The sequence below is a fragment of the Shewanella sp. S1-58-MNA-CIBAN-0166 genome (genome assembly GCF_040310085.1).
Taxonomy (GTDB): Bacteria; Pseudomonadota; Gammaproteobacteria; order Enterobacterales; family Shewanellaceae; genus Shewanella.
In genome coordinates, this window is the sequence record NZ_JBEOPN010000005.1 from 1 (window position 1) to 57,671 (window position 57,671).

At 41.1% G+C, this 57,671-nt stretch carries 35 protein-coding genes (1 of these 35 running past the window's edge); 11 read left to right on the top strand and 24 right to left on the bottom strand.

Annotation, left to right across the window (positions count from 1 at the left end; all coding sequences use genetic code 11):
- Positions 1–120: 120 nt before the first annotated feature.
- The 5 genes from ltaE to AAEY99_RS04760 form a co-directional block, all read right to left on the bottom strand.
- Complete coding sequence (ltaE, locus tag AAEY99_RS04740) at positions 121–1,131, bottom strand: low-specificity L-threonine aldolase (RefSeq protein ID WP_101086474.1); 1,011 nt, start codon at positions 1,129–1,131, stop codon at positions 121–123.
- Between the two features lie 46 nt (positions 1,132–1,177).
- Entirely contained in the window at positions 1,178–1,771 is a 594-nt protein-coding gene (gene tpx / locus AAEY99_RS04745; protein ID WP_335692435.1) for a thiol peroxidase, read from the bottom strand.
- Positions 1,772–2,141: 370 nt separating this feature from the next.
- The gene (gene poxB, locus AAEY99_RS04750) at positions 2,142–3,866 is read right to left on the bottom strand and encodes a ubiquinone-dependent pyruvate dehydrogenase (protein ID WP_162023596.1); all 1,725 of its coding nucleotides are present in this window, start codon (positions 3,864–3,866) and stop codon (positions 2,142–2,144) included.
- Between the two features lie 355 nt (positions 3,867–4,221).
- Positions 4,222–5,055: a mechanosensitive ion channel family protein gene (locus tag AAEY99_RS04755; protein ID WP_194956191.1), complete on the bottom strand. Its 834-nt coding sequence runs from the start codon at positions 5,053–5,055 to the stop codon at positions 4,222–4,224.
- A 25-nt stretch (positions 5,056–5,080) separates the two neighbouring features.
- Positions 5,081–5,728 (bottom strand): OmpA family protein, encoded by a 648-nt coding sequence (locus AAEY99_RS04760; RefSeq protein WP_101086471.1) that lies wholly within the window; start codon positions 5,726–5,728, stop codon positions 5,081–5,083.
- Between the two features lie 533 nt (positions 5,729–6,261).
- Here AAEY99_RS04760 and AAEY99_RS04765 point away from each other — a divergent pair.
- Positions 6,262–7,770 (top strand): peptide MFS transporter, encoded by a 1,509-nt coding sequence (locus AAEY99_RS04765; protein WP_101086470.1) that lies wholly within the window; start codon positions 6,262–6,264, stop codon positions 7,768–7,770.
- A gap of 767 nt (positions 7,771–8,537) precedes the next feature.
- Here the strand turns inward: AAEY99_RS04765 and AAEY99_RS04770 are convergent.
- The gene (locus AAEY99_RS04770; RefSeq protein ID WP_162023598.1) at positions 8,538–9,659 is read right to left on the bottom strand and encodes a response regulator; all 1,122 of its coding nucleotides are present in this window, start codon (positions 9,657–9,659) and stop codon (positions 8,538–8,540) included.
- Between the two features lie 46 nt (positions 9,660–9,705).
- Complete coding sequence (locus tag AAEY99_RS04775) at positions 9,706–10,440, bottom strand: MlaA family lipoprotein (RefSeq protein WP_502959493.1); 735 nt, start codon at positions 10,438–10,440, stop codon at positions 9,706–9,708.
- A 388-nt stretch (positions 10,441–10,828) separates the two neighbouring features.
- Here AAEY99_RS04775 and AAEY99_RS04780 point away from each other — a divergent pair, with 388 nt between their 5' ends.
- Together AAEY99_RS04780 and AAEY99_RS04785 are read left to right on the top strand one after the other, a co-directional pair.
- Positions 10,829–12,982: a flagellar hook-length control protein FliK gene (locus tag AAEY99_RS04780; RefSeq protein ID WP_351009408.1), complete on the top strand. Its 2,154-nt coding sequence runs from the start codon at positions 10,829–10,831 to the stop codon at positions 12,980–12,982.
- A gap of 11 nt (positions 12,983–12,993) precedes the next feature.
- Positions 12,994–13,305 (top strand): EscU/YscU/HrcU family type III secretion system export apparatus switch protein, encoded by a 312-nt coding sequence (locus AAEY99_RS04785; RefSeq protein ID WP_041413136.1) that lies wholly within the window; start codon positions 12,994–12,996, stop codon positions 13,303–13,305.
- A gap of 42 nt (positions 13,306–13,347) precedes the next feature.
- Here AAEY99_RS04785 and AAEY99_RS04790 read toward each other — a convergent pair whose 3' ends face one another.
- Positions 13,348–13,689, bottom strand: coding sequence for a hypothetical protein (locus tag AAEY99_RS04790; protein WP_101086466.1), 342 nt, complete (start codon positions 13,687–13,689; stop codon positions 13,348–13,350).
- 762 nt (positions 13,690–14,451) lie between these two features.
- Between AAEY99_RS04790 and AAEY99_RS04795 the strand changes: the two genes are divergently transcribed.
- Positions 14,452–15,420 (top strand): DUF3187 family protein, encoded by a 969-nt coding sequence (locus tag AAEY99_RS04795; protein ID WP_192116277.1) that lies wholly within the window; start codon positions 14,452–14,454, stop codon positions 15,418–15,420.
- Positions 15,421–15,955: 535 nt separating this feature from the next.
- Here the strand turns inward: AAEY99_RS04795 and AAEY99_RS04800 are convergent.
- The 4 genes from AAEY99_RS04800 to AAEY99_RS04815 form a co-directional block, all read right to left on the bottom strand.
- Positions 15,956–16,894 (bottom strand): diguanylate cyclase, encoded by a 939-nt coding sequence (locus tag AAEY99_RS04800; protein ID WP_351009411.1) that lies wholly within the window; start codon positions 16,892–16,894, stop codon positions 15,956–15,958.
- 3 nt (positions 16,895–16,897) lie between these two features.
- Positions 16,898–21,787: a PAS domain S-box protein gene (locus AAEY99_RS04805; protein WP_502959492.1), complete on the bottom strand. Its 4,890-nt coding sequence runs from the start codon at positions 21,785–21,787 to the stop codon at positions 16,898–16,900.
- 649 nt (positions 21,788–22,436) lie between these two features.
- A complete protein-coding gene (locus AAEY99_RS04810) occupies positions 22,437–23,579 on the bottom strand; it encodes an L-dopachrome tautomerase-related protein (RefSeq protein ID WP_351009416.1) in 1,143 nt (380 codons plus the stop codon).
- A gap of 11 nt (positions 23,580–23,590) precedes the next feature.
- On the bottom strand, positions 23,591–24,235 hold the full coding sequence (locus AAEY99_RS04815) for a peroxiredoxin-like family protein (RefSeq protein WP_351009419.1): 645 nt from the start codon (positions 24,233–24,235) through the stop codon (positions 23,591–23,593).
- 127 nt (positions 24,236–24,362) lie between these two features.
- On the opposite strand from AAEY99_RS04815, the gene AAEY99_RS04820 reads away from it, so the two are divergent.
- Complete coding sequence (locus AAEY99_RS04820; protein WP_101086460.1) at positions 24,363–24,929, top strand: TetR/AcrR family transcriptional regulator; 567 nt, start codon at positions 24,363–24,365, stop codon at positions 24,927–24,929.
- Between the two features lie 440 nt (positions 24,930–25,369).
- On the opposite strand, the gene AAEY99_RS04825 is transcribed toward AAEY99_RS04820, so the two are convergent.
- Positions 25,370–27,838 (bottom strand): alpha/beta hydrolase family protein, encoded by a 2,469-nt coding sequence (locus tag AAEY99_RS04825; protein WP_351009421.1) that lies wholly within the window; start codon positions 27,836–27,838, stop codon positions 25,370–25,372.
- A gap of 259 nt (positions 27,839–28,097) precedes the next feature.
- Positions 28,098–30,179, bottom strand: a complete 2,082-nt coding sequence (locus AAEY99_RS04830) for a TonB-dependent receptor plug domain-containing protein (RefSeq protein ID WP_351009423.1) — start codon at positions 30,177–30,179, stop codon at positions 28,098–28,100.
- A gap of 76 nt (positions 30,180–30,255) precedes the next feature.
- Between AAEY99_RS04830 and AAEY99_RS04835 the strand changes: the two genes are divergently transcribed.
- The 3 genes from AAEY99_RS04835 to AAEY99_RS04845 all read left to right on the top strand — a co-directional run bounded on the left by AAEY99_RS04835 (position 30,256) and on the right by AAEY99_RS04845 (position 33,312).
- A complete protein-coding gene (locus AAEY99_RS04835) occupies positions 30,256–30,645 on the top strand; it encodes a Cd(II)/Pb(II)-responsive transcriptional regulator (protein WP_011638267.1) in 390 nt (129 codons plus the stop codon).
- 224 nt (positions 30,646–30,869) lie between these two features.
- Positions 30,870–31,091 carry a DUF2375 family protein gene (locus tag AAEY99_RS04840; protein WP_101086456.1) on the top strand — a complete coding sequence of 74 codons (222 nt, stop codon included), beginning with the start codon at positions 30,870–30,872 and terminating at the stop codon, positions 31,089–31,091.
- 667 nt (positions 31,092–31,758) lie between these two features.
- Positions 31,759–33,312 carry an MBL fold metallo-hydrolase RNA specificity domain-containing protein gene (locus tag AAEY99_RS04845; protein WP_351009426.1) on the top strand — a complete coding sequence of 518 codons (1,554 nt, stop codon included), beginning with the start codon at positions 31,759–31,761 and terminating at the stop codon, positions 33,310–33,312.
- 271 nt (positions 33,313–33,583) lie between these two features.
- Here the strand turns inward: AAEY99_RS04845 and AAEY99_RS04850 are convergent, their stop codons facing one another.
- The 3 genes from AAEY99_RS04850 to AAEY99_RS04860 form a co-directional block, all read right to left on the bottom strand.
- Positions 33,584–35,746, bottom strand: coding sequence for a DUF255 domain-containing protein (locus tag AAEY99_RS04850; protein WP_351009427.1), 2,163 nt, complete (start codon positions 35,744–35,746; stop codon positions 33,584–33,586).
- A gap of 20 nt (positions 35,747–35,766) precedes the next feature.
- A complete protein-coding gene (locus AAEY99_RS04855; RefSeq protein ID WP_351009430.1) occupies positions 35,767–38,925 on the bottom strand; it encodes a CRTAC1 family protein in 3,159 nt (1,052 codons plus the stop codon).
- A 128-nt stretch (positions 38,926–39,053) separates the two neighbouring features.
- On the bottom strand, positions 39,054–48,260 hold the full coding sequence (locus AAEY99_RS04860; protein WP_351009432.1) for a putative Ig domain-containing protein: 9,207 nt from the start codon (positions 48,258–48,260) through the stop codon (positions 39,054–39,056).
- Positions 48,261–48,620: 360 nt separating this feature from the next.
- Between AAEY99_RS04860 and AAEY99_RS04865 the strand changes: the two genes are divergently transcribed.
- Together AAEY99_RS04865 and AAEY99_RS04870 are read left to right on the top strand one after the other, a co-directional pair.
- Entirely contained in the window at positions 48,621–49,073 is a 453-nt protein-coding gene (locus tag AAEY99_RS04865) for a hypothetical protein (RefSeq protein ID WP_351009434.1), read from the top strand.
- A 2-nt stretch (positions 49,074–49,075) separates the two neighbouring features.
- Positions 49,076–50,314 carry a tail fiber domain-containing protein gene (locus AAEY99_RS04870; RefSeq protein WP_351009437.1) on the top strand — a complete coding sequence of 413 codons (1,239 nt, stop codon included), beginning with the start codon at positions 49,076–49,078 and terminating at the stop codon, positions 50,312–50,314.
- 99 nt (positions 50,315–50,413) lie between these two features.
- On the opposite strand, the gene AAEY99_RS04875 is transcribed toward AAEY99_RS04870, so the two are convergent.
- The 6 genes from AAEY99_RS04875 to AAEY99_RS04900 form a co-directional block, all read right to left on the bottom strand.
- The gene (locus AAEY99_RS04875) at positions 50,414–52,312 is read right to left on the bottom strand and encodes an asparagine synthetase B family protein (protein WP_351009440.1); all 1,899 of its coding nucleotides are present in this window, start codon (positions 52,310–52,312) and stop codon (positions 50,414–50,416) included.
- Positions 52,313–52,333: 21 nt separating this feature from the next.
- A complete protein-coding gene (locus AAEY99_RS04880) occupies positions 52,334–53,224 on the bottom strand; it encodes a sulfotransferase domain-containing protein (RefSeq protein ID WP_351009442.1) in 891 nt (296 codons plus the stop codon).
- 2 nt (positions 53,225–53,226) lie between these two features.
- Entirely contained in the window at positions 53,227–54,180 is a 954-nt protein-coding gene (locus AAEY99_RS04885; RefSeq protein WP_351009444.1) for a hypothetical protein, read from the bottom strand.
- Between the two features lie 33 nt (positions 54,181–54,213).
- Positions 54,214–54,486 carry a PqqD family protein gene (locus AAEY99_RS04890; RefSeq protein ID WP_351009446.1) on the bottom strand — a complete coding sequence of 91 codons (273 nt, stop codon included), beginning with the start codon at positions 54,484–54,486 and terminating at the stop codon, positions 54,214–54,216.
- Positions 54,487–54,495: 9 nt separating this feature from the next.
- Complete coding sequence (locus AAEY99_RS04895; protein WP_351009449.1) at positions 54,496–54,648, bottom strand: hypothetical protein; 153 nt, start codon at positions 54,646–54,648, stop codon at positions 54,496–54,498.
- A gap of 250 nt (positions 54,649–54,898) precedes the next feature.
- A complete protein-coding gene (locus tag AAEY99_RS04900; protein WP_351009452.1) occupies positions 54,899–56,569 on the bottom strand; it encodes an ATP-binding cassette domain-containing protein in 1,671 nt (556 codons plus the stop codon).
- Between the two features lie 123 nt (positions 56,570–56,692).
- On the opposite strand from AAEY99_RS04900, the gene AAEY99_RS04905 reads away from it, so the two are divergent.
- The gene (locus tag AAEY99_RS04905) at positions 56,693–57,610 is read left to right on the top strand and encodes a phosphoenolpyruvate carboxykinase (ATP) (RefSeq protein WP_351009455.1); all 918 of its coding nucleotides are present in this window, start codon (positions 56,693–56,695) and stop codon (positions 57,608–57,610) included.
- Here AAEY99_RS04905 and AAEY99_RS04910 read toward each other — a convergent pair.
- A protein-coding gene (locus tag AAEY99_RS04910; protein WP_351009458.1) for a sugar-transfer associated ATP-grasp domain-containing protein crosses the window boundary here: on the bottom strand, positions 57,582–57,671 show its end. The gene runs 1,020 nt beyond the window's last position; only the last 90 of its 1,110 coding nucleotides appear in the window; its start codon lies beyond the right edge, outside the window; its stop codon occupies positions 57,582–57,584. The genes AAEY99_RS04905 and AAEY99_RS04910 overlap by 29 nt on opposite strands.

The window sequence follows — 57,671 nt, forward strand, 5'->3', positions numbered from 1 at the left end:
TATCCACGCTCAGTGCTCTATATACCTAGCCGTTATCCACTTAAATATAAACAGTAATGCTTATCCGAATAGCATTACACACTGAGTATGGCCTTTAAAATGAATATTAACTGATATTGATTAGCGAATAATTTGCTTCAACGTATTCACAAAAACACTGATGTCATTAGCACTAATATCTTTATGAGTCACCAAGCGCAACTGCCGGCTCGGACTAATGATAATACCTTTATCGGCCAGTTTGGCAGTAAGCATTTTAGGGTCGATATGTTCTGCGAGTGTGGCGAAAACCATATTGGTCTGCACCAAACTAACATCGACAGCAAACTCACTCATTTCAGCCAACAACAAAGCCAAGGTTTTTGCATTGTAATGATCATCCGCTAAACGATCGACCTGCTCAGTTAACGCCAACTTAGCCGCTGCAGCGATAATACCTGCTTGACGCATTCCACCACCGAGCATTTTACGCCAACGTGTCGCTTTACCAATTAATCGCTCATCGCCTAACAGAATCGACCCAATCGGTGCACATAAGCCTTTTGATAAACAAATCGATACAGAGTCAAAGTATTGAGTAATATCGGCAATAGCAATGCCCTGCGCAACCGCAGCATTGGCAACCCGGGCACCATCTAAATGGATTTTAAGCCCACGATTAAACGCAAGACTTTGTGCCTGGGATAAATAATCTTGGTTTAATACCTTGCCGCCAATGGTATTTTCTAAGCTCAATAACCGTGTTCTTGCAAAATGCACGTCATCAGGCTTAATCGCAGCTTCAATATCATTCAATAAAATACTGCCATCAGCTTGATTATTCAGAGGCTGAGGTTGAATGCTGCCTAATACCGCTGCCCCGCCGCCTTCAAACTTATAGTTATGAGCTTGTTGACCACAAAGATACTCATCTCCGCGTTCACAATGAGACATCAATGCCAATAAATTAGCTTGCGTACCAGAACTGACAAACAGAGCACCATCAAAGCCAAACATCTCTGCAGCCATATCTTGTAAATTATTGACGGTCGGATCATCACCATAAACATCATCACCGACCTCCGCCCTCGACATGGCTAAACGCATTGCTTCAGTCGGTTGAGTCACCGTATCACTTCGAAAATCAATCATGCTGCATCTCTATCCTCTTTTACTCAACATTATGGAAGCTACGCAACTACTTCGCCGCTGATGAAATTTCTGTTAATGCCGCTAAAGCAGCTTCGTAGTTTGGGTGTTCACTTACTTCAGTCACTAATTCTTGATATTTCAATATGCCTTGAGAATCAATAATAAAAATTGAACGGGCTAATAAACCACGGTCTTTGATCAACAAACCATACTTTTCGCCAAAATCACGCCATACGGAGTCAGACAACACTTTAATTTTATCCACATTTTCGGTTTGGCAAAAACGCTTCTGAGCAAACGGTAAGTCTTCGCTAATGGTTAACATGACCACATTGGCATCATATTGAGTAAACTCTTTATTAAATCGTTTGGTCTGTAATGCACACACGCCAGTGTCTAAACTGGGTACCGCGCTAATGAGTATCGTCTTACCTTTAAAGTCACTCAAACTGACTGGATTAAACTTTTCATCCACAACAGTAAACAAGGGTGCAACCGTATTTATACTCGGTATTTTACCTTCTAAAGCAACAGGGGTTCCCCCCATAGTAATCATGGTTTTCTCACCAGCAAAACTGGGGGCACTCATAACCGATGAGGATAATAATGTGATCACTGCAATGGTAGAAAATAGCTTCATGGAAAACTCCTGTTAAAGGTACTGATGAGCGGTTTGAACTGGGTGCTAACGAGAGATCTTAGTAAACATGACACCAGTAGAAATAGTTAGAGCCAATAGTTACGCAAATGATAGCTAATGGCTCAGTGCTCTTATGATAAAGATAGTTAATCAGTTTTAATATTATATATTTAACTTTGAATCGATATTACTAGATAAAATTTTCTCGATACTCTTTAAAAGCCAGTTTAGTGACTTAATAAGCCTCAATCTACAGTTTAGACATTATTAGTTATTGTAGTATCGACAAGGCATTTTACGATGTAACGCTTAACGATCATATACTTTCCTAAAGGGCTAAATGACCTAGCCCAACAGGAACGGGGTTTGATTAACGTGACCAGTTGGTTTTGCTCAGTTCAACAATTTCATTACCTTTACCATTAATTAGCGCTTTCATCATGTAAACGCTAAAGCCTTTCGCCTGCTCGAACTTAATTTTTGGTGGCATCGCAAGCTCTTGTTTCGCCGTATCGACTTCAAGAACAACTGGCCCAGAGTGCTCCATCATTTCCGCCATTGCTTCGGGTAGTTTGCCTGGATCGTTGACATGGATCCCTTTCAGACCACAAGCTTCAGCAATTTTTGCAAAGCTTGGATTCTCTAGATCAGTATCATTTGATAAGTAGCCACTGGCTTTCATCTCCATGGCGACAAAACCCAGTGAGCGGTTGTTATAAACAATAATTTTAATCGGTAGGTTAAGTTGTTTCAGAGAGAGTAGCTCTCCCATCAACATCGAAAATCCACCATCACCACACATTGCAATTACCTGACGATTACGATCAAGTGATTGAGCTCCCATTGCCTGTGACAATGCATTAGCCATTGACCCATGGTTAAATGATCCAATTAAACGACGTTGACCATTCATCGATAAATAACGAGCAGCCCAAACTGTTGGCGTGCCAACGTCGCAGGTAAAGATAGTATCTTGACCTGCTTGCTCATCAAGCAGACGGGTTAAGTATTGTGGATGAATTAAATTATGTGATGTTTTACCATTGGCGAGAACATCCAAATCTTTTCGGGATTCTTGATAGTTTTTAACACACTGCTCTAGGTGAGCGCTAGAACGGCCTTCCTTAATAAGTTCAAGCAGTGAAGTGACGGTATTTTTGGTATCCCCTAGAACACCAAAATCAATCTGCACATGTCTCCCGAGTGACGCGGGCTGATTATCAATTTGTAAGATAGTGATATTTTCTGGATAGAAAGCTCGATAAGGGAAGCTGGTGCCTATCATCAACAACGTATCTGCTTGTTGCATTGCGTGGTAACCAGATGAAAAGCCGATAAACCCAGTCATCCCAACATCGTAAGGGTTATCATATTCAAGGAACTCTTTACCGCGCATGGCATGTACAATGGGTGCTTGTAGTTTTGCGGCTAAGGCAACAATTTCATCATGAGCATCTTTACAGCCAGCACCACACAATAAAGTGACTTTGCCGCTTTTATTAAGGTGAGTAGCAAGTGTTTTTGTGTCAGCTAAATTAGCGATATAAGAAGCAGGTTTTGGGACGTTCCATTTTGGTTTGGTCGTTTCAGGCATCGCCTTAAGCGCGATATCTCCCGGAAGAACCAGCACACTAACATCATTATGTAAGATAGCCTGACGCATGGCTGTTTCGAGTAAATATGGCATTTGTTCAGGGCTGGAAACTAATTCACAAAAAACACTGCACTCTTTAAATAATTCTTGTGGGTGAGTTTCTTGGAAATAATTGCTGCCAATTTCTGATGAAGGTATATGAGCAGCAATGGCTAATACTGGAACTTTATTACGATGACAATCGAACAAACCATTAATCAAATGAAGATTACCTGGACCACAAGAACCAGCACAGACGGCCAACTCTCCTGAAATATGTGCTTCTGCACCTGCGGCAAAAGCAGCGCTTTCTTCATGGCGTGTTCCTAGCCATTCAATCGTACCCATTTTTCGCAAGCTATCACTAATTCCGTTAAGTGAATCGCCAGTTACCCCCCAAATCCGTTTCACGCCTGCTTGTTCAAGGGTTTGAGTAATAAAACTTGCGATACTTTGACTCATATTAAGATACTCCTAAGTATGAAATTTGATGAAAAAAGGTGCAGCAGTAGATTTTTAATCAATGACAACCAAAAATCTTACCTTTAATTATCATCCTCTTGGAAACGCTGCTTAACAATGCTAAATGGTTATTTTTTCATAAACATTTATTTTTTATATGTTCAAAAAAATATATATTTATGAAATAAGGCGTTATGGCTGCTAAAAACAGTAAATAATAAAAGTAAGACTAACTAGATGATTATTGACGCACAAAAAACAACTCAATTAAGGATGTTTTTGGGGAGTAGAGCGGATATTAGGTATAAAAAAACCAGCAAATGCTGGTTTTTAGAAGATTAACTTATCTGCAATATTATTTTGCTGGAACTTCTTTCACATGCAAATCCATTTGTGGGAATGGAATTTCAATCTCAGCTGCATCTAATGCATTCTTGATTTGCTCAAGCAATTCAAAACGCGCAGTCCAATAGTCTGGTGTTTTAACCCACGGACGTACAACAAAGTTGATTGAAGAGTCAGCAAGCTCAGCTAGACCGATAGTATAACTAGGGTCTTTTAACACAAACTGATTATTATCTAAAATATCCGCTAATACCTTCTTAGTTTTAGCGATATCAGCAGTATACGAAACACCAATCGTTAAATCGATACGACGCTTTTCTAGTGCTGAATAGTTGGTGATAGTGCCGTTCATAATCGCTGAGTTAGGCGCGATAATCATTTTGTTGTCACCAGTACGTAAACGGGTTGAGAAAATGGTAATTTCATCAACTACACCGGCAACACCAGCCGCTTCGATAAAGTCACCTACGCGACATGGACGGAAAAGCACCATCAATACACCTGATGCAAAGTTCGAAAGTGAACCTTGTAATGCTAAACCTACCGCTAAACCCGCGGCACCGATAACCGCAACCAATGACGCAGTTTGCACACCAACTTGACCCAGCGTGGCGACAATAGTAAATACAAACACCAACATCCACGCTAAGTTTGCCACAAACGAAACGACTGTTGTATCCACTTTGCGGTTGGTCAATAATTTGGTTGTTATGCGTTTTGCTACACCGGAAAAATACTTACCGATGAGAAAAATAACAATAGCAGCTAGCGCTTTAAGACCATAAGTCATCAAAAACTCAGGTGCCTGCTCCACTAAAGCATCTAAACCTTCTATATGTTCCATTTCTTTCTCCATTTTAATAGCAGTCTTATTCTGCCGATATAATAAATTCTACTCGTCGATTACGCTGACGCCCTTCTATAGTGGCATTATCCGCGATCGGATTTTTGTTACTCATGCCAACGATCTCAATCGACGTCGGTTGAAATTGGTACTCATTTACGAGTAAATCTTTAATGGTGGCTGCACGTTTAAGTGATAGTGAGCGGTTAACAGCATCACTACCAATATTATCAGTGTGTCCCTCTAAACGAATAGCCACTTGAGGATGTTGCTCAATGTATTGCTGTACCCTAACCAAGGTTGGTCGCTGAGTTAACAACACTACTGATTTATCAAAATCAAAATACACAGGTTGAAGAATAGACCCAAAACAATCTACTGCCACAGAAACATCTCGTTGTTGACGACATTGTTCAGCAATAAGGGCCGAATTATTTGTTACTGTCGCGCCTAATTCAGCTTCATCAAACTCAGCATCATCTTCGGCATCTTCATCAACAATCAACAATTCAGTATCAATACAACCATTTGCCATAACAACGCTATTAACAGGGGTATCATTACAGGCATCTTTTTTATCAGGAACGCCGTCAAAATCTGTATCAACCCAGGCATGGGCAGTGCAGATAAAACAGCCAATTAAAATCAATGTCACAGCTCGAATGATAGTCATAAATACCTCTTCGACATGACATCGAAATTTGTTAAAGAATCGTATTTTAACTGTTTATCGCTGAAATTAAAAGACAACACTTTATAATCAACACCTTGCACCATCATGCTTAACTGAAATGTCACTTAAGCGTGATATAGGTATCGGCTCGATGCCAGAAAACCTTATTAATTTCCAGCTAACTTTGCAACAAAAACAACACAAATAACTAACATTACTGATAGTTGATTGTTTGTATTGACACATTTTATAACAAGCTTAACCTCTCTGTTCCCCGCATTAACATTGACTTTGCCGGCATGAAAAGGGTATATAAGGTTAGCTTTTTGATGTTTGGTTAGCATTCAGCGTCAAACTGACATTATTTAATATAAAAAATAAACAATAAAGTTGCTCAGTATTGCTTCATCACGGTCAAACACCCGTTATTTCAAGTGTTAGTTGATAAGGCAATCATAGACAACTCTTGCAAACAATTATTTCTGTGACGATATTTTCTCACAGGCAATCACAAGCTTAAGGTGGAAGACTTAATGAGTGACGCAAAACCACAAGGTACATTGTTTGGACACCCTAAGGGGCTGTTCTTGCTTTTTACAACAGAACTATGGGAACGCTTTAGCTATTACGCAATGCGTGCAATTTTAGTACTTTATTTGGTAGATAAAGTGCAAAGCAATGAAGCAGGTGGTGGTTTAGGCTGGAGCCAAGCAGACGCATTATCTCTATATGGTACTTTTACCGGTTTAGTTTACTTAACACCATTAATTGGTGGCTGGCTAGCAGATAACGTATTGGGTCAACGTAAAGCCATTTATATTGGTGGCTTCTTAATGGCAGCGGGTCAATTTACGCTTGCAGCACCACATAGCTGGATGCCGGGTTTAGAAACCACTATGTTTTATATTGGTTTAGGGACGCTAATTATAGGTAACGGCCTATTTAAACCAAATATCTCCACAATGGTAGGTGATTTATACCCTGCTGGTGATCACCGTCGTGATGGCGCATTTACCATATTTTACATGGGCATCAACTTAGGTGCAGCCTTGTCAGGCTTTATCGTTGCTTGGGCTTACACTTCATTTGGTCATGAAGTGGTTATTGGTGGTGAAGACGTGTTTATCAATAACTGGCAAGCAGGCTTCTTCTGCGCCGGTGTTGGTATGATTTTATCGTTGATTATTCAATTTTTCTTTGCTCAAAAATTACTTGGCGACATCGGTACCGAACCGGCAGCTAAAGTAGAACAAAGAAAAAATGCAGCGAGAGGTGAAACCAGAAGTGAACCACTAACTAAGATTGAACGTGACCGTATTAAAGTCATTATGGTAATGGGGTTATTCACCATTATTTTCTGGGCTGGCTTCGAACAAGCAGGCGGATTAATGAACTTGTTCACCAACAATTTCACCGATCGTATGATTGGCTCGTGGGAAGTACCGACCACTTACTTCCAATCACTCAATGCTATCTTTATTGTTGTTTTTGCCCCAGTGATTGCCTCTATTTGGATCCGCTTAGGTAAAAATGAACCTAACTCACCCGTTAAATTTGCGTTAGGTTTATTCTTACTGGCCATTGGTTTCTTATTCATGATGGGCGCAGTGTTCGAAATGGGTGGCGACGCTTCAGTTAAATCAAGCATGTGGTGGTTAGTAGGAGCTTACTTCTTCCACACCATGGGTGAATTATGTTTATCACCAATTGGTTTATCGATGGTCACTAAACTGGCTCCACTGCGTATTGCATCATTAATGATGGGTGCATGGTTCCTATTTATTGCTGCTGCAAACAAAATTGGTGGCCTAGTCGGTTCATTGATTGGCCATGGCGGCGAAGTCGAAGAACAACTCGCTAACGCAATGGCAATTTTTGCCGGCATTGGTATTACCGCGGTCGTCTCAGGTATTATTTTATACCTAATGTCAGATAAATTAGTTGACTGGATGCACGGTGCAGAAAACAAAAATGAGACTGAAGAAGAAGTATTAGAAGAAGAAATTGCAGTCACGGCCGAACACGAAGGAATTCAACGTTAATTGGTTTTGATGTAATTGTTATTCTTAATAAAATCCCCTCCAAGTTTCACTTGTGAGGGGATTTTTTATATACCCACATCATCCTGCTAGGATCGCTTCGCTGCTAGAGCAGACTTCGTCCTGCTAAAGTCGCTTCGCTACTAGAACGGACTTCGTCCTGCTAGGATCGCTTCGCTACTAGAACGGACTTCGTCCTGCTAGGATCGCTTCGCTGTTAGAGCGGACTTCGTCCTGCTAGGATCGCTTCGCTACTAGAACGGACTTCATCCTGCTAGGATCGCTTCGCTGCTAGAACGGACTTCGTCCTGCTAGGATCGCTTCGCTACTAGAACGGACTTCGTCCTACTAAAGTCGCTTCGCTGCTAGAACGGACTGCGTCCTGCTAGAATCGCTTCGCTGCTAGAACGGACTTCGTCTGCTAGGATCGCTTCGCTGCTAGAGCTGACTTCATCCTGCTAGGTTCACTTCGCTGCTAGAGTTGACTTCGTCCTGCTAAAGTCGCTTCGCTGCTAGAACGGACTGCGTCCTGCTAGAGTCGCTTCGCTGCTAGAGCTGACTTCATCCTGCTAGAATCGCTTCGCGGCTAGAGCTGACTTCGTCATGCTAGAATCGCTTCGCTGTTAGAGCGGACTTCGTCCTGCTAGGTTCGCTTCGCTATGCTGTTTGCTTTTATAGCCTCTAGCCGCGAAGCGTCCTCGCAGCGCAGCGCTCTAGGTTTCTAGTGTCTAGTGTCTAGTGTCTAGTGTCTAGATAGACTTAAACAATGATCAGCGACACGCTAACTGCATAAAGCCACCTGCTTTAATATCGGATTGATAAACCAATCCTGTAAAACGGTTATCAAGCAGTTGTTGTTTATGCTCATAAAAATGTGTGCCAATACAAATTTGTTCATCCAGTAACAAGGTTCTAGTTTGCATACTCGGCTTATCCCATACAGTACTGCCAAGAGGTGCTGATTCTGGCAATGCTAGAGGAGTAAGCTCATTACCGTTACGTAAATAGCACCTTAATCCTTTACCAGACTGCCCTATTGATAACTGGTAGCGGGTCAAATCGAGGCACACATAAATAATATCGGTATGAATATGTAACCCAGACTTCACCATACGCTCATGAAGATAAGACAACATATTATTAGGTTCGATTAAGGTATTACTTAAACCATTTCTAAATAACTTAAGTTTTTGATTAATAAAACTACGCAATAAGACACAGCCAAAAGCGGCGCTATTATCCTCAGGTGAAAAGTGTGCCATATACATCACTAAATGATGCTCCCCCACCATTGTAGAATCGATGAAGTAAGCACTAACATCATTATTTTTAAATAGACTGTAATTGATTTCGGCTTTGGGATAATAGATATGCGACGCAGGAAATAACTGCTGCTGAACACTTTTGGCCGCTTGAGCATTTTGCTCAAGTAAAGATAAGTTATCGGTAAGCTCTTGATAAGATAACTCATTCATTTCTTGTAAATGCGATTGCCCAGAAACATTCATCGGCGTAGCGGCTGACATCATCGCTTGTATGATTGCCTGCTCAATAATGAATAAATCAGCAATAGGTTTAGTCAGATAATCACTGGCACCGATGCGCAATGCTTCGACAACATCAGACATCACATCATTACCAGAAATAACAATAGCGGGTATAGCAGGATTAATATCTTGCATTTGTTTAAGCATCGACAAACCATGAAGGCCTGGCATGCTTAAGTCTGCAATAACAATATCAAAAATAGCATCGGAAAAAAGGGCTATGCCTTCATCTCCATTACATGCTTGTTGAACCCGAGCACCTTGCCGCTGCAAAAAATCAGCAACGACATGGCGAAATATCGGGTCATCTTCAACAAAGAGGATCTCGACATCAGTAAGCGCCATACAACAACCTCGCAAACTACACTGCCGAGGTGCCTGTATGCCTCGACTATTCTAGTTCATCTAAATATTCGTCAAGTAACTCATCGTCCGCTTGACTAGATGGCACATCACCATCAAAAACTTTGTAATCCATATGCTGCAAATAGGCATCTTTTACAAAAGCATAAGGATCAAGAGCATTGTCTAATAATCTTTCTTGATCAATGGCTTTAGAACGAGCATCCAAGCCTTTTAAACCCCATTTTAATACTGACTGCCACATCGTTAGCTCAGATAAAGGAAAGTATAGACCATCTACCCAGTCAGAGGCGATTTCTCTTGTCACAATTGGGCCATAAAACGGCGCCATAAAATAAGGGCCATTTGGTGTACCGTAATAACCCAACACTTCGTTGAAATCATCTTGTTTACGGTGCATCCCCATCATGTCAGCGACATCGACTAAACCCAGTAAACCTATGGTGGTATTAACCGTAAAACGGCCGCCGGCATTAGCAGCCCATCCCCACTTTCCTTGCAAGGTATTATTCACCAGAGAGCTAGGTTCCTCTAGGTTATAAACAAAATTATTAACACCCGTTCTGACTGGATTAGGGACATAGTCTTTATAACCATGGGCAACTGGGCGAATAATATACCGATCTAAAAACAGATAGTTAAAGTCCCACATTGTGCGGTTAACTTCTTCAAATGGATCGCGAGGATCATTGTATTTGATTTCGACCGCAGGACGTGATGATGTGATAACTTGAGGTGCTTCTGCTTCGGCATACACTGGCATGCTAACGGCAACAAACACCTGAAGTAATATCCATTTATACTTCATATAATTCTCTTTAAAATGACAAAAGGTACTACTCAACAAACTGCTATTTTTGTCTTTTTTATTAAAGCAATTTTTGTTCAAGTCGATATAATTTAGCAAGCAAGTGTAAGGCTGTTATTATTCACTATTTATCAATCAGGCCTTACTCATACGTCTGTGTTATCAGCAATCATTCACTGTAATGGCAATTAAACCCTGTATGTTACCCCAATAAGGTAACAGGGAGCTAAGGATACTGTGCCATTTGACAATATCAATCAAAAAATTGTAAGTGTGGTTAATATTGTTCACTGACATGTAGATTGATTTCAATAGACAAACATGTTCGTTTGAAAGGATTTCTATGGCTGTACCAACAACGCTCCCTCAAAAAACGGTCAATACCGTCACAATAAAACCTGCAGATGCAAGTCCGCAGAAGTTGACTGAGCGCAAACAAACTCAAACCGATAGTCCTTCTTTGCCAACAAAAACCTCAAATGACAAATCCGCGGTATCTAGCTCGTCGACCATTAAATCAGATTTAGCAGCCGTATTATTGCCCGTCAAAGTGTCACAACCACCAGCAAACGCACCACTCGACGTCACCATTGAAAATCAGCAATATCAACTAAACAAGACCGCTGAACTGCAAAAATTATTACAACAGACAGCGCAAGTCGTTATAGCAAGCGATCACGCTAAACTTGTGGCTCGTGCCGTTTCCAGTGCAAATGTCCCCGTAGTCCAAACAGAAGTCATCAACAACCAAGCTACCACCCCTGCAATGTCAACGGCTTCTGCTGGCTCAACGGTCACATTACCCGCCCAAACAGTTACCACTCAATTAGTGCTTTTGGCACAACCCATTCAGCTTTCCTTACCACAAGGTCTTGAGGAACTGGCAAAGCAAAATGGTGTATCAACACAACAACTCGCAACGTTGGCAACCAGAACTCAAGGTTATCCTCTGCCCACAGCGATAATAGACCAAGGGAAATTAACTTTTTCTGGTGGCACAAGCATCCAATTATCGTCAAACACCGCGTTAAACTCAGGCCAATATTTAGCTAAGGTGGTGGTGCAACATCAGCAATTGCAACTTGCGCTCACGCCAGTCATTGCTGAAATAACCGTTAATTTAACGAAACTCACCACAACGCCTCAAGCAGATCAGTCTGTTCAAGCAGCAAACATCATCATCACTAAAAATGAACCAGCACAAATCCTCAGCCAATTTCTAAAAAAGCTAGAGTCAACACCACTGCCTACACTTGATAATGCGGTAAAAGGAAGCGATACCCAACAAAAAACGCCTATTGAATTAACGCCTTTTTCAGCCAAAATCGGCCAAGATATTGCTACAGTAAAAACCGGGGGGCCGGTAACACAACAACCTAATCCATCAGGACTATCATCTGAGTCGAATCTCACTAAAACCACCAGCAATATGGCTCAGCAAGCCAATCTAGCCAAAAATGCTACCAACACGGTAGAGCAAACATCGTTATCGACAAAATCATTAGCGGAACAAAACACACCCAAAGCAAACACCGCTTCTGCGATAGACAATAGTGCAAAGAGCAATGCGCCAAGCAACAATGCATTAAACAACAATGCATCCAACAACAACGCATTAAACAAAATGAACGGTGACCCTGCACCAATAGAAGTGCTGAATAAAGCATTATCAAAAGCAGGCGCGATGCCAATAAAACAGCAGTTAAGCCAACAAGTCCCACATAATCTGGCCAGTGAACTGTTTAAGCATTTGCCTCAAATTAGCCCGCATCCATTAAGTGCATTAAGTGATCCAGCATTACTCAGCAGTGAGCTATACAGTTTAGCGGCGCTTAATCTTGCCCACACTCAGCTAGGTCACTCAACAAACTCACAACCCTCACCTCTGTTTTCGGGTAGCGCTATCACAACCTTATTCCAGTTATTATTAGGGGTGAAAACAAAATCAACAGGCTCAGGGATCAGCGATAAACTTCAGGCCCACCTTGCGCAGTTGCAACAACGGACCTTGAGTAAACTCAGTGCTAATTCAGGTCTGTTAGCCGCATTAGATAAGTTAGGAGGGGCAGACTCTTTGGCACAATTGGCTAACAGTATTGCGCTGTACCAACATGCAAGCACCGATCCCAATCAAGCCATGACTTGGTACTTTGCTCTACCTTATTCAATTAACCAACGCGATGAACAGTTTGAAGGTAAATTTGAACAAGAAAATGATTCAGACAAAGATAAAAAAGCAGGATGGAAACTACAACTCAAATTTAATTTAGCCCAAGGATCATTATTGATTTGTGCTCATAAGCAGGCAGATGTGCTTGATATCCAATTTAAAGGCAACAACCAAATGCTACTTACGAAAGTAGAACGTTTTAACCAAACACTGTCAGATAAAATTACACAAATTGGTTTTACACCAGGTAAGCTCACAACACAGTTAGCCCAAATTCCAGCGACGTTATTACCTGGCGATCACTATTTAGTCAAAACCAGAGCTTAATAGAGAACATAATGAAAGATGACTCGAAAAAAATACAGCAAGCAGTTGCACTCAGTTTTGATGGTAAAAGTGCCCCTAAAATTACTGCTACGGGTAAGGACTTAGTTGCCGAGGAGATGATATTAATCGCTAAAGAAGCGGGGATCCATATACATCAAGATCCACACTTAAGTGAGTTTTTACAGCTATTAGAATTAGGTGATGAAGTACCTAAAGAGCTGTATCTTTTAATCGCTGAATTGATTGCATTTGTGTATATGCTGGATGGAAAATTCCCAGAACAATGGGATAATCTTCATCAAAAAATTGTCGCTCAAGCATAACGCCATTCAGCGATAAAATTGTCAAACCTACATTATCTTAGGTTAATGCTGTACAAATTGGTAAATCAAACTCGCGGTGATAATTATGCCACCAACCCCCAACCCACCGAGACACAATCCAGCTAAACGATCTTGATCAAAATCAAGCCAATCATTAAATGCAGCATAATAACGCAGTGATATGCCATACAGTACAATGAGCGCTAAAGAGATAAAACTATACAAATAGTGCTCTGGATAGGCAAACGTCAGCAACGGAATAAATGCCAACAGGTAATCACAACCTTTTTGTTGTACGTCAGTTCGATACACAATGTACGTATCAATACACATTTGGATTGGAATATAGATGGCCAGTAAACCTAACAACCAAATGAAATCCATCACAGCTCCAGCATCGAACAGTGAGGGACTGTATCGCTAATATTGCAGCAAGCGATCCTGAAAAAAACGTTCTCGCCAATAACAATGTCATAAATAACAGAGATAAAAGGTACTGTTGAGTAAACTAATTGATGATGTATTGCAGAAATATAAAGGTTAGGAAATTGTTCGAAGGACATTGATTGCGTAAATTGAAAAGAAAGTTTTTTCATTACAAATCCATTTTATTAATGCGTATCCATTACACATTTTGGGGAAATAACGCTTAAATAATACAACTAAAAAACTGAGTAAACCGGCAGTTTGATATCACAAATAACACATTAAAGAAACTATATCTCTGTACAGCAACAGCATTCAAATAACAATTCGAACAACAACTCAAAATAAAACTCGAATTAACAATTCAAAATTAACACTATCATATTAATTTCATTATCCACAAGGAGCCTATAAATAATTTTATACCTTGCTATCAGATAATAATCAATACTTTACAAATAAAATAATCGTTTAAATATTCAGTAATATTAGCTAACATTATCTTAAACAGTGAATACTATTGTTAGCATAGGAGTGATGATATAACTGAACGTCATAATGTGTTCCTTTTGGATATTTAAATTATGTTCTTATACCATCATAATGCGCACAACCTCATCAACTAACACCACTAAATATTGGCAGATACGAGTATTTATTTTATTTCTGTAATTAGCCGATACAAATAGTTTAACTGGACAGTTAACTCAGGGAATAGCGATGAAGACCAACCTTAAACTGATATCCATTGTGAGTATTTTTACGATCTTGCCTGCAAAAGCGCAAGTAGTCAGTTTTAATGATTACGGACCGTTACAGGTATATGCGCAATCACCGATGCAATCTATTAATCTTAGCCCACTTTTACGATCTGGCTTTTCGTTGCCCCAAGGTCAAAAAGAATGGTACATCACAGCCAATGCAGCCAGCGTCTGGTCAGAGTCAGATGAGTTATTAGCTGATTACTACCAAAATGCGATTAGCAGCGGCTTAAAATGGCAAATCACTGAGGATTTATTGTTTGATGCTAAATACACTTGGCAATTTAGCGGTGATAACCATTTAGACTCCTTAACAATGTGGTTTCACGATGCTTTTGGATTTGAGCAAAATGGTCGTAATAAACAAGCGAAACACCAAAGTCAGATCCATTCAGAAAAATACCATATCAATGTTGAAAACTTTAATGGTGAAACCCTCAATAATGCTCTTACTGCATACCTAGGCTATCAATTACTGCAAAATGAACACCATGGTATTTCCATCGGGGGAACCTTGTACTACAAGTATGTAGATTCAGGCCCATTTGTTGATGAAAGTTTCCAGCAAAGCGTACAAATCAATTACGGTTATCACAATGGCAATCACCATGTGAACTCGACTTTAGGAATGAGTTTCTTACACAATACAGAACCGTTATCGCAAAATGCCTTCGAATCACATTACTTAATGTTGGGGCTGGGTTACGAATATCGTAGAGGTAGGCACGGTTGGTTAGCTGAATATCATCGTTATGATGGCATGGTGAGTTGGGATAAAAACTTCTCAGAAGCCTCTAATGAAGCGGTGTTGGGTTATCGCTATTACTTCAATAGCAGCGCCATCGAATTCACTATGGTTGAGAACTTTTTAAACATGGATAACAGTGCTGATATAGCTTATGTATTAGGTTATCGGCATAAATTTTAGATCCTAGGTTTTAGAGCGCTGCGCTTCTAAGGCGGACTGCGTCCTGCTAAGGACAGCTGCGCTGTTAAGCTTAGATCCTAGGTTTTTAGTGCGCTACGCTTCTAGGGCGGACTGCGTCCTGCTAGGGACAGCTGCGCTGTTTAGCTTAGATCCTAGGTTCTAGTGCGCTACGCTTCTAGGGCGGACTACGTCCTGCTAAGGACAGCTGCGCTGTTAAGCTTAGATCCTAGATTCTAGTCATCTAGGTCTTTGGTTTTATAGCAGCGTAGCGCTCTAGTCGTCTAGACTCTAAGCTCTAAGCTCTAGGCCTTTGCATTTATAGCATCTAGCCGCGAAGCGTACTAGCAGCGAAGCGCTCTAGTCGTCTAGTCGTCTAGTCGTCTAGTCGTCTAGACTCTAGACTCTAAGCCTTTGCATTTATAGCATCTAGCCGCGAAGCGAACTAGCAGCGCAGCGATCTAGGCTGTTGCTAAGATTTTATAGCATCTAGCCGCGAAGCGTACTAGCAGCGCAGCGATCTAGTTATCTAGGTGTTTCATTCTGCTAAACAACCTAACACTCTATTTCTGCCACGGTCTTTGGCTAAGTACAATTGTTTGTCAGCCGCTTCAACTAAATTTTTATTCGGCATATCATACATTGGCACTACCGTTGAAACCCCAGCGCTTACAGTAACAAATTCAGATGTTGGTGAATTTAAATGAGCTATTTTTAATGACACTATACTGTCAACAATTTGCTGAGCCACATAAGTTCCGCCAATTAAATCGGTGTTTGGCAGCACGCAGATAAACTCTTCACCACCATAACGCGCGACTAAGTCATAAGGACGATTAACGGTGTCTTGTATCTTCTGTGCAACGATGCGTAAGCACGTATCGCCTTCAGTGTGGCCATAAGTATCATTAAAGTGCTTAAAGAAATCGATATCCAATAAAATAATGGTCAATGGCTGTTTTTCACGCGCACATTGTAACCAACTTACAGGCAGCACTTGGTCAAACTTACGCCGGTTAGCAACACCGGTTAATCCATCTAACAGTGCAATAGAGCGTAATAAATCAGTTTGAGATTTAGACATCATCTGATTTTTAATACGTGCTTTAGTGATAACCGGGTTAATGGGTTTATGAATAAAATCGACTGCCCCTAACTGAAATCCTTTAACCTCTTTAACTTCATCAAAATGACCGGTGACAAAAATAACCGCCACATCTTCGGTATCGGGATCTTGTTTCAAATGTGCACACACATCAAATCCATTGAGCATCGGCATTTCAATATCTAACAATACGATATCCGGTTTGACTTTTTTACACATATCAATGGCTTGATGACCATCGCGAGCCATATAAATGTCGTAATCCGCTTGCAAGAGTTGATGCAATATTTTGATGTTCACAACTTGATCATCAACTAACAGTATTTTACCTCTAACAGGCGCAGAACCTGAAATATACTCATCTATGAACACGCATCACTCCTTAATTATCGATTTTAATGTATCGACAGCATCCAAGAACTCAAGTTGGCTCACTTGGTTTTTTAATCTTAACCACTGTTTATCTGGCACCACGTTGCTTAACAGGCGCTCAAGGTACTCAATGGCATCTAAATTTTGATCAACCAATAATGCCATTAATCGATCGGTTTTATCCGCGTCTATGCTTTGTATCGGCAATACAGCGCTATTATCAAGTGTGCGAGTGGTTAATACAGCACTTTCATCTGGAAATAGAGTATCTAACATATGCAGGCTATCATTTATCTGGCCTTGCATTTGGCTTAAACAAGCATCTGAATCAACACTAACAGCATTTTTTATATTGTGCTCTAGTGTGGCAGCAAAAGCTGCCAGCCGCTTAGCACCAATATTACTCGAGGTGCCTTTAATTGTATGAGCAATACTACTGATAGCATTGTCATCTTCGAGTGCAAACGCTTGCGTAAGTAATGATAATTGCTCTGACATTTCTGATGCAAAATGATGTTTCACATCAATGAAAAAGGCAAGTTCACCACCAAAACGACGTAAAATAGAATCAGGATTTTCGATAATCGCATCATCGTCGCCATCATTACGCACCTCAGGTAACGCAACAGGCGGATTATTAACAGTTGAATGATAATAAGCACTATTATCTTGGCCTAACAGGTTAAGTATGCAAGGTAACAAAAGTGTCATGTCTATCGGTTTACCGATATGATCATTCATCCCCGCGTCTAGGCATAATGTTTTATCGGCAAGCGATGCGTTAGCCGTCATCGCTAAAATAGGTACATCATTAAATCGGCCATCGGCACGAATAATACGTGTTGCTTCAAGTCCATCCATTACCGGCATTTGCATGTCCATAATAACAATATCAAATTGATTATTTGACTTAGTGACCCAATCAACACCTTCTATACCGTCTTTAGCCAATGTAACAATCGCACCTTGTAGACGTAATAATTCATCAATAACTTGGCGATTAAGCTGATTATCCTCAACCACCAGAACCCTGGCACCTTTTAATGCTAAATTAGTTATTTTTCTAGATTGTATTGGCTGTTCTAAACCATGAATGGCTCGGTAAACCGACTCGAGCATCAAGTTCGCCGTCACAGGTTTGGTCAACATACTCACAAAAGGCTGTTGGCGATATTGTTTAGTTTGTTCCATCACCTCTGCACCATACGCGGTCAGCATAATAATGGCCGGAGCTTTACCTGCCGGAAACATCGCTTGAATATGATTGGCGGTTTCTAAGCCATTCTTATCAGGCATGCGCCAATCCATAATAATCACATCATAATGATTGCTGGCATTTAAGCTTTGATCAATAAGATTGATAGCCTGCTTGCCGTTATGAGCCTCATTAACATAAGCACCATGGACCATTAAGGTTTTGGATAAAATTTTACGGCTCATCTTACTGTCATCAACAATCAGAATATTCTTACCCTGTAAGTCGATATCTAAATCGTTATTCTTTATTTCAACAATATTAAACGTCAAATCAAACCAAAAGCGACTGCCCTTGCCAACATGACTCGATAACGTTAATTCACCGCCCATTAACTCAACTAAACGTTTAGTGATTGCTAATCCCAATCCTGTACCGCCGAATCGTCTTGACGTTGAAGACTCTGCTTGGACAAAACCTTGGAAAATTTTACTCCCTTGTTCAGGACTGATTCCGATACCCGTATCGGTAATCGAAATGGTTAAATTCGCTTGGTTAGCAATATATTCATTGCAGTGTACACTGACAATAACATGACCTTCTGAGGTAAATTTAATCGCATTACCCGCAAGGTTTAACAACACTTGGCGCAAACGAAGTTCATCACCTTCAATAAGGTATGGAATGGCAGGATCTAAATCAAAAATAACTTCTAAATTTTTACTGTGTACATTGGTTGCTAGCATCACCGCTAGCTCACGCATTAACGTTTCCAGTTGAAACGGATGCAAATCAAGTTCTAACTTACCAGCATCAATTTTAGAAAAGTCTAAAATATCATTTAACAGCCCTAATAATGACTTCGCAGCTATTTCAGCCTTAGAAACATAATCAGCTTGCTGACGACTCATATCAGAATGTTGAATAAGTTGTAGCATGCCTAATACAGCATTCATTGGAGTACGGATTTCATGACTCATATTCGCTAAAAATTGAGATTTAGCTGCACTGGCTGCATCTGAAGCTTGTTTCGCTAACCGCAAGGTTTGCTCTAACTCGCGTTGCTCAGTAATGTCGCGGTTAATTCCGACCACGCGCACCGGTTTACCTGATTTATCGTAGCTAACATGTGCCCCAGCCTGAATATAACGAATTTTATTTGAGCGGGTAATAATTCTGAATATCGGGTCATAAGGTAGATTTGAGTAAATGGCTTGCTGCAAAGTTTGTTCAGCCATAGCAAGATCATCTGGATGAACAAGTTTTTTCCAACACTCATAACTCAAATCAGCTTCCGTAAGTGTTGATGGAGAATCATACATTTCAAACATACGATTATTCCACTGTAAGTCATCGGTCTCTAAGTCTAAATTCCAAATACCTAACTCAGCCACCTCAGCCGCTTTAGACAGTTGGTTACTGGCTGATACTAGTTCTTCTTGTTGTTGAAGCATCACATCAATATTAACCGCTACGCCCAAATACCCTACAATATCTCCACTTTGATCGCGCATAGCGGATACCGACAACGACACTTGGCACTGAGATAAATCTTTACGAATATACGTCCAAGTGCGCGTTTCAGGCCCTTGAGTTCTTGGCTTATACACAAACACATCAAAACCAGTAATATCCTCGCCAAATTCTTTGATTAACTCTTTATGGCGTTGCTCAACCTCTGAAGGTAAATGCCATATTGCAGGGCTTTGCTTACCCACTATCTCTTCAGCTTGATAGCCAAGTAATAACTCGGCACCACGATTAAAAATATTAATAATACCGTCGTTGTCGGTTGAGATAATCGCAATTTCCGTTGCTGCTGCCAGTACGTTAGTGAGTAAAGAAGCCAGCTTATTCTTTTCTAGTTGAGTATTCTTACGTTCAGTAATATCAATTCGCAGTGCAAAGCAGCGTTCAAGGTTATCGTCCGCATCCATCACTGGCGCAATAACCGTATCAAACCACATAACATTACCCTGACTATCATGGTTACACACTTCATCATGCCAAGTTTTACCAGCATTAATGGTTTGCCACATATTGGCCCAAAAGGCATCATCATGCTGGTTAGATTTTAAAATAGAATGCTTCTGACCGATCATTTGTTCGCGAGTAAATCCAGATGCTAAACAGAAATAATCATTTACCCCTAAGATAACGCCGTCTTTATCCGTTTCAGAATAAAGCAGCTGCTGGTTAATATTATCCAGTAAGGTTTTATTTTCTGACAGTGCTTGCTGTAACGCCTGGGTCCGCTCGGTAACTTTACGTTCAAGGTTGGCATTAATATTTAAAATTTGCTTTTCAGCATTCAGCTGTACCGTAATATCTCGAATAGTCTGGCTGACACCGATTATTTTGCCAAACTCATTATAAATAGCCAATGAGGTCATCGACGTTGACAGTAGTGCATTGTCTTTTCGTTTATGTTGGCTAACAAAATTTAATAACGATTTACCGCTAAGGACCTGATTAAACTTTTCAGCTTCTGCATCATATCCATCGTTAGGAACAATGAACGTTGTTTTCTTGAGCCCAATAACCTCATGTTTTTCATAACCAAAAATCGTTACTGCGCCATCATTCCAACTGGTAATAACACCATCACAGTCAAAACTAATAATCGCATCAAGCGAATGTTCTAAAATATTGGCACGTCTTTCATTATCTTCCAAAATTAGGCGCTTACGACCTAATGCGTAGCCGTAAAAACCAATAAGCCCGCCCAATAACAAACTAACAATCGCACCATAAATGAACACAATATTAGAAGAGGTTAAATGTAAACCACTGACAAACTCGGGATAAGCCACTAACGATACATGCCATTTACGCCCAAATATTTCGCGATCTAATGTAACTGAATAATCCGATAACGGATTTACATCATCTAAGTGGGTTTCATAAAACATGACATTATTTTGAGCATCGGTCACATCATTGATCAATAATTTTGTGGTCTTACGGGATAAACTGATCTTATCAAAAACTTCATTGGCAACTAACGGTGCATAACTCCAACCAAAAGCTTGTTGCTCCCTTAATGCTTCGGTTGATGGGGTAAAACCAGTACGGTAAATGGGCATTAAAATGAGAAAGGCTTGTAAAGGATTACCTGTTGCTTGCACTAACGTGATCGGCCCAGTTAAGCGCACTTCACCAGTTAAATACGCTTGTTGTGCGGCATTTTTGCGGTTTTGCTCAGAGGAAATATCCAAACCGACAGCGGCAAGATTACGCTCAATGGGTTCAATATAGTCAATCAAATACCGTTCATCATCATGAGGGTTAAGCTGACGTACACTGTAATTTGGCCAATCATCAAGTTTAGCTTTGGCAACAAAATCAGCTTCATCGGCTACAGGAACACGTCGGATATAACCAAACCCACGAGCGCCAGGGAATTCACTCTCAATATCACGCGTTAAGCTATATTTTCTAAAAATTTCGCGGGTTATTTTGTCTTCACCGATAGTAGAAACGGCACCTCGAGCACCTCGTAAACCATATTGATACAAAACGATCCGATCAATAATATTGTTAGCAACTTGTTCAGATACCGTTTCGAGAGATTGAGTAATGATGGTGTTATTTTGATTCTTAACACTTAAAGCAGTAACAAAACTAATGACTAAGCCAAAAGCAAATACTCCAATACCCAATTTAAGCGCATTTTTATAACTAGATAGTCTGGTCATTTTTATCATTAGTTAAGTGTCATAGGCATTAACTTTGGACGACAAAATAGTTTTTTACAAGCTAGACACTGAAAAATATAGTGTTTCCCAATTTAAAGGCGATAAACAGTAGTAAAAGCGATGACGAGCGGTAGCAAGCGATAACAAACGATTAAAAGCAATTAAAAGCGGTAGCAAGCGGTAGCAAGCGATAACAAACGATTAAAAGCAATTAAAAGCGGTAAAAGCAATTAAAAGCGGTAAAAGGCGATAATCACAGATAAATGACTAGAAGGCTGATGACGGGCGAAGAAAAGCGATATAAAAAGATGATTTAATTAAGGATAAATCATGATATCGGCAGCCTCGCTTCCCAGCTCCAACCCGCTTGTCATCGCTTGTCATCATCTCAGCTCCAACCCGCTTGTCATCGCTCGTCATCATCCCAGCTCTAACCCGCTCGTTATCATCTCAGCTCTAACCCGCTTGTCATCATCTCAGCTCTAACCCGCTCGTCATCGTCTCAGCTCTAACCCGCTTGTCATCATCCCAGCTCTAACCCGCTTGTCATCGCTCGTTTATCATCTCAGCTCCAACCCGCTCGTTATCATCTCAGCTCTAACCCGCTTGTTATCATCTCAGCTCTAACCCGCTTGTCATCGTCTCAGCTCTAACGCCCAACTGTCGTTTCGGTTAACGCGTCGAACTGAATGATATAATAGCGACCATCACTTTTGTCTTGCTGGTTATTGACCGCTGGAGACTGATGTAACTTATTCACCGTAACTAACAACTTACCATCGGCCGTAGTTGAAAAACCGTCAGACCAACTGAACTTGTCATCATCTTGATACAAAATATGATATTGACGATCTGTGTCGATATAACCGACAGCATTATGGCTTATGTCAGTAACATAAATGTTGCCGCCATTATCAATGGTGATGCCGTCACTTATCGGTTTATTGGCATAAAACTCTACTTTGCTGCGTAACATATTAGCCGATAATTTAGCATCCAGTAGGTATTGAGTGTGCACCCGATATAGCTTCTCACCACTCAATGCACCAAAATAAACCCACTCGTTGTTCGGATCTACGGTCAGAGAATCAACCCCTATTCGGATAGGTTGGCCACCGATAGATAAAGTATTACCATTAATCACCGTATCAACATCTTCGGGACGGGTATAAACGCTGCCATCTAATACTCGTCTTGTTGTGCCACTCGTTAAATCAACCACAATTAATGCCGCATTACTGCCACCAGCAGGATCGGTGATATAAACCGTTTCGTGCTTTCTATCGACCGCAAGATCATTTAAAAATGAATTACTGGGCAATACTGACGCAGTTAAAGATATTGTTTTATATAGGCTGTTTTGTTGAGTATCCCAACCGATAAGTCGCCCGACACCATCAGCGGAAGCAGTTTCAAGCATCCATAAAATACCCTGTTCATCAATTACCACGCCCAAAACAGGATTAAGATTTTGATTAAATTCTGTATTGGGATAATCAACGATAGAGCCATCTTTTTTAAGCTCCACAATTCTAGAATCAACACCGTAAAAGTGATGATTACTCATGAACACTCGCCCTGTAGACGACACGGCCACATTACCGGGAGGATGCTGGCTATCTAGCTCGCGAAACACCGAATAATCAGCGGCAAACACTGTGCTGGTTAATAGGCTACTCAGTAAAACCAAAGACGCAATCACTCGCGTTTTAGATAACAACACTATTTTAGGTAATACGTTCATTCTAGATGCCATCACGGTTTTAGATTCAAATAAGCTTTTAAACATCATAAATCAGATCCCTACAGCGCTTTTAATGAGCTAATGATATCTTCAGGATCAAGACGGTAAGTATAATCAGCATCAACAAATGCTTTCACAATGGTGCCATCTTTGGCTACCACGAATGTCGCAGCAAGTGGAAAATCAAACTGTTCAGCACCATTATGTTTCTCAACTTCGACACCAAATTTATTATAAAGATCACGAATTGAATCAGGTAACGTAAACACCAGTCCAAGCGCTTTAGCATACTCGGCATTCACATCTGACAATACATCAAACTCAAGCTCATTTTTCTCTGCCGTTGAAAGTGACATATCAGGTAACTCAGGCGTAATAGCCACCAGTGTTGCCCCTAACTGTTTAAATTCAGCAAGATGTTGCTGATAGGCGCGCAAGGCTAAATTACAATATGGACACCAACTACCACGATAAAATGTCACCACAACCGGTCCATTGGCTAACAAATCGGTTAAATGACGGGTAACGCCCAATGCATTAGTTAACGAAAACGCAGCCAGTTTATCGCCTGCCTTAGGCGCATTATCAATAATGCCAGATAACTTCAGATTTAAGGTCGCATCCGACATGATCGCCAATACCTCTGCAGGTAAGTTGGCTGCAGAGGCATCTCGTTTTTCAGTCAGTTGAGTGGATAATGACATAATGGCTTCTCAGATTATCTTGAATTTTCATTCAAGATAATCAAATCATGTCAACAACGCAAGCAGTTTTTGAACAATCATTCAAGTAGTGGTATTATAGCGTCAGTAACGATTGAGGATCGATGTCATGGCAAAGAAAAATTTTGAACGAGCGGACGTATTAGATAAGGTCATCACCCTATTTTGGCAAAATGGTTATGCCGCATCGAGCATTCAGCAAATCACTAAAGCCACCGGATTAAAACCGGGTAGCTTATATTATGAATTCGATAGCAAAGAAGGCTTATTCCAAGCAGCCTTAGCACGCTACGCCACCTTTTCGATTGAGGCGATACATCAACTGATGCAACAAGCTGACGATGTCAAAGTAGGTATTAGACAGATCCTCGACAACATTGTCGAGCAGTCAAAGTCTTGTGATTACTGTGGCTGCTTCTTAATCAAAACCCAACTTGAACTCGCCTCTCAAGGCAACGAGCTATACAAATTTGCCTCATCACAATTAACTGAGATTGAGCATGTATATCAACATTACCTAAGCCAATTATTTGAGCCTGAAACCGCTAAAGCCTATGCAGCTCAACTGATGACCGTCACATTTGGGATCCGCATCTACGGCTATCAATCAGAATCAGCAGCAACCCAAACCAACACCATCAACGCGCTACTGCCATGGTTAAAGGAAGAGTGTTAAGCCTGTGCATTACCCAGTATTTTGAGAGTTCCCCCTGCTATCACGGGACTGAATGTAGACAGTTTAACCACATTGTTATTAATGATAACTACGGTATCTTGGTGCAACAGTTTACCTATGTAAGTGGTCGCTCAACGTCAAACGTTCCAATGACCACATTACTTTGATTAGATCCTTTTGCGCGCGTTGCCCAAACGTAAAAAAACAGCCTCGCAAAGCGAGGCTGTTTGACCTTAAATAACCTCAACTAGAGTTAAGAGGTGGGATATGTAAGGCAAAATGACAATATTCAGCCTATTTAACATCAAACTTGTCGTTTGTTTTGCTAGTAAGGCGCATAGACGCATCAATAGCTAGCCTATTGCAATTCAATCCAACACAGTTAGCGAGACAAATAGCTGTTTGATAACCGCTTATTATCCCGAGTTGAGGTTAAGTCACTACTGTTCTTTTGTCTCTGGGTAGATACTGTTCCACCACTGTGGTTCATCTTTTAACTTCATATCAAACCATGCCATAGTGGTATTCCACCAATCAAAGCGGGCTTGGCGGCTATTGATGTGATGGTCTTGATCGTTAAACTCAACCAACTCAACTTCTTTGCCTAATAGTTTAAGCGCGGTGTACATATAATGGCTTTCACCTACTGGTACGTTGGTGTCAGCGTTACCATGAATAAGCAATAACGGTGTGGTAATTTTATCTGCATGGTATAGCGGACTTTGTTCTACATAGAGTTCTGGGTTATTCCACGGAAAACTGCCACGACTGGCCACGCCAGAATAACCATAACCCCACCAGCCATGACCCCAGTAAGACGACAAATTACTGATCCCCGCATGCGACATTGACGCCGCAAATATATCGGTTTTTGTCGCCAAATACATAGTCATAAAGCCACCATAAGATGCGCCCATATTTCCCACGCGTTTAGCATCAACCGACGGGTACGCATTTAAGAAAGCTTTAGTACCCTCGATAATATCGTCAGCGCTGTACTTGCCCCAGGCATTCACATGACGGCCACTAAAAGCTTGGCCATATCCGGTTGCACCGTTTGGTTGCACAACATACACAACATAACCTTGGGCTGCCCATAAATTAAATGGCCAACGCCCGGTAAAATGACGCCCTACAGGTGAGGTGCCGCCATAGTAATACACTAATGCGGGATACTTTTTACTGGCATCAAAGTCGGCAGGTAAATAAACACGGCCATCAATGTTATGCCCATGGGTATTGGTAAAATCAAAATCTTCAATTTTACCTAAACGCGTGTTGGCATAGCTCAGTTGTTGACTATCAAACAGCAACTGTTTGCGGCTTGAATTAACCGCCATTTTATAGGCTTTTTGCGGCGCAGTGGCTGAGGTACCTGCAAATACCAATGTCGGCGTAGATTGTTCAATGGCAACACTAAAGCCGTCTATCATATCCACACCAGTGTCTATTCGATTAAAGCGTGTTTTGCTTTTATCAAATAAATACAAAGGTGCACGGTCGCCTTCGGTTACCGTCACAATTAAATCATCATTTTCAAGCTTGGTTATGCTGCCTATGGAAGGATCAAACGCTTTACTGAGTGCACTGACATTGCCTTTAGCATCACGCCAATATAACTGACCATCATAATCATTCACTTCAATATTAGGATCTTGTATTCCTGTGCCGTCCATAAAACGCGGCCCAGCGGTAATGTACATGCCGTCATCAGCATATAGTGCACTATTAAAACTGCGATACTCACCTATCATGGTTTCGCTTAAATCAGCTAACGTCAGCTCAACAAGCTGCGTTATTCCATGGGCGGGCTGCGCATAATCAACAGGCGAGCGCGTTAACAATAGTTTGCCTTTATCTGCATTACTGTCTAGCAAAGAACTGCTGACGTTGTTGTCTGTAAGTTGACGAATAAAGCCCGAAGCAACATCTACTTGATAGAGTTGACTGTTGTTACGCCAATAACTCCAGCGGTCTTCTAATGCTTGAAAACGTTTTGATGTCGCTTTGTCATCAGCTTTAAAAGGTTTTTCCCAGCTAAATAACACAGTGTTACCTAACCACTGTAAACCAGACACATTGTCCATATCAGTCGCGACAACGTTAATGCTCAAATCAGCAACATTGAATAATTGAATTTGTTTGTTAGCCACAAAAACGAGTTTTGAAGAGTCGCTTGACCAAACCGCACTGCTTGGGCGATTATCTTGCCAGCGGTACATCACGCTGTTGTCCGATAATTTACGTAACTCGGTCACTTGAATCGGCGTATCGCCTTGGCTAGCTTGGTATTCAATGGTCGATTGCAATAAATACTTGCCATTAGGTGACAGGGTTAAGCCACTGATCACTTTTGAATCAAATAACTGCTCCGCAGATACTCGCTGTGTTTTTTGTGCAGTAAAGTCGATATTATCAACTTCACTTTTACCCTGCCAATCAAGGCTAAATGCGCTATCTTGCGCCTGGCCATCAGCCAATACCACAAGGTGATAGTCACCATTTTTCAGCTCAAGTTCGACTTTATCGGCAGATTTAAGCAGTTGCCCATTCAAATACACTTGAGGATTTTCAAGCCCGTTAACGGTTAATGTACCTTGGGTAAAACGATCTGTCGACATTGGCACTTGATAGGCTAACCAGCCCTCGCCTTCAACCTTAGTTGATGCAGCTTGCCAAGACAGTGGCTGATTAAATATCGTCACCTTATTGGCGTGATTAGCCTGGCTAAGCTGAGCAACCAAATTAGCACGCAGCGCATCTGCATGAGCACTTTTCGATAATGGCGCTGCTGAGACTTGATTTACTGGGCCGATTCGCTGAATGTACTTGGCGTCAATTTCCGCCCCATGTGCCATACCCGATATTGCAATGGCTAAACTGGTTAACACCAGAGAAAACGTTTTCATTACCTGTCCTTATTGTTGCTTTTTTATTGATTCTTTATGCAAGTGTGACAAAACTGACCGATAAATGCATATTTTTTGTGTATCAATAATTGTCGCCTTTATATATACGGATCATTGATTAACAAGGATATGTGAATTAGCCAGAGGAAGTGAATTAAAGAAGCAATACAGTGAAAATGGAAATGAAATAGAAACCGCCAGTATTAGACTGACGGTTTATCTTTTTTGTGACGAGTCAACTTACACGAGTAAAACGCGATTAATGACCAAATTTAACTCTTACACCTGCGTTAGCAATAAAGCCATCGTTACGTGACCAAATATCGGTAGTCCATTGGCCGCTAGGCGATCTATTAGGCAGTAACATTGGATGTTCATCGGTTTGTTTTACATCGAGTAAGTTTTCTAAGTTAATAAACCAACTGACTCTGCCAACAGTAATTTCGCCCATTAAACCAAGATGCCAATAAGGGTTAGTTTCATCAATATAAGGGTTATCGTTAACGTTTTGGGTGCCGGTATAATAAGCTTCAAAACCAGCTCTAAAGTTGCCATGTTGCTCCCACATAGCAACAAAACCACCAGAATGACGTGGTGTTAAGGCAATGGCTCTTCTGCCGTCCCCGTCGGGTGAAGCTTCAGTTGCGTCTAAATACAAGTAACTTGCGGTCAACTTAACATCGCCTAAATAGTAACGCAGCAACACTTCAGAACCACGGATCTGACTTTCGCCGGGTGCATTAACTAACCTAACAGCGTCTAAGGAACCATCGTTATTGACAGAGAAAGCCTCTAAACCCGTGACGTTATCCACATTCGAGCCAAACAAAGTCAAACTCGTTTCCACATCATCAAAGGTATAACTCACATCAAGCGATGCCGTTTTAGCGCGCTCTTCTTGTAAGTTGTCAATCGGCGCTAATCTTGATAATCCTGCGGCCTCAATCTCTTCAACAAACGGCGTAGGGGCAAAGTAGCCCTCCCCATAAGAGCCTCTTATGGTTAAGTCACTTGGGCGATAAAGCACCGATACTCTTGGGCTAAGTTGAGTACCATATTCACTGTGATCATCAATGCGCGCACTGTAAGAGGTGGTGATTTGGTCTGTCACCTCATAATCAAGTTGAGCAAATGCACCCGGCACTTTATAAGAATAATCGAACTCAGGGTACGTGTCAGAGGCAAAGATTTCAGACTGATACGCTAAACCAATAACCCAATCACTGTTATCGGTATAACCTGCAATGCTATTTTCAAGCAAATAACTCTCGTGTTGGTCTTCTTCTATATCGGCACCATAAACATGCACATGATCTTGTACCATCGCCGATGCGCGTGTATTAAACGTCAATGACTCTAATAACGGCATACTAAACACCAGGCCGCCATCAAGCCTATCGGAATCCTGCGATTGCTCAAACGAAGTACCATCAGCGACCGTGTTATCACCTAAAGTACCGCCAGTACGCTGCTCGGTCATAAATCCGCTAGTCACATACAGTGTTTGTCCTTCTTGTCCTTCCCAAAATAATCGAGGACGAACTGTGTATCGCTCATAACCTGCCAAATCGATCCAGCCGTCATTATCAATATCTTGCTTGTCTTGATAATGAGCTCCTGCCGTCACTGAGCCTTTTACATTCTCGCTCAATGGCGACTCAAAATAGGTGGTCACATCCTGACCATCGCGCGTGGTTGCATTAACCAACACTTCACCACTGAGTTCATCGCCAGGCGTTCGAGACACAAGGTTAATCACCCCGCCGAGTGCAGACCCACCATAAAGTGATGACGCCGAGCCTTTAATAATTTCAACGCGACTTAAATCTGTCGGCGGCACTTGCAACAAACCAATCGACCCTGCTTGATTACCGTACAGCGGTAAACCATCGGCCAGTAATTGGGTATAACGACCATACAAGCCTTGCAGGCGAATATTGGCACTGCCTAACGCCGGAGACGTAGTTTGTAATCTTACCCCGCCTGTTTCAGCCACCAGCATAGAAATATTACCCGGTCTCATCGCCGCTTTTTCTTCAATCTCTTCGCGGTTAATCACCTCGACTCGAATAGGTTGTTCATCTGCAATTCGCCCAGAGCGAGTAGCTTGTATGACAATGGTTTCCATTTCTTCTTCGTGTTCATGCTCGTGTTCATCGACATCCGCTTTTGGGTCATCATGCTCAGAATGTTGAGGATTTGCACTGTGGCTCTCACTGTCATTCTCACTGTAATTTGCACTCTGCCCAGACGTATTTATCGAGTCATCCGCCACACTGGCTTCACTCACCCCAATAACACCTAGCGACAAAATTAATGACGCCGCGGAATAACTCAACATACAACTTCCTTTTAACAACACATTATCGAAAAATGATATGCTTAAGCTTAAAGGTTACAGCCACTGGAAGGTCAATATGAAAATAAGTGAATTGGCATCAATTGCCCAGGTATCGGTTAAAACCATTCGATATTATGAGCAAATTGGTCTACTCTCCCCGCCAATCCGTACCAGTAATGGCTATCGCCATTACCAAGAAAAAGATATTGAGACATTAGTGTTCATAAGACGATGCAGAGAATTAAACATCGGACTCGATGACATCAAGCGCTTGGTGGATACACAACAAGACCCAAAATCGTCGTGCGCATTAGTCGACAACATCATTGCCGAACAACTTGCCCGCATTCAACAAACCCAGCGAGAATTAGCATTACTAGAACAATCATTAGCCGCACTGGCGAGCTGTTGTAAAAGCCATCAGATTAAGGATTGCAGTATTTTACAGACGCTGAAATCGGCTTAAGCTAAAACAAGAACAACTGTTTTTTAATCGTTGAATAAGGGTTTATTGCGCTTTACTGTATGCATCTAAACGACTATGATTCCGATCCATTAGGTGTTGCGTATACGGTACGGTTAATCCTCTCATTTGCGAGAGAGTTAAATCATGATAACAACGCTAGGTTTGTATATTATTTAACATAAGAAAGGATCATCTGGGCACCCAGAAAATGTATGGATACAATTATGACAACGCAGACGATAACAGTACTTTACTACCCAGCTGAACTCGCCATTAAACCCATAGCCGAAGTGTTATACGATCTTGAAGTAGGCGTGAGCGGACGTGTGATTATCCCAACGGAATACAAAGTGGATAAAATCATCGTGGCGGTATTTAAAGGTGAAGTTGAAATGTTGAATGCACTTGGCGACCGAGTGGCATCTGAGCTTAATGATGTTGCCTAAAGGTCATATTATTAATGACTAGAACGGCTTAACCAGCATAGAAGTCACTTTACTAGCTTGACGTGAAAAAAATCACTTTTATCTAGTTTAAGAAACGTGTTTGCATGAACACGCCTTTAACATCAACCAAGATCGGCAAGCAATATAATGTCCGATATGATGCCAGGTATGATTACCCTCTTAATCTAATCCCTCTAGTAATCTATCCCAAAGTAATCTCACCCAAAGTAAATCATGCCAACAGCAGAATACTAAGCACTAGGCTTTGCAGTATTCTCGCTAAGTGTTTAATTAACTTTCACTTAGCCTACTACCTTACGGTTAGCTAATGGTGGTCGTAAATCATTATCGAATCATCATAAATAAATGACAGTTAACTTGCTCGATTGTAATTGCACCTAAATAAGCGCAGCGCACTAAAATCTAGTTCGCTCGCTACCGCTTGTTATCTATTTCCACGCTAGCTAGCGTTTGTTATCGCTTTTCTCGCTTGTTATCTATTTTCTCAGCAGCAAAGCTGTCCTTAGCAGGACGTAGTCCGCCCTAGAAACGCAGCGGCCTAGATCTAAGATCTAGGAACCCAGAACCTCGCAAAATCTCACAACCACTGCTAAGTTAACTAGCCGTACTTAATACAATTCTCGTTAAATACAATTAAAGGACTAACATGCAAATCATCCACCATGGAGCGGTTAACGGCGTCACAGGATCATGTCATCAACTAGATGTGAATAATTACAATAATCGTCACGGTAATCATACCAGTAGTTATCTTATCGATTGCGGGCTATTTCAAGGTGCAGAAACTGCCGGAAAAAGTTCAGCAGACCAACTGCAAATCACCTTTGACATCCAACATATTAAAGCCCTTATCATTACCCATTGCCATATCGACCATGTTGGGCGAATTCCCTACTTACTAGCAGCAGGATTTAACCAACCAATATATGCCACAACCGCCACAGCGGCACTATTACCACTGGTAATAGAAGATGCCTTAAAAGTCGGTGTGACGCGCGACCCTAAATTGATCCTGGCTTGTATCAATCGCCTTAAAAAACTGCTTGTTCCAGTCGATTACGGCCAGTGGATAACCCTGCCGATAAACATACCAACAGCCATATCTTCGACAGAAAGTTCCACAAAAATCGCACCTACAACGTCATTAATAGAGAAACCAGCGTCCAAACTAACAGCAATATCGTCGACAGCAAGTACTGAATACACCTCAGTAGAAACAGCCGTCACTCCAACCATTTACCACAAAGTAAAACTCAAATTCAAACCCGCTGGACATATACTCGGTTCTGCCTATGTTGAAATAGACTTAAGCGGCCCAAACGGTAGCCATCGAGTGGTTTTTTCGGGTGATTTAGGCGCAACCTACGCGCCGTTACTTGCTAGCCCCAAAAGCCCGTATAGAGCAGATACCTTAGTCATTGAATCCACCTACGGTGATAAAAACCATCAAGGTCGTAAAGAACGCAGCAAGCAACTCAAAAATATCATCGAAAGCGCTGTAAAGGATAATGGCGTGGTACTGATTCCTGCATTTAGCATCGGCAGAACCCAAGAGCTATTATACGAATTCGAACACATCATTCATCGCAATAAACACAACCCTGTATGGCAAAATATCGACATTATCGTCGACTCTCCCATGGCCGCTAACTTTACCGAAAAATATCGTCAGTTCAAAACACTCTGGGACAACGAAGCCAAAGCTAAACTTGCCCAGGGACGCCACCCACTCGACTTCAACCAACTCATCACCATAGACAGCCACCAAAACCACCTCGCCGTGATCAATTATTTAGACTCAGTTAATAAGCCCGCCATTATCATCGCCGCATCCGGCATGTGCACCGGCGGGCGAATAAGCAACTACCTCGCCCGCTTTTTATCAAAACCCACTACAGACGTTTTATTTGTCGGCTACCAAGCCAGAGGCACTACCGGCCGCGACATACAAACCTACGGCCCACAAGGCGGATACGTTTACATCAACGAAGAAAAAGTTGATATCAAAGCCGCCATCCACACCATCAGCGGTTACTCCGCCCATGCCGATCAACACAACCTCATCAACTTCGTCAAACGCATGCACCACAAACCCAGCCACATCAGAATCGTCCACGGCGACAACGAAGCCAAACAGGCGCTAGCAAAGGAATATAGGAAAATACTTCCAGAGGCAGAGATTGAAATAGGTACAGAATAATAAAAAAGAAACATTATGGGCTGAACTAGACAGTCAGAACTCGATGTATAGATTGCTTTTATTTAGACAACAACAATGTAGGACTATAGATAAGTGTTGTCTATACATCGATCTAGGATAGACAAATCAATTGAGGATAAATTAATAGTTTCAGGGTTTTAAAGGTTATCGTATTAAATGAAAAATAGAGCATGACTTAACAAAATGCTTTGTTCTGATTGATTAAAGTATCGTGGCATCGAGGTATAACCGCATTAACAACATCATGACACTAATGTGTAATCATTTGGGGAGCCACTAATAAAATAGTTTCCGGTAACAAACATATTTTATCAGAGCACATTTGTAAATTGAGCTTAATGGGTATTCTAGTGTGCTGTAATTGCTTGTTGTCCAATAAGATCTGAATGGTCGAATCATAAACACTCAGCATATTCTTACTAAATGATAAACTGACTCGTTTAGCTTCTGGAAAGTCTGCCTTCACGGGGTCATCATTAATAAAATGGATAGAGGTAGGGATCAGTTTTTTATCCAATGGCTTATTCGAATTAATGTGCCAGCCACCAGCTAGGTTAATTTGTAATATTAAATCCTTGCCTACCGTTACAAAATTGACAACCCCTTTACCTCTTCCGATAAAATAAGGTGATCGATTATTCCGGGCGGTTTTGTCTGCAGCAGACAATAAAGACAATTGCGATATCGTTAATGGCGACTGAACTGATTTTGCCATCAACCCAGCCATCATATCAATCATCTCTGGCTCTCCAGTGGCCAAATATAATTGTTTGTAGGCATTTATTGCCATAGCCACCATTGAGGGCAGTTGATCATCGACTGCAAGTAATAATAAGTCTGTGTTGTCTACCAACATCCCCATTTGATGGCTCAATTTAACGGCTAAAGCCAAATCATTGGAGTTACCGCTAATACCGTACTTCAACAACAATGCCTGAATAAAGAGTGCATAATCATCGAGCTTTGCATCAACCGAGGCCCTTCCATCATAAACAATACGATAAAGCTGGCCATCGCGATAAAACAGTTGATTTAATTGATCAATATATTGGTACATCTTGCGCTGAATTTGCTCATCTAACGTTGCCGAATACATCTCTGCTAACGCAATAGCATATAAAGCATTCCAGGACAAAATGCCTTTTTGATCAGCCATGGGAAAAGGAGAACCGTCTTTGCGCAGTTGACTCAATGCGTTAATGGTTTTAGCCGATGGTAAATTGATAGAGTGTAGAGAAAATAATTTACTCTCAGGTGAATGCTTAAAAAGTGTTTGTTGTTCATCAGAAAGCCGTGAAAGATCTTCAATTGTAGTCTGGTAATAACCACCTTCAATATCATTAGATAATGCAGACAAAGACGAAACATAATAGCCATTATATTTCATTTTTGATTCAACAAATTCAATCGTTTGATTAGCAATCTCAATATACTGCGTCATGCCTGTAATCAAATAAAGCTTAACCAAAACACGTATAAGTTGTGCCTGATCATAAAGCATTTTTTCGAAATGAGGCTTTTCCCAGTCACCCGTTTCAGAGTAACGATGCATGCCGCCATCAATAAAATCATAAGTAGGGCTAATTAAAAAACTATCAACTTGTGATTTTACAATATCTACATATTCAACATTAGCCGTTTTGTCGTATTCAGCTAAAAGGTGTAGCAGCCATTCAGCTCGTAAAAAGCGCGGTGAATCATGGCTTTGCTCTTGCTTTAGCACAGCCATAACATCTTCAAGTAAGCGGGCATAACTTTCAGGCAATAAAAAGTCGTCTAATGAAATTTTTTGACTTGAAAACAAATGATTCTGAAGTGACTTAGCCTTACGAGTGAGTTTGTCAGGATTAGCTGACCATTTTGAAGAAAGTACCTTTAATAAACTGAGCAATGAAGGTTGAGACAGATAAGAGTCAATCCAAAGAATATCCCCGTCAGGAGTTAGGATAACTTGGATAGGCCAACCTGGGTTTCCTGTCATTCTTTCAAGCGCTAAGCGATATTTAGCATCAACTTCAGGTAATATTTCGCGGTCAATCTTCACATTAATAAAGTGATTATTTAATACCGTGGCGATATCGGTGTCAATATAGCTTTCATTTGCCAGTACATGACACCAATGACAGGTGTCATAACCAATAGACAAATAAACAAGCTGGTTTTGCTTTTTGGCTAGAGCCAAAATATTATTTGACCAAGGCAGCCAATGTATCGGCTGCAATGCATGCCTTAACAAGTAAGGCGAGTCTTCAAGCACAAGCCTATTAATATAATCGGGGGTTTGACCCATATTCAAAATATTTTGATCAATAAACCACGGCTTTCTTATTTCAAATTGCTTAAGTAAACGCTGTTCACTTGGAGCTTCACTGCCGACACTTTGGTTGCAATAAAGCGTAAACCAACAAAGCATAAGCAGAATACATCTCAACATCATGGCTTTGCGGCACCATAGGTCAATGTATAGCGATGATTTGCTTGTAAAGGACCAAATTGCTGGCGTTTGCCATTAGGCCAAATAACCATCACTCTTGCACTGTTGTCTTTTCCTAAACCAAAAAGTTGTTCTTTAGGGTGCACCGACATATAACCTTGGCTACCACTAACTTGGCGCCAACCGTAGCCTTTCTCACCAAAACCAACAATAATTTGTGCACCAATACCGTCAAGGTTAACACCCTCTGCAGGTAAACCTTTTACACTCAACTTTAACCAATTATTGTTAAGCGTCTCAGCCTTATTTTCAAATAACTTAGCCTTGTCATGATAATTATTAACTAACACATCTAAGTCACCATCATTGTCGAAATCTAAGTAAGAGGCAGAACGAGAATTACCGATAAAATCCAAACCACTTTGAACAGAAGTATTGACTAAGCCACCCGCTTCATTCAAAAAGAATACGTTACTTGCTTTAGCTGCATCAGGAAACTCAGCGTTAACACTTTCACCGGTAATAGGGTCGGCATAATAAGGGTTACTGGTTGAATAAACATAATAATCATTCATGCCATTAAGCACATAGAGATCATCGTCACCATCATTATCGGCATCAAAAAACTCGGCATCCCAAGCCCAACCGGTTGATGAATATCCACGCCCTACTTTATCGCTGCGTTGATATTTTAATGCACCTTTTGAATCAAAACTGGAAATGAAGAGGTCATTACCTTCAACAACTCGCATATTGGCGAGTTTATCGGGATTAAACTCAGCTTGTGTCTCTTCACTCGGCAATACATATTTTTGATCTTTGTTCATGGTCACAATATTAGAGATATACACATCAGCGATACCATCGTGATTCAAATCACTTAAGCCTATATTCATTGTATATGACGGTTTACTTGTTCCAATTTTATCTGCGTAATCAACAAAAGCCTTGCCTTGTTTATTGATGTAGTAACTATTAACACCAAAATCGTTACCCACTATTAAATCTTGCCATCCATCCATATTTAAATCGGCATGCGTCACAGCTTGTCCCCAGCCTTTATTATTGGCGCCTAGGGCATCTTTAGCTTGCTCAAAAACAAAGTTACCCTTATTAATGAACAGCACATTTTCACCACCGTTATCATTACGACGTTTTAAGGTTGGTAAATCACCTTTAAGATAATTGCCAAAATATTCAATATAAATATCTAGTAATCCATCATTATTAACATCAACAGTGGTAGCAGGACCGCCAACCATGCCAGCGCCACCTAGTGCCGCTATAGCCGTCACATCGGTAAAACGGCCATCGCCATTGTTACGGTATATTCGATGAGGCTCATCAACATATGTGATCATAATGTCTTGATCGCCATCATTGTCCCAATCGGCTATCAAAGGTTGTCTTGGCTCACCGGGGAGTTTTTTTGCCGCATTAATACCAGGACGTTGGCTGATATTCTGTAAACCTGATTGCAAAGTTACATCTTCGAAAAAACTGCCACGATTATAAAATAATTTATTGCCCGCACCACTTAATAGCAAAATATCAACAAGTCCATCGCCATTAATATCTTCTGCCGCCACGCCACTGCCACCAAAGGCTGGAGGAATAGTCGAAATCCCGGTATTAGCATCTTTGCTCAAATAACTCCTTAACTGACGACTGAGCCAATCAGATGAGCGATGTTCAAAATCTATTTTTTGCTTATCTGTCACGTTATCAAAATAACGGATCACTTTATTATCCTGATTGCCCGCAGACATAATCACCGGCGCAGGCAATATTTCAGGCTGGTACTGATGGTAATTATTCACTTCTTTATTGATGGACTCATAAGCACTTGTCACTAATGCTGAAGATAACTCACTCTGATTATTTAACTTTCCTAATTCACCCGCTCGTCTTAATAACAACACACCGTAATGGGCAATCGCCTCAGACAATAATTCCGCAGCAAAAGGATCCGCCTCTAACTTAACTTGTTGCCCTAAGTCAGATAATGCTTCTTTGAAATATAACCAATGCAATCCAGAGTCTCTAAACGAATCCATATCATAGGATTCAATGACAACTTGTTTATCTTGAGGATATTGTTGATAAAATATTACATCTTCATATTCATTTACAGAATGAGGCAACAATTGCTGCATCGCGATCGCGACATCAGCTTCTTTTATCACATTAGCCTTCCCTGCTTGTGCTTGAGATTGCAAATAGAAGTTTGCGGAGAAAGCAATCATCGCCTCAGTAAAGTAACGGGTAAAGTCTGCAGACTGTTGCTTATCCTTCGGTAAGGCTAATTTAGCAAAATACACCTGAAGATTACGGGCAAACAAGGTTTGATTAACTTGATTGTACTGCTCAAATGCAGCAATTTTCTGTTCTATCAACTCTGTAAGTAAGCCCGTTTTACGGACATTCGCCTTCGCAACGGAGGGATCTGCGACAGTGTTATTCGCAAGTGATTGTGGCTTAAAAACGGGGAATAAGCTGGCCCAACTGTTTATAAGATCTTCTTGGCTGACTTCATGTTGGTTGTTTATCCTTGCCAAGTTATCAGCTTGTTTAAGCAAAGATAGCGTGACTAAATCGATTTGTTGAGTAATAAACTGTGCCGCATCGTCACTCAACATCGGCAAATCAGAATCAAGGTCTAATAGTGCTTCTTGTTGTACTGCCAGCATGGCCCTGAAACTATAAGCAATTGACCCATAGTGGCTTTCATCTCGAGTATCAATGTCAACCGACAATGCTGGTGTGGTAACTCGCCAAGTTGTATTTAACTGCTTCGTGTCAAATAAGGCACTTGTGGCTTGTTTGATTTGCGCTAATGATAATAGTTCAACAGTGGGATTAGACGCAGCAGCTTGTATCCATATATTACGGATCAATGCTTGCTGGTATTCAGCTTTCTTATATCGGGCATCGTCACTTAACGGCGTGCCATAAATCAAGCCTTCTAAGCGAGTGGCTGTGGCATGACATTTGGGATCTCTGGCAGACTCGAGCTTTCCCATCAGTTTGAGTAAACTATCATTATGTTGGATAGGCTTTAAATCAAACGACTCATTAGCTGCATAAACAGAAAACGCACCACAACCTAATAACAAACTCGTCATGATACATAGACGCGATTTACGAAAACTTGCCATTAATTTTTATCCCAAAACAAAAATGCGGTCCTTTTTTAGCACAAAATGAGGACGAGCAAAATACTGCAGATAATAAAACAGGGGGAAAATCCCCCTGTTACATAAATTTTTGCTACCAATATCGTCGATTAACGAAAGCGATGTATATTGGCTCTTATCGATGCAAACATAAATATCAACAATACTGCCCATAGCGGCAAGCTACCGCCATCAGACTTTTCAGCAGAAGCAAAGTCAAAGCTTGCATCTCGTTGATTATTAACATTGTTTACATCATATTCTAGACTCGTTACGTCACCTACCAAAGATAAATTGCCATCACGTTCAGGATTAATACTAAACGACACATCCTTAGATTTTCCTGCTGCAATCTCGCCTAATTGACAAGTAAGCATGGTGCCTACAAGTGCGCACCCACTTGGTATTTGAGGTAACACAATATTAGAATCTAACATCACAGTCAGTGTCACATCACTGGCATTAGCATCACTTAAATTAAACACAGACCAAGTGATATTAACCGCACGGTCAACTTCAGGGTAACTAGGCATGAGGCTAGAGAGTGCTAGATCGACATCTTGTAGCCCTACCCCACCTCCGGCACTCATATACCATACTGATACGCCATCTTGTTTGTCAAAAGTAATAATATCAAGCAAATTATCATTATTAATATCAAGCACTGTCACGGTACCAAGGGCCTCTGCATCAATAACATAATTACTAGGACGAATATCCTCAGGTCCATAATAATGCCAAATACTTACCCCATGAGACATCACCAATAAAAGCTCTGGAATACCATCAGCTTCTAGATCTGTGACAACTATATCATCGGCATTAGGGAACATGACGCTGCTTTTAATAAAGTCATTGCTAAAGGCATCCATAATTAAATGCCAGCCATTATCGTCTTTTACAAACAAATCAGCTTTGCCGTCATTATCTAAATCGGTATTAATCAAACGTTGAACACCTTGTGTCAACGAAACCACTGCACTTGAAACCCAATCATTATCATCAGGAGTCAATAACACAGGCGCTTGATTCTCTACTCCAACTAAAAGCTTTATTACACCATCGGTAGTAATGGCAGAAAGCGCAGTAATCTTAGACTCTGACGATGTTATAACGTCGGTAACAGCTGATACTTGTTGAGGTCCTTTTGCCGCACTAAAAGACGGTAATGAAAAAGGAATAGGCACTAAATTAACAGTAGGAGAACCAGAACCAACTCCAGAATAAATAGCAACTTGAGGTTGATATACACCCGCTAAAACGACTTCTGAGTAACCATCAAAATCAAAGTCAACAATTAACATAACATCTGCTTTGACATCGTCTAGATTCTCAATCGAAGTGACTGCAAATAGTCCATCGAGCATATATGCGCGATTTCCAGCAATGTCACCGCCAGTAGTAATAATGTCAATGTTGCCATCTACATTAATATCTGTAGCGGTAAACGAAGTCACAGCTTGATTTAATACGACCTTAGCACCAGGAATAAGCTGACCAAGACCGTCATTAATCATAATTTGGATAGCTAATTCATCAGGTAGATAAACCAGTAAATCCGTAAAGCTATCTGCATTCATATCAACTGCATACCCTAACGACGCAGGGACACTGGTTAACACTTTACCTGGTAATATAGACAAGGTATTAGCCAACAATATGCTGGCGTCTCGGTCAAATACTTCATCGTTTACGTTAGTAGCCGTGACAGAAATGCCCGCTGAGCTGAATCCTGAATCGACGTTATCTACCATTAACTCAATAATTCGGCTTAATGAATCACCAATGGCGAGCTCATCTGCAACAATACAATCGATTACGCCAGTCGATTGTTCAGAACACTCATTAGGCAGCGCAACAATTAAAAATTCACGACCAAAGGTCAATTGATAATTCAGACCTAGTGCTGCGGTATAACCATTATTGACAATATCGACAACTAAGTTAACTTTTTGTCCCACTATCGCAGGGGCTGGTGAAAAGTAAATATTCACTCCAAGTTCGGTATCAGTTGGTTGAGAAACAACCAAACTAAAACGCTGTATCACCGGAAGCTCTACAATTGCGTCAGTGACACTGACTTCAACCTCAAATGTCATATCAGCCGACTCAGCTGGCGGAGTTCCGACTAATTGATTAGCAGAGTTAAGAGACAACCATTCTGGAGCCGAAACAACGGCTACCGTTAAAGAAGCATCTACATCAGCATCAGAAACCACAACATCGTATTGATATGGTGCAAATACACTTGCTTCGGTTATGGGTTCCGACTCAAATACTGGTGCATCATTAACATTAATCACTTCAATATCAAATGCAGGTAATTCAACCTCAATGGTGCCATCAGACACTGAGATAACAATACTCAATGTCACCCCAACATCATCATTACTCGGAATACCGCTAAGCGTACCATCGGTATCGCTAAATTTAGCCCATGTAGGTTTATTGACGATAATAAAGCTAAGAGAATCATCTTCATCAGCATCAGTGACATCAGGTTTAAAGGTATAAGATTCGTCTTCATTAATCGACAGTAACGGTGTACCCATTATTTCGGGTGCATCATTAACATTACTCACGTCAATGCTAAAGCTCTGTTCGGCGTGTAAACCTGCATTATCAGTCACAGTTAAAGTCACCGAATGACTACCCACATCTGCATTAGTCGGCGTTCCGCTTAATATACCGCTGACGGTATCAAAGCTTAACCAATCGGGTTTAACAGAAGCATTAAAGCTTAAGCTATCACCCGTATCAGCATCTGTAGCCACCAAAGTGTAATTATAAAGCTGATCTTGTGTCGCTACTAATACCGCTATAGAGCTAATCACTGGTGCATCATTAACATTATTCACGCTAATGCTAAAACTCTGTTCGGCGTGTAAACCAGCATTATCAGTCACAGTTAAGGTCACCGAATGACTACCCACATCTGCGTTAGTTGGTGTTCCACTTAATACCCCAGTTGCGGTATCAAAACTTAACCAATCAGGTTTAACAGAAGCATTAAAGCTTAAGCTATCACCCGTATCAGCATCTGTAGCCACCAAAGTGTAATTATAAATCTGATCTTGTGTCGCTGATAATACCGCTATAGAGCTAATCACTGGTGCATCATTAACATTATTCACGCTAATGCTAAAGTTTTGCTCAGCACTTAAGCCTGCACCATCTGTCACTTTTAGAGTAACAACATGACTACCCACATCTGCATTAGTTGGTGTACCGCTTAATACCCCTGTTGCGGTATTAAAGTTCAACCAATCAGGTTTCACAACTGCACTAAAGGTTAAGACATCACCGCTATCGTCATCAATTACCACAAAAGTATATTGATAAACTTGATCTTGCATTGCCGTCACTATTGCAGCTGAGCTGATCACTGGTACATCATTGGTGTTGGCCACGCTTATATTAAACGCGGTTAACGAGCTGGTTACCGTGCCATCGTTGACACTGATCACAATCCCGGAGGTCGTACCCACATCGGCATTGGTTGGCGTACCGCTTAACTGACCATTAGCGCTATTGAAGCTGGCCCACGTCGGTTTATTAGTAATGCTAAAGCTTAAGCTATCACCACTGTCGTCATCGCTGACACTTGGGGTAAAGCTGTAAACACTGTCTTCATTGACTGAGGTAGCAGGACTGCCGGATATCACCGGCGCATCATTGGTGTTGGCCACGCTAATACTAAACGCGCTTAATGCGGTGGTTACCGTGCCATCGTTGACACTGATCACAATCCCGGAAGTGGTGCCCACATCGGCATTGGTTGGCGTACCGTTTAACAAGCCCGTTGCGACATTAAAGCTGGCCCACGTCGGTTTGTTGGTAATGCTAAAGGTAAAGCTATCACCGCTGTCGTCATCACTGACACTTGGGGTAAAGCTGTAAACACTGTCTTCATTGACTGACGTAGCAGGACTGCCAGATATCACCGGCGCATCGTTGGTATTGGCCACGCTAATACTAAACGCGCTCAACGCGGTGGTTACCGTGCCATCGTTGACACTGATCACAATCCCGGAGGTCGTACCCACATCGACATTGGTTGGCGTACCGCTTAATTGACCATTGGCGCTATTAAAGCTGGCCCACGTCGGTTTATTCGTAATGCTAAAGCTTAAGCTATCACCACTGTCGTCATCACTGACACTTGGGGTGAAGCTGTAAACGCTATCTTCATTGACTGAGGTCGCAGGACTGCCAGATATCACCGGTGCATCATTGGTGTTGGCCACGCTAATACTAAACGCGCTCAACGCGGTGGTTACCGTGCCATCGTTGACACTGATCACAATCCCAGAGGTCGTACCTACATCGGCATTGGTTGGCGTACCGTTTAACAAGCCCGTTGCGACATTAAAGCTGGCCCACGTCGGTTTATTAGTAATGCTAAAGGTAAAGCTATCACCACTGTCGTCATCACTGACACTTGGGGTAAAGCTGTAAGCACTGTCTTCATTGACTGAGGTCGCAGGACTGCCAGATATCACCGGCGCATCATTGGTGTTGGCCACGCTAAGACTAAACGCGGTTAATGCGCTGGTTACCGTGCCATCGTTGACACTGATCACAATCCCAGAGGTCGTACCCACATCGGCATTAGTTGGCGTACCGTTTAACAAGCCCGTTGCGACATTAAAGCTGGCCCACGTCGGTTTATTAGTAATGCTAAAGCTTAAGCTATCACCACTGTCGTCATCACTGACACTTGGGGTAAAGCTGTAAACACTGTCTTCATTGACTGAGGTGGCAGGACTGCCAGAAATCACTGGCGCATCATTGGTATTAGCCACGCTGATACTAAACGCGCTTAATGCGATGGTTACCGTGCCATCGTTGACACTGATCACAATCCCAGTAGTACTACCCACATCGGCATTGGTTGGCGTACCGCTTAACAAGCCCGTTGCGACATTAAAGCTGGTCCACGTCGGTTTGTTGGTAATGCTAAAGGTAAAACTATCACCACTGTCGTCATCGCTGACACTTGGGGTAAAGCTGTAAACACTGTCTTCATTGACTGACGTCGCAGGATTGCCAGATATCACCGGCGCATCGTTGGTATTGGCCACGCTAATACTAAACGCGCTCAACGCCGTGGTTACCGTGCCATCGTTGACACTGATCACAATCCCGGAGGTCGTACCCACATCGACATTGGTTGGCGTACCGCTTAACAGACCATTGGCGCTATTAAAGCTGGCCCACGTCGGTTTATTGGTAATGCTAAAGGTAAAGCTATCACCACTGTCGTCATCGCTGACACTTGGGGTAAAGCTGTAAGCACTGTCTTCATTGACTGAGGTCGCAGGACTGCCAGATATCACCGGTGCATCATTGGTGTTGGCCACGCTAATACTAAACGCGCTTAACGAGCTGGTTACCGTGCCATCATTGACACTGATCACAATCCCGGAAGTGGTGCCCACATCCGCATTAGTTGGCGTACCGTTTAACAAGCCCGTTGCGACATTAAAGCTAGCCCATGTCGGTTTGTTGGTAATGCTAAAGGTAAAGCTATCACCGCTGTCGTCATCGCTAACACTTGGGGTAAAGCTGTAAGCACTGTCTTCATTGACTGAGGTGTTAGGACTGCCGGAGATCACCGGCGCATCATTAAAATCATATACAACAGAATAACCGCTAGATGCAGTATTACTATTATTTAACGTATCAACCGCAACTGCTGCATCAACAGCAAGACTCACTGTCGATTGTGCAATAGGTGATACTGCAACGGTATACTGTTTACCATCAACATTAGTAAATGCTGATAAATTAGCATTAGTCACTTGAATGTCATTAACGTCAAAACCAGTGACTAATTCACTAAAATCGATAGTAGCGGTAAACCCCACGGTTACGGTGCCGGAAGGCCCACTAATACTAACGCTTGGCAGCACATCATCGTAAGTCACATTTAAAGAATTAGAAGTATTATTGCCGTTTCCTGCACTGTCACTTGCCGCACTATCGACAACACTTAACCCTACGGCAGTTTCTCCTGTCGCACTAACGACAACAGAATATGTTTTGGCATCAATTGTCTGAAAATTAGATAAGCTGCCATTAACAACTGAAATATCGTTTATATCAAAACCTGATACATTCTCATCGAACACGATATTAACTGTAAAATCAGCAGTTTGATTTAACGAGGCAGTACTCAACACCACACTAGGCTTAAGTGTATCGACAACAAACACGCTCGAAGGTCCTGCTGAAGGAGCAAGGTTAGTACTATAACGAGCCGTACCCGCGACTAAACTTATGCCTAATGAACCATTACCAACGATATTATCTAAACTCACCGTCACACTGCTGGTATCACCATTCAACACGGTAATATCCGCATTAGCGGTGCCCGTTGTATTAAGAGTCACTTCATTAGAGTTTAAATCGACTTGTTCAACATCAACATAATTAACGGTATACGTTACAGGGCCAGAATTAACCAACACGCTCGATGGGTTACTCAAGGTTAAACTCGGGGTAGCAACTATGGGAGTTGATTGATATTCAAACACTATATCAATCGCCGCTTTATTACCCACTGTGCCATCTAGAATATCAAAGGCAGCATCAGCACCTATTTGTAGAGTGACATCACCATTAGCCGTAGGCGTTACTTCAACGGTATAGCTTGAACCGGTTCCTGTAAAACCAGTTAAACTTGCATTAACGGCATTAATACCTGTCTCATCAAAACCAGTAACATCATCAGAAAAGTTAATCGACAGGGTAACGATAGATTCAGAGGTTGGGCTAGACACATCAATTGATGCAACAACCGTCAACTCATTAACATTCAAATTAGCAACAGCCGGGCTTATCGATGTATTGACTCCACCAATGATTGCTGACAAATTACTGCTAATCGATAAATAATTATTAGCAACGACTGTACTTGGAATGTTTAAGGTGATCGTTAATGCACACTGATCACCATTTGCAACATCAACACCACTCACAACTAGAGTAGTACCTCCTGTACCAGAAGTTGCCGAACCTGCACCACAAAATGCATTTTGATTAGCTGATGCTATTGTGGTTCCCGATATGAAAGAACTAAAGCTTTGTGTAAAAAAAATACTCGTTGAATCCCCTGCACCGGATTCGTTCGTTAGCAAATAAATCACATCAACTTGAGTTCCGCCACTGCCCACCCGTATGGCATTGTCAGAGAAAGATTGGCTAAATCGTAAACCACTGACAATAAGTGAAGCTGCACCACCCGACTTGACGACGGCATTTGCAGCAACGACAGCTCCTACATCAGAGCTTGAAAACTGAAAGTTACTTCCAACCGTACCGGCTGGTAATTGAACTGGAACCGAAAACGAGCATGACTCACCTGGCGTTAACATGCCGCTAGAAAAAGATAACGTTGATGTACCGCTTATCGTCGATCCTGTGCCACAAACATTTGATATAGGTAATCCAGTCGCCACTAAGCCAGACAACCCTGCATCTAAGTCCAATGTAAAAGCAATATTGGTAGCATCAGCAGAAGCATTCAAGTGATGTGATAATTCAAAATCGATAAAACCAGAAGCGCCAGGAAGCATGACATTATCTTGAAACGAAAAACGTAAACTTGGCGCCGTATCTACTATTACCGAAGCAATGGCAGATGGACTTTTGCTAGAAACACTATTACCGCCAATAGTTGCTATTATTTGCTGTGCAGTAAAATAATAACGACCAGAATTTAACCCCTCGTTAAGAGTTAAACCTACATCAAAAGAACAAGACTCACTCGCAGCAAGAGTGATAGCAGATAGATCGACATTAAAAGAATCACCAGTTGTAGTCGATGAAGCACTAATTCCTGACCCATTACAAAAATTAGAGCCTGGTAAAGTCGTAATCGTCGCAACCGATGTTGCACCGATAACCGTGCTGACAGTTAAATCAGACACCGCATTAGCACCATCTATATTCGTCAGCGTGTAACGTAAGGTAATAGCATCACCTGCTGTAATAGGCGATTCAACAACCGACATGGTTAATGTTGGCGCATTCGATACACGAAAAGTATTTGTAACACTAGAATAGGTATCAATCGAAGAGGAAATATTACTTACTGTATTAGTATATGAACCAATACTCGCACCAACAGGCACAGTAACGGGAATAGTGAACGAACAACTTTCACCGCCAGCTAAACTACCATTAGTTAAGCTAACTGAACTGGTTCCCGAAACAACCGAACCACTGCCACACGCATTATTTAATGGCAACCCTGTAGCAATTAACCCAGTTAACGCTGCGTTAAGATCATCGGTAAAAGTAATATTATTGGCTGTGTTGCTACGGTCAAAATTGGTTAATGTCACATTAAGATTAGCGGTTTGCCCAGGAGTGACAGTGAATGGATCTAGCACCATATTGACAAATTGTTTTTGCACCGACAATGAAGCGCCAGCCTTGCCTATCTTAATGCTCCCACCGCTATACGTCATATCAGAGGTCGTTAAATTAAAATTTCCTGCTCCGCTAGACAAAACATCAATAATGACACTACAACTCGAGGGAGTGCCAGCAGAACCTGAGGGTAAAAAAGCAAGAAATTCAATGGCAGTATTTTGTGAAAATAATGTAATAGAACGGGCATCCGCCGACTGCGTCAACGTCATATAATCGCCGCAATCAGATGTTAAATTAGTTGTTGATGAGATAACCAATCCTTCGGGTAAAATAATTTGCCCACTAAAACCGTAGACAGAAGCATCGGAAGGATTAAATAGCGCTAATGTTAACTCTGTAGAACCACCGGCAGAAATCGACGATGAAGACAAGCTTAATGTTGCAAATACATTAGTATCACTAACAGTTAACGTTGTAGAAGAATCTGGGCCAATGTCATCACTCGATGATAAGTCTGTACTGGTAATATTAAACACACCAGCAGCACTGGCTGTAATATTAAAGACTAATTGACAATTTTGCCCTTGCCCTAACTGATAACCGCTCGCTATAACCGAATTACCACCTGCAGAAAGAGTGTAATCACCACTGCCGCAAGACACAGAATCATTGGTTTGATTAGCGATGACAACGTTAGTAGGAAGATTGATCGTAAAGCCAATATCAGAAGCTGAATTTGATGAGGAGGAATTTGATAATGTATAGGTTAAGGTACTGGAATTATTTACTGAAATAGTCGGGCTACTCAAATTACCAGTTAAAGAAAGGTCACTCGGCACAGCATACGCAGCTGAACTAGCGACTAATGCCAATATGTATACTAAACGTGAAGCGTTAGATAAACGAATTAGTGTCTTTTTTAGCATCGCAGTCATAGCGAATCCTTTCTCATTTTTATTATTGGCTTGTTGCTTACCACAGAGCTGAAGCAAGCACGAAGTTACATTTATTTAACAATAATAACAGCAAAAAACAAACCCGACCTTATTTTATTATTTTAATGTAAACAACTACTGTAAAGCCAAACAAAAAAAACATGAAAAAATATAATAAAAACCTTAAAAAACAAGAACATTAAGTAACCTCAAATTAGAGTTGACTAAAATTCAAACAAAACTCCCATTAAATAAATCATTAAGGACACATTTATAATTTATTTCATAGGCAGCTAATAATTTGCTAATTGTTACTTTTTGGTTAAAATAAGCTCAAAGAAGAAAATAAAGGCTTAAGAAATGAAATCAGTACGAAAAACAATCAAAGCCACATTATGTCTAGCGACACTATTAACGTCGTCCGCTTGCATAGCAAATAACATCGCGGTAAGTGGTTCGGTATTAGATATCGATACTGGTAATAATTTCGACGAAGCCACTATCACCATTTCCGGCCCAAAAGAATTCAACACCAGCTACACACTCAAAAACAATAAAACACAAGTTGATATAGAAACGTTAAAGATTACCGATGCTGGTAACTACACATACCAAATTCAGTACATACAAAATGGTAAACTTGAGTATATAACGGACCCTAAAACAGGCCGCAACAAAGCCAAACGCAATACTGGTCATATAGAAACAACATCAGGTTATTTTAACGTCAGTGATAATCAGTTTGTATTAGGCGAAATAACAGAAGCGGATCCTGAGCTGAATACCCAGCAAATCCAAAACAGCAGGTATTAAAAATGAAAACAACACGTAAACTTGCTTGGGCAATAATCCCGTTAGCGGTATCAGTAAATCTGTATGCCGACCAACAAATACTAGATGATCTCGTGGTAGACGGCAGCGCATGTATAGGACAAGACTGTGTTAACGGTGAAAGTTTTGGTTTCGATACATTGAGACTTAAAGAAAATAATTTACGTATAAAATTTCAAGACACAAGTAATAGTTCAAGTTTTCCGACTAATGATTGGCAATTAACCGCCAATGACGCCACTAACGGTGGCGCAAACAAATTTTCACTCGATGATATAGACGGTGGAAAAACGCCATTTACCATAATGGCCGGGGCAAAGAATAACGCACTATTTGTTGCTTCTAACGGCAAGATAGGATTAGGCACATCATTACCCGTAGTTGAAATGCATGTTGTTGATGGTGACAGCCCTACTATGCGTCTAGAACAAGATGGTAGCTCAGGCTTTACCCCACAAACATGGGATGTAGCAGGAAACGAGACAAACTTTTTTATTCGTGATGTAACAAATGGCTCTAAGTTACCATTTAAAATTAGACCTAATGCGCCAACTAACTCATTATACATCGATACAGATGGTGATATAGGCTTAGGCACGGCAAGTCCAGATGCACAATTACATGTCATTGACTCGACAAGTACTAACCTTTCAACAAGTTCAGTTTTAGTTGAAAATACAAATGCTGCTAGAAACTCAGTACTTCTCGAATTAGCACATGCTGGTAACAGCTATCTAAAAATGTCGAATACAGAAGCTTCGCCAACTGTTGCCTTTTGGTTACTAGGTTCTAGACAAGATGGTACATTTTCCCTTACTAACAACGTTGGCGGACAAGTGTTTATTGTCGATTCAACTGGTAACATCACAACTAAAGGGACTGTAACTGCAAACAACGTGTTGTTAACTTCTGATGTGAACAAGAAAGAGAATTTTCAGACTATTAATGGCACTGAAATACTCGGTGCCATTTCTAAATTGGCGATTTCTAAATGGAATTACAAATCTCAAAGTGCTAGTGAGCAACATATCGGCCCTATGGCGCAAGATTTTTATAAATTATTTGGTCTTGGCGGCAATGATGACAAACACATTTCCGCGATTGATTCTGCCGGTATATCGTTAGCCGCAATCCAAGCGTTATATGATTTGAATATGAAGAAGGACCAACAAATAGAAGAGTTGTCGAATCGAATTTCAGATTTGGAAATGAAGACAAAATAAATTCCGACGTTTTCTATACTGTGTTTACTCAGATTTGCTAGGACATTGATGAATGTTAGTTTAAATCTGAGTTAAACATCTATTTAATAATACCTCAATTTACATGTCATTAGATTGAACCATATAAATTGAGCCATTTTCAAGCTGCTGTTGCAGTGATTCAATCACCAATAAATACCGTTGAGCGATATGTGGATAGTCTTGAACCACTTGTGCTAGTGCAGTTTTATCAAAAATAGCATCAAGGTCAGATGCCCAATTAGCAACCACTTTTTGTAACAATTCATCTGCCTTTTCTTGCATTTTATCAATATTAAGCGTCGTTAATACATCGGCTTTGCGTCTCATACGAATACGCTCTGTTGTATGCCCTTTTAAAATCTCTCTAAACATATAACGTTCAACGCCATATTTGCACTTAAGATGACTCGGTAAACTGTAGGCAAACTCCACCAATTCTTTATCCAGCATAGGGTAACGGAACTCACAACGATAATGCCGTGCGGCTATTTCAGTCAACGTCATACGACGTTGAACGCCCACTTCAATCAGCTCACGATGATCACGTGCTTGCACTGAGGTTCTGTTAATAATGGCATAATAAGGTTTGATTATTTCAGCTAACTTATGAGTAACCTTGGCAGTCAATATTGGATGATAAAACAAATCAGCCGACTGCCTCGCTAACCCATTACGAAATTGAAGTTGTTTTTTATACACTTGAGGTAATCGATGTTGGATTAACAATCGCAGCATAGCTTTTATTGGGTTACCACCACGTCCACGTTGCTGACGCAACTTCAGCTGTCGATACAATAAAAGATAGTGCCGCCCAAAAAACAATTCATGAATATATTCATCGCCATAGCCAGTGACACAATGATCCCCTCCCCAACCTGAAAGCACAGTCCGGCACCCCTGAGACTGGGCAAGGGCAACCCGAGGCGCATACCAAGAGGATATAACAGAAGGACCACCAAATGTATTGGCGTACGCACCTGCTTTCAATAGGCTGGGAGTATCTTCGCGCCAAAGCGGCTTTACATTTGGCCATAGATCGATCGCATCGAACAACTCTTGATAGACATCTGACCAAACTGACGCATTATCATCGTTCAACGCGGTACCATTAAAGGACATAGTATATAAAGGTTTATCACCTAACAAACGACTGGCATATCCCACCACGCCATTGGAGTCTAAGCCTTCGCTTAATTCGGCGGCTATGGGGTATTGCGATACTAAACGCCGCGCCACTGCCAGCTCAAATAACTTAGCTAACCTAGCAAGGTTTTCATCATCCGTTAATGCTGGTAGCACTTGAGGTTTTAATGACCAATATGGTTTACAGCTTTGCCCTTGCTGATTTATTACAAGCTGATGCGCCGCAGGTAAAGACTGAATAGCATTGAAAGGAGAAAGGAATTCATTCGTAGTAATTGGCATAAATGTATCAGCCAGCCATTGATGGGAGAGTTGACGCGAAATGGCCAACTCGGGCACCAGCAAAGCTTTATGCTCATTTGACAATACAACTCGTCCAGACTGCATAGAATAAAACAGCGACTTAACCCCGAAGTGATCTCGAGCACAATAAAGCTGCTGTTTCACCTTATCCCAAATGATAAAAACAAAATCCCCCAACAAATGAGCGGCGGTTTCCTCTTGCCAGCATAGATAAGCCTGTAAAATAAAACCTGCATCGCACAAGTGCTGACAGTCTGTTAACTGCAGTTTATTGGCAAGTTCCTCGCGGTTATCAAGCTGCGCATTGGCAACAATCACATATTGTCCGCAATCACTTAATAATACTGCGTCTTGCTCGGCGTTCGGCCGATTATATAGGCATGCTTTTGCAAAACGGACATCAGGTTGGTCACTTACCTGTATATGATGACGAGCATCAGGTTGCCAATAGTCACTACAAGACAGCATAGCTTGCATAGCATGTTCGGGTAACGCTTTTTGCCAATCAATTACGCAGTGAATCGTGCTCATGCATCATCCTTTAAATAACCACTAAATATTAGTGGGATAACACAGTGGCGTGATTTGCATGTTGTCATCAAGATAGCCTAACCTTTGCATCACGGCACCATGGTCGGTAATCAGCCTATCGACTTGAGACAGAGATAACGTATTTTGCCAATCCCCTACGATGCCCTTTCTAAAAAAAGCTTTTGATTTAAAGGGTCGCTCTTTAAAGCCATGCATATTTTCTTGCTTTTTAAGCTTATCAAAATGGCACATTGCAATGGCTTTTTTAACTGAGTTTTCATCATCAGATAAATGCAAAAATTGACTAACCTGCGTAAAGCACACAAGTGAGTTATTCAGCATATCCTCATAACGCACTACTAATATTGGTAAATCACAGTCTATCCAAGAGGTAACATGGTCACTCCAGGATCCCATATGCTGCCGCACCTGCGGCCGATATTTTTTATTATCAGCCAGCAGTGCAAAATCACTGGTGCCCATCATACCTATGCTCTTATCAAGCGAAACGCCCATATGATTAGCAAATGAAATGGCCACATCGAAGGGGTTACGGGCCACATACAAAGCACCTGCACAGGCATCAGGCGAACACAAGTGTCCAACCGAAGCACAAAGATGATTGGCATCATGAATTTTATGATAAGCAGGTTCAGTCAATTGACTATGGATAAAGCGATACGCATCACTACGATATGACTCAATTTGCTCAGCCGAATGTAATCCTAACTCCACACCCAAGCCATTCGCTAACCAACTGCGGCTGCTAGCAATAGCGCCAGTGTGCAATTGATTAATATCAATTGTTGTAACATCAGTCGTAGATTGATTTTGTAAGGCAAAAATAAAACTTCTCAACCAAGTATTTCCGGATTTCGGGTAAGAGGCGAGCCAGTAAATACCTGCAGACATAACTAAACTAAAGCCTCAAATGAATCGGTAATAAAGCGGCTTAATGCGTGAAGATTTTCTAATGTCAGTATTGCTTTGCCGCGATCAAGCCCATAAACAGGAGTCTTTGCTAAAAAGGCGCTGCACTGCTGCATAAACAGTGCATCTTGCCCCATTGCCGTTGAAAATTGAGTTCGGTAGCGATTAGCTTTTAACGGACCAAATTTACGCATCCCCTTAAACTCGGTTAGTACGTCTGCTAAAACTTCGTCACCCCGAACTTCACTTTGTTCATTATCGTGCTGTTCACTTAAGCAATAGACAGCCACTAATGGAAATGCGTCTAACCTTTCATTAGAATCTTCATTACCCATTGATGAACCTTCCGGCACATACTGCAACTTTGCAATTTGGGCTGCTAAGGGTTTTGCATCTGATAACTGCAAAACCTCAGCAACATCTGGCCAGACTTTAAGATCATTACAGCCTTGTAGCACTTTGCCATTGGTATCAAAAACGCATAAATCATCGGATACCAATTGCCAATCTTGGGTCAACAATGTTGCCGCCAACGTGGATTTACCACTGCCTGAGTGACCGCAAACAACAATAGCGCTGCCCTTTTTTTGCAGAACAGTACCATGCAAGACTAGTTGGCCACGTTGCTGCATCACAACTGCAAGCATATAACCTTGAATATAAGTGATCACCAGTGCCATATCGGCATCGTCGGCAACAGCAACCTCAATCGACTGTCCGTCGCGCACATAAAAGTCAGCTAATCGAGGAATGGATAACAGAAAACTTGACGAATTCAGCCAACAGTAAGCGCCAACTTGACTCAAGAAAGTAATATCGACATCTAATTTATCCACATTTTTTATGGAAATATTTGCAGGATGACTGTCTTGAACACAAGGAAAATTTGGAAGGATGAATTGGCTGTCAAAGGTAAGATTGTACAGAGAGTAACGCACGGGAATTTTGGCCTTAAATAAACGGGCTGCAAATTAAGCAGCCGCATTGACTTCTACAAGCTTTCTATCGACTAACTGTTGAAGAAAATATTCAACATCGCGACGACAGTCATTTTCTTGAACGTCAAATTTCAACATCAACTGAATCACAAGGTCATCAACACTGATAGGTGAGGCTAATAACCCCCAAATATGGGTTGCTGTTGTATCTAGTCCCAAATATTGATCTTGCAATACATCCATCATTACTAGCTGATCGCCCATAGGCGCAACACTCAGCGCTTTTTGTTGACTATAAAGCAACATACACTATTCCTATGAGGAACCAAAAGGGGCAGTTTCAGTAACAGAAGGAGCTTTACCGTCCGTAGAACCAATATCAATCACTTCAATCTCAGGCTTTGACCAAACTGATCTTTCAATATTTGTCACATCTAGATCATTATTTGTTTTAGTTTTATGCTGCATTTATATCGCTCCCGTTTTAAAAATAATCTATCAAAATGAACAAAACTGCTGATAGTTGATAGTTGAATTAATTGTAGTTAAAAAGACCACAATCTTAATAACTTAATCCTTACAAGTATAGCCTGATTTGCAACCGAAAACCACGAATTAACAAAAAAACTGCAACAACCCTTTACAAATGATTATCTGTAATTATTACTCATTTTGATTATTCAGTTAACACACCTACAACTATCAAAAACTTGTCTTTTTATAAAAGCACTGTCTTATCAGCAAAAGTCTGAGCTTGTTCACTATGACTGACTAAAACAATCGTCATTGAGTTTCGATATCGCTGTAAAGTTATAAATATTTCTTTCTCGGTCTCATTATCCAGCGCATTAGTTGCTTCATCTAAAATCAACAATGGCCGCTTTCTAACTAATGCCCTTGCCAATACAAGGCGCTGCCTTTGTCCACCAGAAAGTTGTATGCCACCATCACCAATCATGGTGTCAAGACGATGAGGTAATTCACTAACAAAATCGGCACAACATTGAGATAGCACACTATAGATCTCGCTATCAGTACAACACTCGCCCCATAGAATATTGTCGCGAACACTGGCGTGAAATAAAAATGGTTCCTGAGACAAATAACTCACCTGTTGACGCCATGAATGGTGCGCACTTGCATCCAGCGGATTGCCATCTAACATCACCTTCCCCGCAGAGGGTGTAAGCAAACTGGTTAGAATATCGATAACCGTGGTTTTACCTTGTCCTGACGGACCTTTTATTAGGGTAATCTTATGCAGTGGAAACTCAATGTTAATATTTGATAATAAGGGTGAACGTGTTTGATAAGCAAAACTGACCCCTTGTAATGCCAAGTGTTTACGCGGAAATTGAATAATATGTGTGTTATTTGGTGTATGAGCTTGCTGATTTTTTTTAATCGCGTCCTCAATATCAATATACGCGGGTAACATATGCAATAAACGCTGAGTATTTGATTGTAAGTCTGACAGCATGGGCATCATTCGGCTAAACATAACAATCAACACCACAAGCTCAGCAACACCTAATTGCCATACTTCCAAGCCAACAAAAACTAACACGCACAGAAGTAATGCCGTTATCACTTGAAAACCTAATTGCTGCAAAGCTGTTTTGTCTTGATATGCTAGTTGATTGTCTCTTAACTCTTTTTGAGTCATTTCAAACGATTTAAGTTGTTGTGCTTCATATGCACATGCCTTAACCGTTTTCATACCATTTAAGAAAAACATCACCCTTTGATAAAGCTGTTTATTACTATTAGTCAAGCCCGTACCAAATTCTGCCGCTTGTCGAAAAATGTGGCGAAAAAGTAATAAGATAATACCGCCGACTACGATGGCTATTAATAATGCTATAGGGGCAATAATGATTGATACCACGCTATATACGATAAGAAAAATAGCCGTAGTCGCTAACTTTAGAATATAGAAAGTAGCCATTCCGACGCGATTAACCCCATTAGTGAGCTGCTCTAGCTCTTGATGTTGCTCGGAATTAATTCTTTGCTGCCAATCTGAAAACAACATGGTTTCAAACAGTTTTTTGCGCAGTTTATCTGTGGCTTGCAGGCGGATTAGGGTTAACACTCGCTCACGAAAATACACTAAAGTAGAGCGCACAAGCAGCAAACATAAAAACAATGCCAGCACGACTTCTAAAGAAAGCAACCCAGGGTTAAAACCTGGAATAACCTCTAGCCAGCTGGGCAAGGTTTGGCTTGGGTCTGACATAAAGTTAACCACGGGTACCAACATTAATATCCCGATGCCTTCAGTAAAACTACTTAGCAGTAATAGACCAAAAGCAAGCACGAGTAACTTGGAGGCTTGTTGTCCCAATCCGTATAAATATCTTTTTAATGCACTAAAACTAGACGACATTCTATCTACAGCCTTCTTTACTCATCTTAATAAAATTAACTTACGGTTGTTTTTTGTATTGTAAACATATTCAGTTATCATGCCTTACCAGCATATACTTATATCAATTAAATGGGGTTCTATTTGTCACCGTTAAACATTCATCGCATATATGGAATGAACGTAGAAACGTCATTTGCTTTACCCGCTCCCTTCGCTAATGCCGGTGCAGATATATCCATAATGCAAGGAGTGGTCCCCAATGTGTTATCAGCACAATTTACAACTCAAACTAGGCTGCAATTTGATGGTGAAAAAGCACTTTTTAAACAAGCTCTTTTTGGGTGTTTCCTTCTAGAAAAAAAAGGCTTAATCACTGTAGACTTCCCGACTACATTAACTGAACCGCATGCCATAACGGCTACACTCGGTTCAGGGCTCGGCATGATGTTACATCTTAGGGGCAACATTCCACTTCATGGTATCGCAATTGAAACCCATAAAGGCGCAATAATAATATTGGCAGAAAGCGGTTGCGGAAAAAGCACTTTAGCAACGTCTTTACTACTAGCCAATATCAATATATTTGGTGACGATATTGTCGCTTTGCATCAAGACAGTCACGGTATATTAAATGTACATCCATCCCATAGGCGTTTTAAATTGTCACCAGAACAGCTAGAAGCGATGGGGATTGATACAACACAACTGTCAAATACTGCACCTGGTATTAATAAATTCGGTTGGGATATCCCGTTGGAGCTAATGGCTAAACAGGCGTTACCGATTGTAAAATGCATTCATCTTCAACCTGAACGCTTAAAATGTATTCAGCCTAAAATCACCCCAATTAATCAGCTTGAATCATTCACACGACTTCGAAAAAACGTATATCGCCCAAGATTAATAGGCGCATTCAAGCACGAACAGCAATTCTTCTTGTTGAATCAAATTCTTCAACATCAATGTAAAAGCTACACAATGCAACTTCCAGAAATATCTCAATTCACTTCATACAAAGAGTATGGTGAGGTTATCGCAAGTCAACTGTTGGCGCTTTAGTGGGAGTAACAGCAAACTGGCTACTCTGTGATATTAATAACGGTAATAATGGTGCTTGTGC

What these genes read in the sequence shown, in the direction of transcription:
- AAEY99_RS04900 (WP_351009452.1), bottom strand. Translation starts at nt 56,569, where the DNA reads ATGTCGTCTAGTTTTAGTGCATTAAAAAGATATTTATACGGATTGGGA.
- AAEY99_RS04895 (WP_351009449.1), bottom strand. Translation starts at nt 54,648, where the DNA reads ATGCAGCATAAAACTAAAACAAATAATGATCTAGATGTGACAAATATT.
- AAEY99_RS04875 (WP_351009440.1), bottom strand. Translation starts at nt 52,312, where the DNA reads ATGAGCACGATTCACTGCGTAATTGATTGGCAAAAAGCGTTACCCGAA.
- AAEY99_RS04845 (WP_351009426.1), top strand. Translation starts at nt 31,759, where the DNA reads ATGCAAATCATCCACCATGGAGCGGTTAACGGCGTCACAGGATCATGT.
- AAEY99_RS04835 (WP_011638267.1), top strand. Translation starts at nt 30,256, where the DNA reads ATGAAAATAAGTGAATTGGCATCAATTGCCCAGGTATCGGTTAAAACC.
- AAEY99_RS04855 (WP_351009430.1), bottom strand. Translation starts at nt 38,925, where the DNA reads ATGGCAAGTTTTCGTAAATCGCGTCTATGTATCATGACGAGTTTGTTA.
- AAEY99_RS04820 (WP_101086460.1), top strand. Translation starts at nt 24,363, where the DNA reads ATGGCAAAGAAAAATTTTGAACGAGCGGACGTATTAGATAAGGTCATC.
- AAEY99_RS04805 (WP_502959492.1), bottom strand. Translation starts at nt 21,787, where the DNA reads ATGACCAGACTATCTAGTTATAAAAATGCGCTTAAATTGGGTATTGGA.
- AAEY99_RS04795 (WP_192116277.1), top strand. Translation starts at nt 14,452, where the DNA reads ATGAAGACCAACCTTAAACTGATATCCATTGTGAGTATTTTTACGATC.
- AAEY99_RS04890 (WP_351009446.1), bottom strand. Translation starts at nt 54,486, where the DNA reads ATGTTGCTTTATAGTCAACAAAAAGCGCTGAGTGTTGCGCCTATGGGC.
- AAEY99_RS04785 (WP_041413136.1), top strand. Translation starts at nt 12,994, where the DNA reads ATGAAAGATGACTCGAAAAAAATACAGCAAGCAGTTGCACTCAGTTTT.
- AAEY99_RS04860 (WP_351009432.1), bottom strand. Translation starts at nt 48,260, where the DNA reads ATGACTGCGATGCTAAAAAAGACACTAATTCGTTTATCTAACGCTTCA.
- AAEY99_RS04810 (WP_351009416.1), bottom strand. Translation starts at nt 23,579, where the DNA reads ATGATGTTTAAAAGCTTATTTGAATCTAAAACCGTGATGGCATCTAGA.
- AAEY99_RS04755 (WP_194956191.1), bottom strand. Translation starts at nt 5,055, where the DNA reads ATGGAACATATAGAAGGTTTAGATGCTTTAGTGGAGCAGGCACCTGAG.
- AAEY99_RS04880 (WP_351009442.1), bottom strand. Translation starts at nt 53,224, where the DNA reads ATGTCTGCAGGTATTTACTGGCTCGCCTCTTACCCGAAATCCGGAAAT.
- AAEY99_RS04770 (WP_162023598.1), bottom strand. Translation starts at nt 9,659, where the DNA reads ATGGCGCTTACTGATGTCGAGATCCTCTTTGTTGAAGATGACCCGATA.
- AAEY99_RS04830 (WP_351009423.1), bottom strand. Translation starts at nt 30,179, where the DNA reads ATGTTGAGTTATTCCGCGGCGTCATTAATTTTGTCGCTAGGTGTTATT.
- AAEY99_RS04825 (WP_351009421.1), bottom strand. Translation starts at nt 27,838, where the DNA reads ATGAAAACGTTTTCTCTGGTGTTAACCAGTTTAGCCATTGCAATATCG.
- AAEY99_RS04865 (WP_351009434.1), top strand. Translation starts at nt 48,621, where the DNA reads ATGAAATCAGTACGAAAAACAATCAAAGCCACATTATGTCTAGCGACA.
- AAEY99_RS04775 (WP_502959493.1), bottom strand. Translation starts at nt 10,440, where the DNA reads ATGCCAGTGTATGCCGAAGCAGAAGCACCTCAAGTTATCACATCATCA.
- AAEY99_RS04870 (WP_351009437.1), top strand. Translation starts at nt 49,076, where the DNA reads ATGAAAACAACACGTAAACTTGCTTGGGCAATAATCCCGTTAGCGGTA.
- poxB (WP_162023596.1), bottom strand. Translation starts at nt 3,866, where the DNA reads ATGAGTCAAAGTATCGCAAGTTTTATTACTCAAACCCTTGAACAAGCA.
- AAEY99_RS04840 (WP_101086456.1), top strand. Translation starts at nt 30,870, where the DNA reads ATGACAACGCAGACGATAACAGTACTTTACTACCCAGCTGAACTCGCC.
- AAEY99_RS04765 (WP_101086470.1), top strand. Translation starts at nt 6,262, where the DNA reads ATGAGTGACGCAAAACCACAAGGTACATTGTTTGGACACCCTAAGGGG.
- AAEY99_RS04790 (WP_101086466.1), bottom strand. Translation starts at nt 13,689, where the DNA reads ATGGATTTCATTTGGTTGTTAGGTTTACTGGCCATCTATATTCCAATC.
- AAEY99_RS04760 (WP_101086471.1), bottom strand. Translation starts at nt 5,728, where the DNA reads ATGACTATCATTCGAGCTGTGACATTGATTTTAATTGGCTGTTTTATC.
- tpx (WP_335692435.1), bottom strand. Translation starts at nt 1,771, where the DNA reads ATGAAGCTATTTTCTACCATTGCAGTGATCACATTATTATCCTCATCG.
- AAEY99_RS04780 (WP_351009408.1), top strand. Translation starts at nt 10,829, where the DNA reads ATGGCTGTACCAACAACGCTCCCTCAAAAAACGGTCAATACCGTCACA.
- ltaE (WP_101086474.1), bottom strand. Translation starts at nt 1,131, where the DNA reads ATGATTGATTTTCGAAGTGATACGGTGACTCAACCGACTGAAGCAATG.
- AAEY99_RS04850 (WP_351009427.1), bottom strand. Translation starts at nt 35,746, where the DNA reads ATGCTTTGTTGGTTTACGCTTTATTGCAACCAAAGTGTCGGCAGTGAA.
- AAEY99_RS04815 (WP_351009419.1), bottom strand. Translation starts at nt 24,235, where the DNA reads ATGTCATTATCCACTCAACTGACTGAAAAACGAGATGCCTCTGCAGCC.